This is a genomic window from Vibrio sp. 10N.286.55.E10 (genome assembly GCF_002872555.1).
Taxonomy (GTDB): domain Bacteria; phylum Pseudomonadota; class Gammaproteobacteria; order Enterobacterales; family Vibrionaceae; genus Vibrio; species Vibrio crassostreae.
The window spans coordinates 115,344-157,963 of record NZ_MCSD01000004.1 but is presented as its reverse complement, the minus strand read 5'-3'; the positions used below and the strand labels follow the sequence as shown (position 1 = coordinate 157,963).

At 44.6% G+C, this 42,620-nt stretch carries 38 protein-coding genes and 1 riboswitch (1 of these 39 only partly in view); of the genes, 14 read left to right on the top strand and 24 right to left on the bottom strand.

Features of this window, described 5'->3' with window-relative positions:
• Nucleotides 1-146: 146 nt before the first annotated feature.
• Nucleotides 147-665: an NUDIX hydrolase gene (locus tag BCV39_RS04305; RefSeq protein ID WP_102431483.1), complete on the bottom strand. Its 519-nt coding sequence runs from the start codon at nt 663-665 to the stop codon at nt 147-149.
• Between the two features lie 368 nt (nt 666-1,033).
• On the opposite strand from BCV39_RS04305, the gene BCV39_RS04300 reads away from it, so the two are divergent.
• Nucleotides 1,034-1,288, top strand: a complete 255-nt coding sequence (locus BCV39_RS04300) for a DUF333 domain-containing protein (RefSeq protein ID WP_017079683.1) — start codon at nt 1,034-1,036, stop codon at nt 1,286-1,288.
• A 211-nt stretch (nt 1,289-1,499) separates the two neighbouring features.
• Nucleotides 1,500-2,177, top strand: a complete 678-nt coding sequence (locus tag BCV39_RS04295; RefSeq protein ID WP_048663358.1) for a hypothetical protein — start codon at nt 1,500-1,502, stop codon at nt 2,175-2,177.
• A 4-nt stretch (nt 2,178-2,181) separates the two neighbouring features.
• Here BCV39_RS04295 and BCV39_RS04290 read toward each other — a convergent pair whose 3' ends face one another.
• On the bottom strand, nt 2,182-3,060 hold the full coding sequence (locus BCV39_RS04290; protein ID WP_102431482.1) for a YdcF family protein: 879 nt from the start codon (nt 3,058-3,060) through the stop codon (nt 2,182-2,184).
• 356 nt (nt 3,061-3,416) lie between these two features.
• On the opposite strand from BCV39_RS04290, the gene BCV39_RS04285 reads away from it, so the two are divergent.
• The 3 genes from BCV39_RS04285 to BCV39_RS04275 all read left to right on the top strand — a co-directional run bounded on the left by BCV39_RS04285 (nt 3,417) and on the right by BCV39_RS04275 (nt 7,666).
• The gene (locus BCV39_RS04285) at nt 3,417-4,787 is read left to right on the top strand and encodes an L-serine ammonia-lyase (protein WP_102431481.1); all 1,371 of its coding nucleotides are present in this window, start codon (nt 3,417-3,419) and stop codon (nt 4,785-4,787) included.
• 414 nt (nt 4,788-5,201) lie between these two features.
• Nucleotides 5,202-6,680, top strand: a complete 1,479-nt coding sequence (locus BCV39_RS04280; RefSeq protein WP_048669525.1) for a peptide MFS transporter — start codon at nt 5,202-5,204, stop codon at nt 6,678-6,680.
• A 203-nt stretch (nt 6,681-6,883) separates the two neighbouring features.
• The gene (locus BCV39_RS04275; protein WP_102431480.1) at nt 6,884-7,666 is read left to right on the top strand and encodes a siderophore-interacting protein; all 783 of its coding nucleotides are present in this window, start codon (nt 6,884-6,886) and stop codon (nt 7,664-7,666) included.
• A gap of 123 nt (nt 7,667-7,789) precedes the next feature.
• Here the strand turns inward: BCV39_RS04275 and gntR are convergent, their stop codons facing one another.
• The 12 genes from gntR to BCV39_RS04215 all read right to left on the bottom strand — a co-directional run bounded on the left by gntR (nt 7,790) and on the right by BCV39_RS04215 (nt 21,622).
• Complete coding sequence (gene gntR, locus BCV39_RS04270) at nt 7,790-8,791, bottom strand: gluconate operon transcriptional repressor GntR (protein WP_102431526.1); 1,002 nt, start codon at nt 8,789-8,791, stop codon at nt 7,790-7,792.
• A 139-nt stretch (nt 8,792-8,930) separates the two neighbouring features.
• A complete protein-coding gene (gndA, locus tag BCV39_RS04265) occupies nt 8,931-10,433 on the bottom strand; it encodes an NADP-dependent phosphogluconate dehydrogenase (protein WP_102431479.1) in 1,503 nt (500 codons plus the stop codon).
• A 3-nt stretch (nt 10,434-10,436) separates the two neighbouring features.
• Nucleotides 10,437-10,934 carry a gluconokinase gene (locus BCV39_RS04260; RefSeq protein WP_019820437.1) on the bottom strand — a complete coding sequence of 166 codons (498 nt, stop codon included), beginning with the start codon at nt 10,932-10,934 and terminating at the stop codon, nt 10,437-10,439.
• A gap of 117 nt (nt 10,935-11,051) precedes the next feature.
• Nucleotides 11,052-12,374 (bottom strand): TRAP transporter large permease subunit, encoded by a 1,323-nt coding sequence (locus tag BCV39_RS04255; protein WP_048659109.1) that lies wholly within the window; start codon nt 12,372-12,374, stop codon nt 11,052-11,054.
• Nucleotides 12,367-12,924: a TRAP transporter small permease subunit gene (locus tag BCV39_RS04250; RefSeq protein ID WP_017058622.1), complete on the bottom strand. Its 558-nt coding sequence runs from the start codon at nt 12,922-12,924 to the stop codon at nt 12,367-12,369. The genes BCV39_RS04255 and BCV39_RS04250 overlap by 8 nt, the downstream gene beginning before the upstream one ends.
• 64 nt (nt 12,925-12,988) lie before the next feature.
• Nucleotides 12,989-14,005, bottom strand: coding sequence for a TRAP transporter substrate-binding protein (locus tag BCV39_RS04245; RefSeq protein WP_019820432.1), 1,017 nt, complete (start codon nt 14,003-14,005; stop codon nt 12,989-12,991).
• Nucleotides 14,006-14,205: 200 nt separating this feature from the next.
• Nucleotides 14,206-15,108, bottom strand: coding sequence for an EamA family transporter (locus tag BCV39_RS04240; RefSeq protein ID WP_102431478.1), 903 nt, complete (start codon nt 15,106-15,108; stop codon nt 14,206-14,208).
• A gap of 137 nt (nt 15,109-15,245) precedes the next feature.
• Nucleotides 15,246-15,950 carry a phosphonate utilization transcriptional regulator PhnR gene (gene phnR / locus BCV39_RS04235; protein ID WP_048669555.1) on the bottom strand — a complete coding sequence of 235 codons (705 nt, stop codon included), beginning with the start codon at nt 15,948-15,950 and terminating at the stop codon, nt 15,246-15,248.
• A gap of 68 nt (nt 15,951-16,018) precedes the next feature.
• Nucleotides 16,019-17,728 (bottom strand): putative 2-aminoethylphosphonate ABC transporter permease subunit, encoded by a 1,710-nt coding sequence (locus BCV39_RS04230; protein WP_170960785.1) that lies wholly within the window; start codon nt 17,726-17,728, stop codon nt 16,019-16,021.
• A gap of 21 nt (nt 17,729-17,749) precedes the next feature.
• Entirely contained in the window at nt 17,750-18,859 is a 1,110-nt protein-coding gene (locus tag BCV39_RS04225; protein ID WP_019820426.1) for a putative 2-aminoethylphosphonate ABC transporter ATP-binding protein, read from the bottom strand.
• A 227-nt stretch (nt 18,860-19,086) separates the two neighbouring features.
• Nucleotides 19,087-20,508: an FAD-dependent oxidoreductase gene (locus BCV39_RS04220; RefSeq protein ID WP_102431476.1), complete on the bottom strand. Its 1,422-nt coding sequence runs from the start codon at nt 20,506-20,508 to the stop codon at nt 19,087-19,089.
• A 103-nt stretch (nt 20,509-20,611) separates the two neighbouring features.
• Nucleotides 20,612-21,622 carry a putative 2-aminoethylphosphonate ABC transporter substrate-binding protein gene (locus BCV39_RS04215; protein WP_102431475.1) on the bottom strand — a complete coding sequence of 337 codons (1,011 nt, stop codon included), beginning with the start codon at nt 21,620-21,622 and terminating at the stop codon, nt 20,612-20,614.
• Between the two features lie 365 nt (nt 21,623-21,987).
• On the opposite strand from BCV39_RS04215, the gene phnW reads away from it, so the two are divergent.
• The 4 genes from phnW to BCV39_RS04195 all read left to right on the top strand — a co-directional run bounded on the left by phnW (nt 21,988) and on the right by BCV39_RS04195 (nt 26,858).
• Entirely contained in the window at nt 21,988-23,091 is a 1,104-nt protein-coding gene (gene phnW, locus BCV39_RS04210) for a 2-aminoethylphosphonate--pyruvate transaminase (RefSeq protein WP_102431474.1), read from the top strand.
• Nucleotides 23,091-24,530: an aspartate aminotransferase family protein gene (locus BCV39_RS04205; protein WP_102431473.1), complete on the top strand. Its 1,440-nt coding sequence runs from the start codon at nt 23,091-23,093 to the stop codon at nt 24,528-24,530. The genes phnW and BCV39_RS04205 overlap by 1 nt, the downstream gene beginning before the upstream one ends.
• Nucleotides 24,531-24,627: 97 nt before the next feature.
• On the top strand, nt 24,628-25,446 hold the full coding sequence (phnX, locus tag BCV39_RS04200) for a phosphonoacetaldehyde hydrolase (protein ID WP_102431472.1): 819 nt from the start codon (nt 24,628-24,630) through the stop codon (nt 25,444-25,446).
• 341 nt (nt 25,447-25,787) lie between these two features.
• Complete coding sequence (locus BCV39_RS04195; RefSeq protein ID WP_102431471.1) at nt 25,788-26,858, top strand: OmpA family protein; 1,071 nt, start codon at nt 25,788-25,790, stop codon at nt 26,856-26,858.
• Nucleotides 26,859-26,988: 130 nt separating this feature from the next.
• Here the strand turns inward: BCV39_RS04195 and BCV39_RS04190 are convergent, their stop codons facing one another.
• Nucleotides 26,989-27,387, bottom strand: coding sequence for an OsmC family protein (locus BCV39_RS04190; RefSeq protein ID WP_102431470.1), 399 nt, complete (start codon nt 27,385-27,387; stop codon nt 26,989-26,991).
• 201 nt (nt 27,388-27,588) lie between these two features.
• Here BCV39_RS04190 and msrB point away from each other — a divergent pair, with 201 nt between their 5' ends.
• Entirely contained in the window at nt 27,589-28,731 is a 1,143-nt protein-coding gene (msrB, locus tag BCV39_RS04185) for a peptide-methionine (R)-S-oxide reductase MsrB (protein ID WP_102431469.1), read from the top strand.
• Nucleotides 28,732-28,820: 89 nt separating this feature from the next.
• Here the strand turns inward: msrB and BCV39_RS04180 are convergent, their stop codons facing one another.
• Together BCV39_RS04180 and BCV39_RS04175 are read right to left on the bottom strand one after the other, a co-directional pair.
• Complete coding sequence (locus BCV39_RS04180) at nt 28,821-30,188, bottom strand: TrkH family potassium uptake protein (protein WP_102431468.1); 1,368 nt, start codon at nt 30,186-30,188, stop codon at nt 28,821-28,823.
• A gap of 26 nt (nt 30,189-30,214) precedes the next feature.
• Nucleotides 30,215-30,871, bottom strand: a complete 657-nt coding sequence (locus tag BCV39_RS04175; RefSeq protein ID WP_102431467.1) for a TrkA family potassium uptake protein — start codon at nt 30,869-30,871, stop codon at nt 30,215-30,217.
• Nucleotides 30,872-31,057: 186 nt separating this feature from the next.
• Between BCV39_RS04175 and BCV39_RS04170 the strand changes: the two genes are divergently transcribed.
• The 3 genes from BCV39_RS04170 (at nt 31,058) to BCV39_RS04160 (ending at nt 35,187) form a co-directional block, all read left to right on the top strand.
• Complete coding sequence (locus BCV39_RS04170; RefSeq protein WP_102431466.1) at nt 31,058-32,173, top strand: mechanosensitive ion channel family protein; 1,116 nt, start codon at nt 31,058-31,060, stop codon at nt 32,171-32,173.
• 80 nt (nt 32,174-32,253) lie between these two features.
• Entirely contained in the window at nt 32,254-33,747 is a 1,494-nt protein-coding gene (locus tag BCV39_RS04165; protein ID WP_102431465.1) for a mannose-1-phosphate guanylyltransferase/mannose-6-phosphate isomerase, read from the top strand.
• Nucleotides 33,748-33,762: 15 nt separating this feature from the next.
• A complete protein-coding gene (locus tag BCV39_RS04160; RefSeq protein ID WP_102431464.1) occupies nt 33,763-35,187 on the top strand; it encodes a phosphomannomutase CpsG in 1,425 nt (474 codons plus the stop codon).
• Nucleotides 35,188-35,297: 110 nt separating this feature from the next.
• Here the strand turns inward: BCV39_RS04160 and aroG are convergent, their stop codons facing one another.
• From aroG to BCV39_RS04140, 4 genes are all read right to left on the bottom strand, one after another.
• On the bottom strand, nt 35,298-36,350 hold the full coding sequence (gene aroG, locus BCV39_RS04155; RefSeq protein ID WP_048663341.1) for a 3-deoxy-7-phosphoheptulonate synthase AroG: 1,053 nt from the start codon (nt 36,348-36,350) through the stop codon (nt 35,298-35,300).
• Between the two features lie 314 nt (nt 36,351-36,664).
• The gene (locus tag BCV39_RS04150; RefSeq protein WP_102431463.1) at nt 36,665-36,880 is read right to left on the bottom strand and encodes a DUF3820 family protein; all 216 of its coding nucleotides are present in this window, start codon (nt 36,878-36,880) and stop codon (nt 36,665-36,667) included.
• Nucleotides 36,881-36,892: 12 nt separating this feature from the next.
• Nucleotides 36,893-37,564: a DUF3313 domain-containing protein gene (locus tag BCV39_RS04145; protein ID WP_102431462.1), complete on the bottom strand. Its 672-nt coding sequence runs from the start codon at nt 37,562-37,564 to the stop codon at nt 36,893-36,895.
• Nucleotides 37,565-37,663: 99 nt separating this feature from the next.
• Nucleotides 37,664-38,017 (bottom strand): hypothetical protein, encoded by a 354-nt coding sequence (locus BCV39_RS04140; protein ID WP_048659090.1) that lies wholly within the window; start codon nt 38,015-38,017, stop codon nt 37,664-37,666.
• A 322-nt stretch (nt 38,018-38,339) separates the two neighbouring features.
• Nucleotides 38,340-38,429: riboswitch (cyclic di-GMP riboswitch) on the top strand.
• A gap of 72 nt (nt 38,430-38,501) precedes the next feature.
• Here BCV39_RS04140 and gbpA point away from each other — a divergent pair.
• A complete protein-coding gene (gbpA, locus tag BCV39_RS04135; RefSeq protein WP_102431461.1) occupies nt 38,502-39,968 on the top strand; it encodes an N-acetylglucosamine-binding protein GbpA in 1,467 nt (488 codons plus the stop codon).
• Nucleotides 39,969-40,078: 110 nt separating this feature from the next.
• Here the strand turns inward: gbpA and cyoE are convergent, their stop codons facing one another.
• From cyoE to BCV39_RS04120, 3 genes are all read right to left on the bottom strand, one after another.
• On the bottom strand, nt 40,079-41,017 hold the full coding sequence (gene cyoE, locus BCV39_RS04130) for a heme o synthase (protein ID WP_102431460.1): 939 nt from the start codon (nt 41,015-41,017) through the stop codon (nt 40,079-40,081).
• Entirely contained in the window at nt 41,007-42,062 is a 1,056-nt protein-coding gene (locus tag BCV39_RS04125) for a COX15/CtaA family protein (protein WP_102431459.1), read from the bottom strand. Before BCV39_RS04125 ends, cyoE begins: the two co-directional genes overlap by 11 nt.
• An 88-nt stretch (nt 42,063-42,150) precedes the next feature.
• Nucleotides 42,151-42,620: the 3' portion of a hypothetical protein gene (locus BCV39_RS04120; RefSeq protein WP_102431458.1), read on the bottom strand. The gene runs 139 nt beyond the window's last position; only the last 470 of its 609 coding nucleotides appear in the window; its start codon lies beyond the right edge, outside the window — the gene reads right to left on this strand; its stop codon occupies nt 42,151-42,153.

Sequence of the window (42,620 nt, the reverse complement as noted above, 5' to 3'; positions counted from 1 at the left end):
GGGGGGGGGGGGGGCTGCAAGCGCTAACGATGAACTGCTTAAATGCGGGGTGAAATTAAACAGTTCAAAGATCAATGTCGGCTGCAGTGCAGTTACAGCTGAACAATTACTGCTGTGCTATTACTGCAATATAAGCTTGGGTGAGATTAAAGCATTTCTTTTGCGATCAAATGCAACAAAAACGTCTCGCGCTCAATGCTCATACCCTTTTTAGGACTTTCGGCCATCGTCTTTTCATTATGAGCAATCGCTTCATGGATGTTCATCCACACAGGCTTCATTCCGTTTTTAACTTCGTAATCTTCGTAAGCCGTCTCACCAAGTTCACGATCGATCTTGCAGGAATAGCAGTAGGAAATCATATGCATGATATCTGCATCATCTTTGTACCAAGGGCGAAACTCTTCAAAAATGCCAAACGGCTTAATACCATGAATGTTCTTTGCACCCGTCTCTTCTTCAAGCTCTCGGACCATGCCCGCAATCACATCTTCGCCTTCATCTAAACCACCACCAGGGATGGTGTAGTCGTGGTAACGCTCGGTATACAGCATCAGAATATCTTCACCATCTAAAACAATCGCTCTGGCGGCATTACGCTTATAAACTGTTTTGTTATCTAGGTGATCGATATCTGGGTGAATGATGGTTTTTAGGTGTCTCATGGCTCTAACTGCTCAACTGAATTTGGCGGCATCATATCATAATCATTCATAGATTCGAGGTTCATAGCGGTTCACATCAACACGCCTTCTAACTTTGTACCTCATAGCCGATAAAGCAAGAAAACATCACATAACCTCTGAAAAGCCTTCACTCAACAATTCATGCCCTTCTCTCGCCCGGCTAGCTTAGCTTGATCTAGCCCTCAAAAAGCAGCTAAACATGGCGAAATATCAACCTATTTCAATATCTTGACCAAATTAGGACAACCTTTTCTGAAATCTAAAATATACTCATTTCATAGAGCTTCTCATTTGGTTCTGTAGAACTTAACGCATTCAATTATAGAGTTATGACGTAGGAGATAAGCATGAAGAAAATTGGTTTGATGGCTGTATGTGCCGTTGTATTAGGCGGTTGTGCAAACGACTATGCAGAATATAGCGAAGGCCAACGTGTTTCAGTCGCTAACCCAGCAGCTGTTTATTGTGTTCAACAGGACGGTGAATTAGATACGGTTACTGAAAACAATCAGCGTACAACTTACTGTGTATTCGATGACGGCGAGCGCATTGAACAGTGGGAGTACTACCGCAATAACCATGAGCAAGAAACTGAAAAGTAATCACTTCTATTACAAGTTTCCAATCTCAAAGCTGTAAAATCCTCCCCCTAAAAACTCAATTATGTTACGTAGACTGTCTGCCATAAGGCAGCGGTTTACCGTACACACACACCAATTGAACACTGTTTTATTTCTGACACAGCTCTGACATTAGCCTAACCTACACCGATAGAATGCCCGCCTGTTACAAAATTTTACACATAGAATTATTATGAAAAGCCAATCAAAAACGAAAGAACAAACTCAAATGTCATTTGAACTGCCAGAGTTCACCCTTTCTCAGTCGACATCTCAAGTGATCTACAAACGCTGCCAAACCGCTCTCATTGTTTTAGCGATTGGTATTGTCGCAAACCTTGCGCTTCGAATTGATTTCGTATTGTTGAATGGCAATGTTGGTGAGATCTCGGTGACCGAGATGCTGCAGCAGTTACTGCTTATTATCTCGTCTGGGTCCTTTGCTTATCTAGCAAGAGAGAAGCGCGAAGTTAAGCATGCAGCTATGCTCATCAGTGCATTTTTCGGTGTGATGTTTATTCGTGAAATGGACTTTTGGTTCGACAAGATTGTACATGGCGCTTGGGTTGTTCCTGCCCTATTGGTTGCTGGTAGCGCAATCTTCTATGCGATTAAAAATGGTAAACGAACCATTGATCAACTTGCGCTTATTCTTGCTTCCCCACACATGAATTTGCTAGTGACTGGCGTGATGCTTTTGTTGGTGTTCTCGCGCCTATTTGGCATGGGCAGCTTCTGGCACAATGTTATGGGCGATGATTACGTTCGAGCGGTTAAAAATATCGCTGAAGAAGGCACTGAGCTTCTAGCTTACTGTCTGATTGCCTTTGCTAGTTTAAAGACCGTTATTGGCATCACGAGAAAGAAATGATCACCTATCGCCACCAGCGATGTGTGTGATCGGATTCTGGATCTAAATAACGATTCAATAAAGTCAGGTTAGTATCTAGTAGAGCTAGGTATTCCCTGACTTTTTTTATGTCGGCATCCACTGAAGTCTGCTGGATACAGCGCCCCAATACGGGGAGTAAACCGGCCACAATGTCAAAGTGAGATGAACACCCAACGAGTTCCTTTACGGCTATCAGTGCTTCCAAAGACAGTCTTTCTGGCTCCCGCCTCACCAACTCCAAATCTCGCTTAAATACGCCCGCACAAACACCTTCAAGATAAACTCGATAGGTCGTCAGTACATCCATTAACAGAAACAATTGCCCTTGAGCACTTTGATGTGGGTATGGCACTGCAACATGAGCCTCTAACAGGCAATCTATCTGCAAATCGACTCCAAGTGCTGAACACTTTTCGACGAGAACTTTAAGCAAACCTTGCTCGTCCATGAACGATTGAATTTCGAATATACGTTGTAAGTGGTAGTCATTAGAAACAAACGTCACCTGCACACTCTGCCCGCGAGCAAACAGCCCGCTTTCAATCATTTCTGAGGCCAAGTTCTGAATGTTCTCGACAGTGTTAGTCGAATACTGCTCGAGTAAAATCGCCCCTAAGGAAAAAGGATGCTCTCGCTGATTTTCAAGCTTCCTAAAATATTGGTGCATCGCATCGGCTTCAGACAGGGTCTGCCCTTTTGTTACTCCACCACAAAACGCTACCGCGGTTTGCTGATTCGAATCTTCTACCAAAGGCTCCGCCAGATACTCAACCAAAGCATCAACTCGACTGATTCCTTCATCAGTCAATTTATTCTCATTAAGTCGCTTACCCAGCACAATAAGGAGGTGATTAATGCTCATTTTATGTTCAAGTCTCGTTTTGGGGATTAGATAGAGTGAATTATGTATACAATACTTGTTAACAAAAGTATTTTGAAATTCTTATATGTTGCTCGCAATAATGCTCACGATTGATAGCGACATCTTAGGTAATACAAGAATAGACGTGTCGCTTTACAGCAAACATAGCACGCTCTTGTATTTCATCGCTCTATGCTTATTAGCACTAGTCGATAAAAGAGCCCTTTCAATCAATGAATACGCTCAATCACATAGCTGTTTCACCCAAAGAACAGGTTCACTCAAAGAAGTGAAACTAACTAAATACAAATTTTACACAGAGTTCGTACATCGAACCGTCTTCACAGGAAGTTACTATGCTGTCTATTTTTGACATTTACAAAATCGGAGTCGGGCCTTCCAGCTCCCATACCAACGGACCAATGATCGCTGGGTTCAACTTTACCCAAAAGATTGAATCTGTACTTGGTCAAGTTACCCGTATTCAAATTGACTTATACGGCTCATTGTCACTGACAGGTATTGGTCACCACACAGACAGAGCGACCTTATTAGGTTTGCTAGGTAACCGCCCTGACACCATTAAAATTACCAGTGCTAACCAAGCAATGCGTAAGGCGATTGAAGACAAATCTCTACTGGTGAGCGGTAACCATGAAATTCATTTCGATGTAGAAAGCGACCTGCTCTTCCACAAAACCAACCTTCCGCTGCATGAAAATGGCATGACTATCTCCGCGTTTGACGCAAGCGGTAACCTTCTGGATATGGAAACCTACTACTCGATTGGTGGTGGCTTTATCGCAACCGCTGATGAGCTACAAAACGGCAAACAGGAAGCAGAAACACAAGTTGAGTTTCCTTTCTCTTCTGCTGACCAGTTGCTTGAACTCTCAGAACAACAAGGACTTAGCCTTGGTGGCTTAATCCTGCGCAATGAAGTTTCATTCCAAGATATGGATGTGATTGACCAGAAAGCCGACCAAATTTGGAAGGTAATGTCATTGTGCATGCAGCGTGGTTTTGACACCGAAGGCATTCTTGATGGCGGTCTAGAAGTCACGCGTCGAGCACCTGCTCTTTTGAAAAAGCTTGAAGCAAATGCCTCAATTGAAAACGATCCAATGGAAATCATGGATTGGATTAACCTGTTTGCCTTTGCCGTGAGTGAAGAAAACGCAGCGGGCGGTCAGGTTGTCACATCACCGACCAACGGTGCTGCTGGCGTTATTCCTGCAGTTTTGATGTACTACCATCGCTTCATCAAAGAGCTAGACACTAAGCAGCTTAAGGACTTCTTGGCAGTCTCTGGTGCTATCGGCATCTTATACAAAACCAACGCTTCGATTTCTGGTGCAGAAGTAGGTTGTCAGGGTGAAGTTGGCGTATCTTCATCAATGGCTGCTGCTGGCCTAACTGCCCTGCGTGGTGGTAGCAACGAGCAAATCTGTATTGCCGCTGAGATCGCGATGGAACACTCACTGGGCATGACATGCGATCCGATCGGCGGGCTTGTTCAGGTGCCATGTATCGAACGTAACGCAATGGGTGCAATGAAAGCAATTAATGCATCGCGCATGGCATTGAAACGTACCAGCAAGTGTCTTATCTCGTTAGACAAGGTTATCGAGACCATGTACCAAACAGGTAAAGACATGAACAAGAAGTACCGTGAAACTTCTCTAGGCGGCCTGGCCGTGATTCACATGGCCCCCCCGTGTGAGTAACAGACTAGAACACGAGTGGAGAAAGCCTCTATAGAGGCGGCATTCGTGTAAACTTAGTTTTCAATATCTCAACAAAGCCAGCCACCAAGCTGGCTTTTTTATTGGCTAAAGCCCAGCAGACAATTGAAAGTGATACTCACTCAACACTTTTACAGAATACGCCCCTCTAATTTTCCCTTTATTAGTTCATTACTTAGCCACAAATGATGATGACTGCATTTCACACCGCCATGTATCCACTAGCAAAATCTAACATTGCAAATTTCATTCATGAGAAATATGAATGCACTCATAAGAAAAGATATATCGAGCAAAGTCCTGTTTGGGATAGATGTTTCAGTTTATGTATTACTAGTAATGATATTATAATCGGGTAATTAAACTACATATCAATACAAATGTGAGAATAAAATAATGTGGAATAGATTAAACAAATCAATGATGTTCTGCCAGATGATGTTTGGGCTTTCGTTCTATGGCGTCATGGTGATCTTGACTCGTTTCTTCCTTGAAGATCTGAACTACAATGAAGCCGACACCATGATGGTTGTTGGTGCTTTCTCTGCAATCGGACCGCTATTTGCTATCGCAGGTGGCTTCATCGCCGATAAATTTTTAGGCGCATACCGATCTTTGACTATTGCCTTTTTAGGCTTCGCAAGTGGTTATGTTTTACTGGTACTCGGTGCAGCTGCTACCAATGTACCGATGGCATTATGTGGTATCGCTTTAGCAAGTTATGCACGTGGTTTGATGTCCCCTTCTTACCCAAGTCTTTACAAACGCACGTTCAAAACTCAAGAAGATTTTGAAAACTGCTACCCAATCAACTACTCAGTAAACAACATTGGTGCGTTACTAGGCCAATACTTGTTCCCAATGCTAGTGCTTGTTGTTGGTTTCCACGGTGGTTTCCTTCTTTCTGCTGTTCTAGCAGGCGCTGCGCTTCTAATGATGATCTTTGTTCGCAAGGGCCTTGTTGAAGCAAGTGCTGAAATCGATCAACAACCAGTAAGCACTAAAAACTGGGCAGCCTTCCTTGGCCTTTCTGCAGCTATGATTGGCTTGGTATTTTTCATGTTCTCTAACATGGATATTGGCCAAAACATCGTATATGCAATTGGCGGTGCAGCGATCATCTACTTTGTCTCTTTGATGATGAAATCGAAGAAGTCAGACATGCTGAAAATGGGCACAATCTTAATAATCACATTCCTGACGACCTGTTTCTTCGTGTACTACGGCCAGATGATGACGTCGATGACTATGGTAGCAATCAACACCATGCGTGGTGACCTATTTGGCTTCATTCCTGTTGCACCAGAAGCGTCAATGGCGATGAACCCACTATGGTGTATGGTTGCGGGCCCTATCATCGCGGGTATCTTCTCTAACCTAGAAAAGAAAAACATTAACTTCTCTACGGCAACGAAAGTCGGTTTCTCATTCATTCTAACGGCTATCGCTTTCGGTATCCTAACAATGGCAGTAACCACAGTTGGTGATGACGTTCTGATTCGCCCTGAAGTATTCCTAGCGATTCACTTCTTCCTAGCATTTGGTGAAGTAATTGTTGGCTCTATGGTTGTAGCCTTCATCTTGTCAGTTGCACCTAAGCACATCGAGAACTTCTCAGTAAGCTTGTTCTCTGTTGCTATCGCACTATCGGGCATTGTTGGTGCCGTATTCTCAACGTCTATTGCACTAGAGAAAGGCCAAGAGATCACACAAGAGATCGTGCAAACGGTTTACGGTGATTACTTCCAAATGCTGACTGTTCTTGCAGTCGTGATGGTAGGTATCGCAATGGCAGCATCGTTCATTATTCGTAAGATGCTAGAAGCTGCGAAAGCCGCTGATGAAACAATTGAACTAGAGCAAGCTAACAGCTGATTACTCTCACGTTCAACCGCTCTAACACATCAAGCCCTTTAGTTTTCTAAAGGGCTTTTTTTGTCAATGAGTTTGACCCACACAGATCGAGGAGTTCTGGTTAGATTGCACTTATGTAAATTATGGTAAATGATAATTATTAGTATTGAGAGTTTTCTGGTTCAGGATTATGATGTCGAAATCAAAATTCAAGAGAGCCTTATATGAGCAAGCCTAGCCCTATCACATTAACCGTTACTCAAACCTTAACCATTACTCCAAACATGCAGCGTATAACGCTTAGCGGTGAGGGATTAAGTAAATACCCAACAGAATGTGCCGGCGGCTACATCAAGCTTTTATTCTCACCACTCGGCAATACAGATTTAAGCCAATTGAATGAAGGTGAGCGTCCAACCATGCGCACTTATACTATTCGTCAGTACAACCCAGTAGAGCAATTCATCGAAGTCGATTTCGTTCGCCACATCACTACAGATTTGCAATGTGGTTTTGCTGCAAGATGGGCAATGAACGCACAAGTGGGTGATACTATTTCAGTGGCTGGTCCGGGTTTAATCCAAGGGCTAAATCTTGAGTCGGATTGGTTCTTCTTAGTCGCAGACATGACTTCACTCCCTGCGCTTTCCGCAAAAGTAAAATCACTTCCAGAGCACGCGAAAGGTCACGCTGTGGTTCAAATCAACTCAGCAGCAGACAAGCAAACTCTTGAAGCGCCTAAAGGCATCAAAATCACTTGGTTGATTGAAGATGAAACTGAACAAACACTATCACAAACCGTTCGCAGCATTGAATGGTTAGACGGTCAGGTTTCAGTATGGACAGCGTGTGAATTTGAAAGCATGCGCGAGCTAAGACAGTACTTCCGTAACGAAAAAGAAGTCGCAAAGGAGAACATCTACATCAGCAGTTACTGGAAACGTGGCGTCACTGAAGATGGCCATAAAGTGCTGAAACAACAAGATGCTCAAGCTTTAGCGAACTAAAGATCATTGCTACAAAAGCACTTAAGCTAAAAGCACAAAAACAAATTGAAAACGCCCTTAACACATCATATCGTTAAGGGCGTTTTAGTTTGAATCCGATAAAGAGCAAAACCGGACTAAAAATTAAATACTCTCGCCTACTTCAATCTCATAGCCAAGATCCAACTTCGCAATCCACTCTTTATTACCTTTTAAACGCGCCACAACTTGTTCTGCCGCGACTTTACCGATCTGCTCCCTCGGTGTTACTACAGTCGCTAAACGAGGTGTCATCGCCACTGTGATGTCGTGTCCGTGGAAACCGGCAATCGCCATCTGCTCTGGTACTTGAATACCGCGTCTCACACATTCGTAGAAAGCACCAATCGCTAAGTCATCGTTAGTACAGAAAATGCCATTCACTTCAGGGTGCTTCTCTAGTAACTCGCCAATCAGTTTTGCACCAAGAGTAAACGAGGAAGCGTCTTCCGTTTGCAGTGTCACGGGCGACTTGTCGGCTTCTTGCATCGCATGTTCGTAGCCCGCCATTTTTAAGCGAGTTCGCTCGTCCATACGTGCTGCTAAATAAGCAATATTGGTACGCCCTCGTTCGAGCATGGTTTTAGTCATAGCCCTAGCCGCTTCGAAGTTATCAAAGCCAACAGCTTGTTCAATTCTTGGCGATACCGAGTCCATAATCTCAATCACAGGAATCGACGCGGTCTGTAGCATCTTACGCGCTCTATCGGTATGCACATTTTCAGACAGAATAATTGCATCCACATTGTATGAGAGCAGCGAAGCAATACTCTGTTCTTCCAGTTCTGCGCTATAGCCATAGTGGGCAATCATGGTTTGATAGCCTGCTGGTGCGGTGACTTGCTCGATACCACGAATAACTTCAGCAAAAACTTGGTTAGTTAGCGAGGGAACCAACACACCTATTGCATTACTCTTTGCATTGGAAAGAATGTCTGGTGCACGGTTAGGGATATAGCCCAGTTCATCGACTGCGGCATTGATCTTGTCTCGTAGCACTTCTGAGACTTGAGAAGAATCTCTCAGACAGCGACTCACGGTCATCTTGGTGACACCAACTAAGTTGGCAACATCTTGTAATGTTGGACGTTTTTTCTTATTCGACATCATTAATAATTGTTATTTTTGAGTTATGTTACTGGTAACAGTGTATCCAACTGACTTGGAATTTGAAGCCTAATTTACTAAAAGGTTGATATAGCATCACAATTACAAACGCCCTCATAGCGAGGGCGTTATACATTGTTTAAGCGTTAACTTCCGTTCTTGGAGACTGACTCCAAGTCACGTGAAACTTTTCAGCCTCATCTCTATCGACTCGCGAATAAGTGTGGGAACCAAAGTAATCCCGTTGCGCTTGCAGTAAGTTCGCTGGCAATACTTCACAGCGCAACGAATCAAAGTAACTTAATGCTGAACTGATCCCCGGCATCGGCACACCATATAAGGCCGAATTAGCCACAGCAATACGCCAAGCCAACTCACGCTCTTCCACTTGTTTGATGAAAATCTCGTCAAACAACAAGTTCGTCAACTCACTATTTTGTTGGTAAGCCGACGTGATACTTTGCAAGAAAGCAGCACGGATAATACAACCCGCTCGCCAGATCTTAGCTATTTGAGTGAAGTCTAGGTTCCAGCCTTCTTTGTCTGACGCTGTTTTCAACAAGTCAAAGCCTTGAGCATAAACAGATAGCTTGGCGCAGTAGAGAGCGTCATGAAGCTCAGAGACTACCTCCGCTTTGTCCAACTGGCTGGCATCCGCAATATTGCCTTTTAGAAGCTGACTCCCTTGAATACGTTGTGATTTTTGACCGCTCATTGCACGAGCATAGACCGCCTGTGCAATGGTTGGCGTTGGACAACCCTCTTGTAGACTATTCACCGCAGTCCACAATCCAGTGCCTTTCTGCCCAGCCTTATCCAGCACAACATCAACAAAAGGCTTCCCAGTAACAATATCGTCTTGCTGAAGAATATCGGCGCTGATTTCCATCAGGTAACTGTTTAGAACACCGTTATTCCACTGTTCGAAAACTTGGCCAATCTCTTGAGCTGGCATGTCCAGAACATCACGCATGAAATGATACACTTCGCAGATGAGCTGCATATCGGCGTATTCAATGCCGTTGTGCACCATCTTAACGTAATGACCGGTGCCAGAAGGGCCAACATACGCCGCGCACGCCTCACCCGCTTCAAATTGAGCAACAGGTAAACCGTTTACATCCACTTTAGCAGCAATCGCTTCCCACATTGGTTTTACATATTGCCAAGCAGACTGGTCACCACTCGCCATTAGCGCAGGGCCAACACGAGCCCCCTCTTCACCACCAGAAACCGCGGTACTGAAGAAACGTAGCTTGCCCTTATAGTTCAACTCACGAGTCTCGGTATCTGTCCATAAACTGTTACCTGTGTCGATAACAATGTCGTCACTCTCCAAACCTGCATCAAGCAGATTATTTACGACGATATCGACAGGTTTTCCTGCAGGAACTGATAACGCAATAACACGCGGTTTTGCTAAGCCCTGGAGCATATGTTCAAGGCTAGTGCCTTTAGTGAATTGACCTTTACCTTCAAAGGATTCATTAAGCTGTTTCGCTTCTGAATTTGCGCGATCGACGTTGTCAGCGTTTAAATCAAAACCCGCGACGTTGAATCCATTGTCGAGTAGGTTGAGCGCCAAGCTTTTGCCCATCACACCCAAACCAATCATCGCGATGTCATTTTTTATCTGAGTCATGGTTTAGCCTATCTGCTTAATTTGTTTAAGTGCACTTTCTACGACTTGCTCAACATCTTGCGAGATATCGACAAATAACGCTTCATCTAGCTCCGGTTCAACCAAGGTTTCAAACTGGCTTTTCAACATCTCTTGACCATTAAAATAATGATTTTCACGAGCTTTATGACGATTCCAAATCGTATCGAAACTGCCCTGTAGATACACAATCACCAAATCTTCATTGTTGTTGCGCAGAATATCGCGGTATTGCGGCTTTAATGCCGAGCAAGCGATCACAGCGCTTGGTTGTTCGATATATTGCTTATTCAGTGTTTCCAGCCATCCTTGACGATCTTCGTCTGTCAGTGGAATACCTTGGCGCATCTTTTCTACATTGCTTTGCGGATGGAAGTCATCTCCATCAAAAAACTGGAGCGTTAATGCTTCTGCGATACGGCTACCAATCAGGCTTTTTCCGCATCCAGATACGCCCATCACGAGTATTTTTTTGCTTTTCATAAGGCAAGCCTTCCCTAAGCCCCAACCAAAACTGGGGCTGACAATCGAATCTAATAGTTAAACTTGTGTTGTTGCGGTTCGGTTCCTGACGCTAAATCTGGTCAGGAACCTTTGTTGTTATTGCCACCAAAGCGCGAGTTGTGGGAAGACGATAACCAAGCCTAAAACCAACACTTGAAGTGCAATGAACGGCAGTAGTGACGTGAATATCTCACCCAAGCTGATGTCTTTTGGCGCTACCGATTTCAGATAGAACGCCGCAGGGCCAAATGGCGGTGACAAGAAAGACACCTGCATGTTTAGACAGAACACAACACCAAACCAAACTGGGTCGAAGCCGAGACCAGTAATGATTGGAACGAAGATTGGCATTGTCAAAAGTGCTACACCGACCCAGTCAAGGAACATGCCGAGTACCAGCAAGATAGCCATCATGATTAACAACGTTACTGTCGCGTTGCCGCCACTTAGCGCAAGGATGGTTTCTTCAACAAAATCAATACCGCCCATCAGGTTGTAGATACCAACCAGAGCACTTGCACCGATACCAATCCACATGATCATGCCGCAAGTACGCATTGTTGCCATGGCACTCTCTTTCAGCATGTTGTAGTTCAGCTCACCACGGATTAGTGCACTGATCATAATACCAACCACACCCAAAGCAGAAGCTTCGGTTACTGAAGCGATACCTGTGTAGATACTGCCTAGAACGGTTGCTACTGAAAGCAGCGGGAAGAACAAAGCCTTGAAGTAGCTAGGTTGATTAGCGATGTCTTCTTCTGTCTCATCATCACTCGGAATCGGCGCAAGAGAAGGGTTTAGCTTACAACGAATCAATACGTAGCCGATGTAACAACCCGCGAGGATAAAGGCCGGTAAGAAAGACGCTTTAAACAAATCGCCAATTGATACACTGGCTGTCATGCCATAGATGATCAGTACGATACTTGGCGGAAGCATGGTGCCTAGCGCGCCACCCGCACAGGTTGTACCAATAGCAAGCTTACGGTCATAACCCAAGCGAAGCATTTGAGGCAGAGCAAGAATACCAAGTAGTACGGTTTCACCACCGATAACACCTGACATTGACGCCAATAACACGGCTACCAATAAAGTTTGTACCGCAACACCGCCGCGAACCTTACGGCCAACCGATTTCATGGCATCAAACAGGTCTCGTGCGATACCTGAACGGTCTAAGAGCGCTGCCATCAATACGAACATTGGGACGGCGAGGAATACATAACCAGAAGCAAAGCTGTAAGTTCGGCTCGCAATCAAAGGCAAGGCATCAGGGCCGAACCAACACAAGGTGAAGAAGATCGCCACGAAGCCTGTTACGAAGGCCAGCTGCATACCAGTGAGTAACAAGCCAATCATCATAACCAGCATGAGCAAACTGCCCCATGCGATACCAATAGAAGATAAATCAAACATCGTCATTCTTCCTTAGACCCATCAACTCTTGGATTAGGTGCAATACAAACTGGACAACAAGAACACACAAAACGACAAAGATTAGACCTTTAAGCAGCGCAGGATAAGGCGCGTTTAACACTGAGCCTGATGTCTCAAGACGAAATTCACCCCAAGGTGCAAACCACGCTTCTTCTGCAGTGAAGTAAGCCGCGTAAGCAAGCATGCCCGCAAAGGCTAAACCAACAATGTGGTGAACAAGATTAAGATACTTACGTGTTTGGTTAGACACTGAATCGTAGATAAGAACAACACGTACATGTTTATCAGCCGCGAAAGCGTAGATGCCGCCGATAATGAATAATGAACCACCGATAAATGAAGCCGTCTCGTGAACCCAAGTGGTTGGGGCGTCAAATGCATAGCGCATCACAACTTCGTAAAATGAAATCAATACAGTGAAGATAAACAACCAGCTAACTAAGTTGCTGAATTTTATGATAAGACGATCAAGCCCGTTTCTTGGCTTTTCATCGTTTTCAGCTGGTGCGTGAGGGATTTTGTCTGTCATGGCCAAATTTCCTGGGAGAAAACGGGAGAGCAATGCCCTCCCCCATCAGTAAGCTAAGTTTGAATTACAGTAAGCCGTTTTCTTCTAGGAACACGGTAACTGAGGTGTAAACTTTCTGTGCGTTATCAGAGCGCTCTGCAAATACTTTCCATTGACCTTTTGCGATCTCACGGAACTTCTTACGCTCTTCTTGAGACCAGTCATGAATAGTGATTTCTGGGTTCGCTTGCGCTTCTTTAACTGCTGCTTGGTCAGCCATTTTTAGCTGAGTCGTCATGTCGTAAGAAAAGTCACGCACAGATGTTTGTAAGATTGTTTGTAGGTCAGCAGGCATCTTGTCCCATTTCTTCTGAGAAACAGAGATATCGATAAGTGGCAACGAGTGGAAACCCGGTTGAACTGGGTGTGTCGCAATGTCGTTCATGCCCGCTTTTTGGTTTGTCGAGAATACTGTGTAGTCCGCAGCATCAATTACGCCCTTGCTTAGACCGGTAAATACTTCAGAGCCCGGAAGGTTTACTGGAGTCGCACCCGCTGCTGCGAACACTTGTTGTACTAGACCTTCAGGTGCACGTAATTTAAGACCTTTAAGATCCGCGACACCGTCAATTGGCTTTTTAGAAATGAAAGACTCAACACCTGTTGTTGAAGCACCAACGAACTGAACACCGTAAGGCTTGTAAAGCTCAGTCATTAGCTCGTTACCGCCACCGTAGTTCATGTACTGAAGCAGTTGTGTTGTGTCTGACCATGCACCAACCATGTTACCGATAAGACCAAATGCTGGATCTTTACCAGAGAAGTAACCTGTTGCTGTGATATGACCATCAAGGATGCCCATCTTGATCGCGCCTAGCGTTTCAGTGTGTTTAACCACAGCACCTACAGGCAGAAGGTCGATGTCGATACGTCCGTTAGACATCGTCTCTACACGCTCAGCCCACTTCTGCTGAACCTTGAAGTTCAAATCACCAGATGGATCTGAAGATTGAATCTTAAGTTTAAAGTCTGCAGCCATTGCTGAAGTAGCAAATAGGCCAGTGAGGGAAGCAGCAATCAGCGTTTTAGTCAGAGCTTTCATTTGGGTATCCTTATGAGTTTCACAGAGTCCGGTTTGTTGTTATATGTTACCGGTAACGTTGGGGTGGATGTTACCGGTAACTTTACTGCCTTGTCTATGAGAAGGATCACATCTTTAACATTAGTAAAACGTTTGCTATCAATAAGGATAATGTGCCTAAAAAGTCACATTATAGGTTGGAGGTGTAAATTAATTTCTCTTTAAGTCAGTGAGATAACTAAACCAGCAATAATAAAAACGACGCCTACACCGCGAGTCATGTGCCACTTTTCCTTTAAAAAGTAGACCCCCATCACTACGCCGAAGATGATACTGACTTGCCTAAGTGCCACAACCAGGCTGACGTTCTCTGTCATGGTCATCGCAAATAACACTAAACCATAAGTCGATGCCATCATAATGCCTGCAACCGTGGCTTTCTTACGTAGTATCCATGCGTTGGTAAATTCGATTCTTTGATTGGACACCAACAACCAAATACTCAGCGGAATCACGATCGCCCAAAATTGAATGCCTAGGTAGAAAATCGCCGTGTGTTTATTAGTAATGGTAGGCGTGCTTAACGGCTCCAATAACAGGAGCGCTTCTTTATCTATAATGGAGTAGCCAGTGGTACCAATGGCGGCGATTAATGCCCACAGCACACCGAGGTTCAGGTAGGCCTTGAACCTCAGCTCAGAGAATTGTTTCAGTGGAACGAACAAACAGCCTAATGTGATCAGTGCAAAACCCATCCACTGATTCGCCGACAATTCATAGCCGATCAACACCGTGCCTAACCCCACCATCAACACCGGAAGTGCTCGTGCCATCGGATAGATCACACCAATATCAGCTTGTTTATAGGCAGCGCCTAACCCAATCAAATAGACGATTTGACAGATCCCACTCAAGAAAACCAACTGCCAGAATGGAAGTGATATATTTGACAGGCCAACACTGTAGGCATACCAAACCAGATAGGGAGTCAATATCGCTGCGGCGGCAAAGCCAGAGGCTAGGAAGAAAGACGAACCCGATTCTTGATTAGATTTACCTAGAACGTTCCAACCCGCATGCAGCAGAGCCGAGATAATCACGATGATGATGGCAGAGAATTCCATTTAATTCCTAACTTATTGACTGATAAGAGCAACCGCTTAAAAAAGGGGATAAAAAAGGCCTCCAGATAAGAGACCTTTGATCGTTTCAATTGAGCAAGCTCAGAGAATTTAAGGTGTGCCAGCGTTCTAACGTATGACTAGCGTTCTAACTGTGCGATCGACTCTATACTGATCGCGTCATGACGCCAATACTCAATATCACAGTCAATCAAATCGCCATTTTGATTGTAGTTAACACGCTCTACCACCATTGCAGGAGAGCCAGAAGTCGCACGCAATGCTTGCGCGGTTTCACCCAGCAAAGACGTTGTACTCACACGGTAACGAATCTTCTGATACACCACGCCAAAGTGCTCACGGTAGATGTCGGTCAGTGATTTAGACAGGTCATAATCGAGTAAGTTAGGAAACAACTCTGGTCGAATGTAGTTCGTCACATACACAACCGGTCTGTCTTCAAGGTAGCGAACTCTATCGACTCGATAAACATCGGAGAACGGTTGTAACTCAAGAAGCTTAGTCGCCTCCTTGGTTGCCAACATCCCTTTTGCTGCCACTAACTCAGTTTTCGGTTGACGATTTTGCGCCAGAGCCATATTAGTGAAGTTCAGTGTTTGGGTTGGATCGTAACGAAGCGGCGCTGGTGAGATAAACCAACCGCGGCGATCTTCTCGGTAAATACGCCCTTCAGCTTCAAGCGAAGACAAAGCTTCACGTAAGGTAACTCGTGTTGTATCAAACGATTCAGCCAGCTTACGTTCTGCAGGCAACTTCTGTCGTGGCGTTAACATCCCCGACTCTATCTGCTCTACAATGACATCTTTGATTTTTACGTACTGCACTTAATTTCCTTTCATTCTTGTTCTTGTCGTCAGCCACTCCTTGGCCAACTGCAATATAAAATGGTTCGCTAGCGTTTGCGCCAAGCTTGGGTGCGCTTCTCGAAAAACTTGTTGATTAGCATATGAATCAACTTCGCACTCGCTGCAGATATCATGATCATTACCGCCATGGCTGCTGCTGCACCGGTTTGCCCCGCATCGTCCATATTCAACACTGAAACTGACGCAGGTATCGTATCGGTAGAATACAAGAATACTACCGCAGATGTCGTGGTAAGTGCATTAATAAACAGGTATGTCGCAATATCTAAAATCGCAGGCAAACAAACGGGCACCGTCACCTTAAAAAACAGCTTGTATTGCGGTAGGTTAACCGAGGCCGCCGTGGCTTCAATTTCCGAAGGTAGCTGTTTCAATGCCGTTAACGCCGTCATGTGCCCTACTGTGTAGTAGTGAACCACCGTATTAATCACCAAGAACGCCATCGTGCCATACAGGAAGTTAAGTGGGTTACTCAAGTCATTGAAGTAGAAGATATACCCCAAACCCAGAACCATACCCGGAACGGCCATCGGCACAACACTGAGCATCTGCATCGCCTGACGAACGGGACCAAATGCTCTGCCCTTCTCAATACAATACGCACCTAAGAAAATCAATACGGTACCGATAATGGCAGTCCATGCACCAAGCGTCAGAGAGTTGAAGAACGGTGTCCAACCATAGGTACTCATCTCAGCAAAGTTGTAGTTATTCAGGGTGAGCGCTTTGTTCCAAGGCCAGAAGGTGACCATAGAACCGTATATCGCCATGCCCAACACGATAACGACAGCAGCCGAAATGACCGTGCAGTAAAGGAAACACAATCCATCACGCATGGTATTTGGCTCTGGTTGGTACGCGACAGAACGGGTATCAAACAAGCTCTTCTGTTTCTTTTGTACCCAGCGATCCACTGTAAACGCAAGTAGCGCAGGCAATAGCAACAAGATACTGGTTACAGCACCCATCGAAAAGTTCTGCTGACCAACCACCTGCTTAAAGATATCTGTAGATAAAACGTTGTAGCTACCGCCAATGACCTTTGGTACACCAAAGTCACACACCACCAACGTAAACACAACGATCAGAGTACTGATCAAGCCATATTTGGCTGCAGGTAAGGTCACCATGAAGAAGGTTTTAAGCGAGGAAGTATTTAGAGCACGGGCAGCCTCATAAAGACGAGCATCAGAAGTTCTGAGTGAAGTGGTTAGAATCATCAAGGCATGTGGGAAAGTCCAGAATATCAAGCCGAGTGAGATACCAATCAAGCCGTATACCGAGTTGCCGCCCAAGACTTCTTTGGCGATACCTTGATTACCAAATAGGAAGATCAAGCTGATTGCAGGAAGTAATGAAGGAGCAAGGATCGGCGCAGAACCTAATACCTGAAATAGTCCCTTAAAAGGCATGCATGAACGAGTCAAAGCATAGGCATAACCAAACGCTAAAACGCCAACCACTGTCGTTACCAACAAGCCCAACGTGAAGGTGTTACCTACCGACTGCCATAGGCTTTGAGACGCAAAATACGTTGCGAAATTCTGTAAACCTACAAATTCGCCGTCTGCGTTCTGAACACTCTTTTTCAACATTGCCCACAGTGGCATCAGGATGAATAGCGTCATGACCACTGACAAAAAAGCCAGAAGCCCGAATAGGATTACGTTGTCTTTACTTAGCCGAGCAAGAAAAGGCGTTACTCGTCGTTGAATTAGCAGCTTAGATTGCATCATTTGAGTCGATTCCATGATTGTTTACGCCGCCTCGTCTTTCATCACTTGCAAGCTTTTCGATGGGTAAGCTCTCAGGCCTTCTTGATCGAATGCAACGTAACGAATATCACTGCGACGCAGCTTCAATCGGTTGAACTCTTTGACGGGTACATCCACGATGATCTCTTTCGCCGTTGAGTCATGTTGCAACTCGCACTCCACGCGATAAAACGCCCCTAAGAATTCGCTTGATACGATTCTCACTGGCAAGGATTCACTAAAACGATCAACAAACTGGATTTGCTCAGGACGAACCGCGATATCAAACATATCACCCTGCTTTGGTGTCAGGTTGTCTAACCCAGGCAATGGCAACATAGACTCAGCAATACGCATCTTGCCTTGAGCTGCTACAGAAGCTTGAATAAAGTTCATACTGCCGACAAACTCAGCCACGAAACGACTGACGGGTTTTTGGTAGATCTCTTGTGGAGCGCCCACTTGCTCGATAATACCGTGATTCATTACCACAATGCGGTCAGCCATGGTCAAAGCTTCATCTTGATCGTGCGTCACCATAATCGTGGTGATGCCCAATTTACGCTGCAATTGACAGATCTCGTCGCGCAGGTGTGTTCTTACTTTTGCATCCAATGCAGAAAGCGGCTCATCAAGGAGTAGCAAACCTGGAGACAAAGCCAAAGCACGAGCCAAAGCCACACGCTGCTGCTGCCCACCAGACAATTGATTTGGGAATTTCTGACCAGACGTCGGTAAGCCGATGGTCTCTAACCAAGACTCAACCGTCTCAAGAGCTTCTTTGGTCGACATGCCTTGGTTTTTAAGGCCAATCGCAATGTTTTCTTCCACAGTAAGGTTCGGGAACAAAGCGTAAGACTGGAACACAATGCCAAAGTCGCGCTTTTCTGGTGGTAAGAAGGTCGTATCCTTACCGTTCTGCTCAATAGAACCTGAAGTAGGTAAATCTAAACCTGCAATCGCACGTAATAAGGTGGTTTTTCCACAGCCAGATGGGCCAAGGAAGCAGACGAACTCGCCTTTATCTATCGATAGGGAAATGTCTTTTAACGCTGTGAATTGGCCAAATTGCTTTACAACGTTTTCAATATTCAAATAAGTTTGGTTGCTCATACTACAGCACTCTCTATATGGTATATACCAAATTTAAACTGAGAACATTGCAGTTAAGTGACAAATTTATAGAAGCTAAATGACAGTTATATTGCAGATATAATAAGCATTAAAGATTGCTATTTGTTCAGCATTAACAGTTGGTTCAATGTTGAAAGCCCTCAATGACTTGCCCATAAATCACTGAGAGCCTAAATGTAAACTTCTAATTTAAACGCTAGATTAATCTATGATTCAACCTTGTCGGCTTTGCCCGCCGCACCTGCAAGTTTGGATAACTGTTTATCTAGCCACAATGGCGTGCTACCCGAATCTTCCGCGTTCTCTTTTCTTCGTACCGCATCACGAACCATCATCGCACCTACCCAACGGAATGGCTCTGGCGGGAAGTGTCCTAATGGGCCTTTAGTTAAACCGCTTCGTGTCCAAGCATTGTCGATATCGAGTACCATTGAAGACAAAATTTTGCCTCCCATGCGAGTTTGAGCAACACCATTACCTGAGTAACCAAGCCCATAATAAATATTACTTTGGCCTTTTAGATTACCGAAAAATGGCAAACCTGTGACCGAACGATCTGAGCCGCCAGACCAGTTGTAATCGAATTCACTTTGCTCCAATTTAGGGAACAGTTTTCGAAAGGATTGATTGAGAATCGGCAAGTAGTTAGTGGTTTGGTTGAACATGCTTTCGACTTGATTGGCAAACGAGAATTTGTTGCCACCTTTGCCTAACATGAGTCGTCCATCTTCAGTGTCTCGGTAGTAGTGAACAAAGATTCGAGAATCCACCACCGCTGCCCCTTTCTCTGGACCAAACTGCTTGAGCTTTTCAGGAATAGGCTTGGTCACCACCATATCTGAAGAAACAACCACTATGCTGCGTTTGAACTCTTTAAAGTGATCGAGCATCCATGCATTGACCGCTAAGATCACTTTATCGGAAGTTAACGTCCCACCCTTAGTTTGGACGCGAACTGGTGAGCCGTAATCAAGAGAAGTCATCTCTGTATTTTCGTAAATTTCGACACCCAGTTCGAGAGCGACGCGGCGTAAACCTCTCGCCAATAACGCTGGCTGCACACTACCCGCAGCTTCTGAGTAGTAACCCTCAATGTGGCGATCAGACCCCGCTTTCTCAGCCAAAGAGTTATCGCACTTCTTCCAGCTATTGATGCCCTGCTTAACCAGCTCATTAACAACAGGCTCCATTCCACCCTTTTGCGCTTCATTGGTCGCCGTGTAGTAAGTACCGCTTCGATATAGATGCGCGTCAATCTTGTGTTCGTTACAGAAGGCTTCGATCTCGTATATAACCTTTTCCGATTCCTTAACCAACCATTTCGCTTGTTCTTTTCCGTAGAGCTTTTTCAGCGTCGGATACTTAGTCGACCACGTCAGCATGCAACCGCCGTTCGCACCAGAAGCACCGCTACCACATAAACCTTTTTCAATCACGACAACATGTTTTTCGGTTTGCTGTTGTTTGATTAAAATCGCCGTCCATAAACCCGTATAGCCACCGCCAACAATGGCGATATCACAGTTGACGTCTTTTTGGAGCCGCTTAGCCGATATTAGCCCTGCGTCGATGCTGCCAAATTCTTGTTCCAATGCTTGTTTGAACCAATATGAATAGTGTTTTGTCATTTGTTGTACCTTACTTAAAACCTAAAGGCGTAAACTAAAAAAGGAAGACCGAAGCCTTCCTTTACTGATTGCTAACTTCTAATGAACTGAATAGTTCGTCAGATTAGGATTTTGGCTCTGATTTAGCGTCAAACTTCTCAGACCATGTTTTCAGAACATCTGCACGTTCGCTGCCCATACTAGCGAAGTCCATTTTTGCCATGTTCTTCTCTACGTTCGGGAAGTTTTCTGCTTTACCTGTGACATCTTGGTGGCCAACAACTGGATACATTTCGATGTAAAGTTCATTCGCTGCTTTAGAGATAGACCAATCGATAACACGTTGTGCTGCACCTGAAGGCTTAACAAGACCTACCGCTTCAGATTCCCAACCGATACCTTCCGGTGTAATCACAGAAAGTGGCGCGCCTTGAGTCTTCAGCTTCGCGCCGCGGCTCGCCATAGAAATACCGATAGCCACTTCACCCATGCCCGCTTGAACACATGGCTTAGAACCAGAGTGCGTGTAATGAGCAATGTTTTGATCTAGCTTCTGCATGTAGTTCCAACCTTGGTCTTCACCCATGTTTTGTAACCAAGCCGAAACCTGCATGTAGCCCGTACCAGAAGACGCTGGGTTTGGCATTGCAATGTGGCCTTTGTAGATAGGCTTCGTTAGGTCATCCCAAGATTTAGGTGCAGGTAGGTTCAATTGCTTAGCAACTACTTCGTTGAAACAAACCGCATTGAAGAAGGCGTCATTGCCATACCAAGCTTGAGTAGATTGCGGATCGTTGAGGTTTGAACGCAGCGCTTCTACACCTTGAGGAGTGTAAGGCTTAAGAATACCCTCCTCTTTAAGTAGAGCCATTGAAGAACCCGCAAGGCCCCATACCACTTCTGCACGAGGATTGTTTTTCTCAGCTAATAATTTTGCCGTCATGATTCCAGTTGAATCACGTACCCATTTGATGTTGATGTCTGGGTTTTCACTTTCAAATGCGTTTTTGTATTTCGCTAAAATGTCAGTTTCAAAAGCGGTGTAAACCGTCACTTCCTGTGCTGCATAAGCATTACCAGCTAATAGAGTAACTAATGCTGCAAGTGATCCTTTCATAAAACGGTTTTTCATCATTTTCTCCAGTCAGGCCAACTCTAAAGTGAGAAGTTGCCAAAATTAAAAATTGCCAAAGTTAAAGTTGTTAAAACTAGAAGCTCCATCTAGAGGCTTCTATATCCATAAATTCATTTAGGTTGTTAGAACACACCTTTGTATTGGTATGTGCCAGATTTCGAATATTAACCTAATCAACTTTTGTGACGGTTAAATGAACAAAAAATGGCAGTTTAAAGATCGGGAAATTTCTCAACACAAGTGACCAATCTTAATATGAAGCTTTTGTGAAAATGATGTTTGGGCTATTTACGATCCTTCAAATTGGTTGTTAAAGTAACTGCAAATACTGGTATAGTCCAAAATGAACATCACGAGAATTGAACATGAGAAACGAATACTTACTACTGACACCGGGTCCTCTATCTACGTCTGAAACCGTTCGCCAAGCGATGCTAAAAGATTGGTGTACTTGGGATGATGAATACAACAAAGACGTTGTTGAAGTGATTCGTAGCAAGCTAGTGACTTTGGCGACTAAGCAAGCGGGATACACAAGTGTATTAATGCAAGGTAGCGGCACCGCTTCAGTTGAAGCTACGATTGGTAGTGCTATCTCTGACAGCGGTAAGCTTCTTGTTGTTGATAACGGTGCGTATGGTGCTCGTATCGCTCAAATCGCAGAATATTTGAACATTCCATGCCATGTCGTTTCCCCAGGTGAAACATCACAGCCTGACTTGAACGAAATGGAAACGGCATTGGCCATGGATTCAGATATTACTCATGTGGCAATTGTGCACTGTGAAACCACAACGGGCATGCTGAACCCGATTGAAGACATTGCCAAATTGGCAAAGCAGCACAACAAAACCGTCATTCTTGATGCTATGTCGAGTTTTGGCGGTATTCCTATGGATATTGCTGACTTAGGTATCGATTACATGATCAGCTCGGCAAACAAGTGTATTCAAGGTGTACCGGGGTTCGGCTTTGTTATTGCCAAGCAATCGGAATTGGAAAAGTGTAAAGGCCAAGCTCGCTCATTAAGCCTTGATCTGTTTGACCAATGGCACTGCATGGAAAGCAACCACGGTAAATGGCGCTTCACTTCCCCAACTCACACAGTGCGTGCTTTCTACCAAGCCCTGCTTGAACTGGAACAGGAAGGTGGCATTGAAGCTCGCCATAATCGTTACCAAACCAATCAAACCACATTGGTTGCTGGCATGCGCTCTCTAGGTTTTGAACCTCTGTTAAATGATGACCTTCATTCACCGATCATCACCTCTTTCTATTCTCCAACTCATAGCGATTACCAATTCAAGGAGTTCTATGACCGTTTGAAAGAACAAGGGTTTGTGATTTACCCGGGCAAGGTTTCAAACGCCGACTGCTTCCGAATCGGTAACATCGGTGAAGTGTATCCGTCAGACATTGAAGCTCTCATTGGCGCTATAGAAAACGCTATATACTGGGACATCAAATAATGACGACGACCAATCAAGAGCCGATTCTAAAGGCCACACACTTTCGAAGCGAAGGCGATGTGAACACTACGCCAGCACGCGAAAAATGGAACGAATCGCTAAACGATGATGCGACTCAAGCAATGTTAAAGCGTGACTCTGACGTGTTTCTTCATCAAGCCATGTCAACACCTTGCCTAGACACGCTTGAAACCGCTGAAGGAATCTACATTCAAGATGCGACGGGCAAGAAGTACATGGACTTTCACGGTAATAATGTTCACCAATTAGGTTATGGCCACCCACATATTATTAATAAAGTGACTCAGCAAATGGCGTCATTGCCGTTTTCACCACGTCGATTCACCAATGAGACTGCCGTTCAGTGCGCTGAAAAACTCACACAGATCTGCGGTGGTGATTTGAATCGCGTGTTGTTTGCGCCAGGTGGTACATCGGTTATCGGTATGGCACTGAAACTGGCTCGACATGTCACCAACAACTTCAAAGTCGTTTCATTGTGGGATTCCTTCCATGGTGCGTCGCTGGATGCAATTTCAGTGGGTGGTGAAGCCTGTTTCCGCGAAGGTATGGGGCCGTTAATGGCTGGCGTAGAACGTATCCCACCAGCAGTCTCTTATCGTGGTGCTTTCCCCCTTAATGGCTCTTTATCGCTTCACGGGCAAAGCGCAGGCGATAACAATGAGACTGCATGTGATGTGCACTATGCCGATTACCTTGAGTACGTGATTGAAAAAGAAGGTGGCATTGGTGCCTTCATTGCTGAAGCAGTGCGTAACACAGACGTTCAAGTGCCAAGCAAGGCTTATTGGAAACGAATCCGTGAGATCTGCGACAAGCACAATGTCATGTTGATCATTGATGATATCCCAAATGGCATGGGTCGTAGCGGTGAATGGTTCACACACCAAGCGTTTGATATCGAGCCTGACATCCTATGTATCGGTAAAGGCTTTGGCGGCGGCTTGGTTCCAATTGCAGCCATGGTCACTAAAGACAAATACAACACAGCAGCGCAAGTCTCACTTGGTCATTACACACATGAGAAAAGCCCTATCGGTTGCGCGGCGGCACTGGCTACGATGGAAGTGATTGAGCAAGAAAATCTACTTGAAAAAGTGCAAGCAGACAGCGTATTCGTGCGTGAACAGCTGCTTCAAATGAAAGAGAAATACCCAGTCATTGGTGACGTGCGCGGCATCGGGCTGCTATGGGGCGTTGAGTTGGTCACCGACCATATCACCAAAACCAGAGCGTTCGATGAAGCAGAAGCCGTACTTTACCAATGCCTGAACGATGGCCTGAGCTTTAAGGTGTCACAAGGTAACGTGATTCAGTTGAGCCCACCATTGATCATCAGCCGCAGCGAACTAGAAGTCGCTCTGTCTGTATTCGAAAAAGCGATAGCCAAAGTCTGCGAAGATTTTGAATACCTTTAATTCATTATTTAAATCAACACTTAAACCAATAAGCTAAAACAATCATTCGTCCTGCCAGGAGTTTGAACTGGGAGTGACACAAAAATAGGACACTATTATGAACACGACATCACCTATCCAAGCGGTTATCTTTGACTGGGCTGGCACTATCGTTGATTTTGGATCATTTGCTCCAACCAGCATTTTCGTGGAAGCATTCAGACAAGGTTTCGACTTTGACATCGACTTAGCAGAAGCTCGTGAACCTATGGGTATCGGTAAATGGGATCACATTCAAGCGGTGGGTCGAATCCCTGCTGTTGATGCTCGTTGGAATGCTCAGTTCGGGCGCTCGATGACCAGTGAAGACGTTGATGCAATCTATGCGGCGTTTATGCCTCTTCAAAAAGCGAAAGTAGCTGACCACGCAGCGCCAATTTTAAACGCGATTGAAGTGGTGAATAACCTAAAAGAGAAGAACGTAAAAATCGGTTCATGTTCTGGTTACCCGCGTGAAGTGATGGATGTTTTAATTCCTGCTGCTGCAGATTACGGTTACCGACCAGATAACGTGGTAGCGACCGATGACTTACCTCAAGGTGGTCGCCCTGCTCCATTTATGGCACTGAAAAACGTAATCGACCTAGGTGTAACTAGCGTTGCTGCGTGTGTAAAAGTAGACGATGCAGCACCGGGGATCGATGAAGGTCACAACGCAGGCATGTGGACGGTTGGACTTGTATTATCGGGGAACGAAGCAGGCTTAACGTATCAAGAATATTTAAATGCAGACGAGACAACACTTGCGGCTGCACGTGAAAAAGCGAGCGTTAAGCTAAACAAATCGAACCCACACTACCTAATCGATACCATTGCAGACCTACCAGGTGTCATTGCAGACATTGAAAAACGTTTGTTAGCCGGAGAGCGCCCATAACTCCTGTAACTTCCGCAAATCAGGGCCTATAGCCCAATAATCCGCACACATAAAAAGAAACCTCGTATCACCTAAAAATGATACGAGGTTTCTTTGTTTCCAATATTTGAGACAACAATTAATTGACAAAAACCTCTGTAAATAGCACCTTAAATATATAATTTTTAACAATTTCATTGACTGCGATACGCAATCAGATTAACAATATAATTACTGATACAAGATAGATTGAGCTGAACCAACACTTTGAATTACTTGTTATAAGCAGTGTCGTTACCCAATAAGTGATCGTTTTACTGGTAAGTTCAGATAACAATAAGAGTTAATCCAAGGATAAGATTATGAAAAAACTGTCGAAAATCATGTGTGCTGTTGTTGCCGCTTCAGGCCTAGCAGCAGCGCCTTCTATCGCTGCTACAACTTATGTTGGTGCAAAAGTGGGCGTAGGCTGGCTAGATAGCGCATGTGTAAGCGGTGAAAAATGTGATGATGATGCAATCGGTGCTGGCATCTACTCTGGCTACAATTTTAATGACAAGTTTGGTATTGAGCTAAGCTCTGACTTCCTTGGTGATTACAAGACAAGCTTTTCAAAGAACGGCACAACAGCTGCGTTCAGCGATCCGCTAATCGCAATCTCACTAACGCCGATGTACCGCCTACCAGTACAACAAGAATTTGACGTATTCTTCAAAGCAGGTCCTGCTTACATCTCTCATGGTGGCGAAGATGACGTTGTACTTTCTGCTGGTATCGGTGTAGAGAAGCAGCTTTCTTCTGATTGGGCACTACGTGTTGAATACCAATACTTTGATGACTTCGACGATAACTACGTTCAAGACCTAAACTCGAACCTACTGTCTGTTGGTGTTAGCTACAACTTCGGTACTGGTAACACAACTGCATCAGCGGCGGCAGCAGCAGCTTCTGCGGTAGCTGTGACTCAAGCTCCATCTGAGCCAATCACAGAGCCTGCAGTTGTTGTTGAAGAGAAAAGTACTGTTGTTGTGACTAAAGCGCAAACAGAGAGCTACTCTCAAGAAATGTTCGCGACAAACAGTACTGAGCTGTCTACAGACGGCAAGATTGCACTACAACCTCTAGTTGAAGTTCTTAAAGCTCACCCTCAATCGACTGTTGTTGTTGTTGGTCACACTGACTCAACAGGCGCTGCTGAATACAACATGATGATCTCTAAGAAACGTGCTGCTGCAGTTGCTGCACACATCGAAGATCAAGGTATCGAAGCTGAGCGTATCACTGCTACAGGTGAAGGTGAAGAGAACCCAGTTGCATCAAATGATACAGCTGAAGGTCGTGCTCAAAACCGTCGTGTCGACGCAACGATCCCTGGTTTCGAATACCAAGAAGAAGTACAAGTTGAAGAAGTTATCGTAGAAACGGCTGAATAACAGCACTCTACCTTAGCCGAAATAATAAGGGCGGAGCACTCAAAGTGCTCCGCCCTTTTCTTTATCTGTCTTTCTAATAAGCCTTAAGCCGTAAAGTAACGGCCCAAAGTCAAGCTGTACAATCCGAAAACTAAACGATTTCCCAGCTGTGCGTCATTTCTACGCCAGCACCTAGCATTAGACATACTGAACAGTATTTTTCTAGCGAGTCAGCACATACTTTTGCAACTAACTCAGGATCAAGGTTGTCACCCGATACTTCAAAGTGAATGTTAATCACAGTAAAGATTTTTGGTGCTGTTTCACGACGTGTCGTTTCAAGTTTGGCATTACAGCCTGTGATGTTCTGGCCTTCAGATTTCAAACCATCTACGACATCAACAGAGCTACAACCACCAGCGGCCATAAGGACCATTTCCATTGGGCTTGGCGCGGTAGCACCGCCACTGCCATCCATTACTACAGAGTGGCCAGATTGAGATTGACCTAGGAATTTAAAGCCTTCGACCCATTTAACTTCTGCTTGCATACAGTTCCTTAGATGACCGATAACCGCCATCACTGTCTATTATTTATTGTTAGTACCGACACCCTACTACTGGCGGCATTTATGAGCAAGATTTTCTCGATGACATATTTTTTTCATGAATGATGCAATTTTTTCCATCTAAAACCTGTCTCTATTCGTACATTCAAAATCGAATGAGAAGAACGTCAAGATGAGGTATCTATGAATAAATTATCTAAAATATTGGTATCACTCGTGGTTGCGCTACCACTGATTTCGCTGTTTGTAAGCCAGACTGGCACTGCCAATACAATGGATAAAACAGCTAATTCAGGTAAAAGTGAAATCGCGACACTGGCTGGTGGTTGTTTTTGGTGTACAGAATCCGACCTAGAAAAGCTGACAGGCGTCACTGACGTTATCTCTGGGTACTCTGGTGGTAAACTAGAAAACCCAACCTACAAACAAGTATCCTCAGGCAAGTCTGGTCACATCGAAGTGATCAACGTGACTTACAACCCTGATGTTGTTAGCTATGAACAGGTTCTTGACCAATTCTTCAGACACATCGACCCAACCGATGACAAAGGTTCATTTGTAGACCGAGGTCCTCAATATCGACCAGCTATTTTCTATCATAACCAAGCACAAAAAGATGTTGCTCAGAACTTCATGATGGAGATCGACAAAGCTAATATCTTTGGTGAACCACTAAAAACAGAACTGATTGAATTTGAAAAATTCTGGCCAGCGGAAGACTATCACCAAGACTATTACAAGAAGAGTAAAGTTCGTTATAACTACTACCGCTACGCATCAGGTCGTGACCAGTACTTAGATAAAATCTTCGGGGACGATAGAAAGGACAACCCACAAACACTCCGTCAGATCATCGATGGTAAGAATGCGACAGCCAATGCTAAAACCTACGTTAAGCCGTCTGACGCGGAGATCAAAGCCAAGCTAACGGCACTTCAGTACGATGTAACGCAAGATGACGCGACAGAACGCCCGTTTGATAACAAATACTGGGATAACAAACAGGAAGGTATCTACGTCGACATCGTTACTGGTGAGCCGTTGTTCTCTTCAAAAGACAAATACAAATCAGGTACAGGTTGGCCGAGCTTCACGCAACCAATCAGTGAGGCTTATGTCGTAACCACTACCGACTACAAGTTGCTTTACCCAAGAACCGAGGTCCGCAGTAAATTTGGTGATTCTCATCTAGGTCATGTATTTAAAGATGGCCCTAAACCTACAGGTTTACGTTACTGCATGAACTCAGCCGCAATGCGCTTTATCCCTGCGGATAAATTAGCGGAAGAAGGCTACGAAGAATACGTTGAGATGTTTGAGGGCTAAGCACTCAGCAACTAACGCGAAACCTGTAACAACAAAGCCAGCATATCGCTGGCTTTACTTTTTCTAGTTCACAAACAAGAGCACTCTCCCTAGCCAGTTAGAACTGTATCTTCTGGATACTTGAGTAATGAAGGTTCAGGGCGAGCCAACATGTACGCCAAAGTCAAAGGACCGATACGTCCAATAACCATCACAACAATCATGATGTATTTGCCAGGCTCAGTTAGGTTCGCAGTTAACCCTGCCGTCAACCCTACCGTTGCAAAGGCTGAAATCACCTCAAACATGACTCGATCAAACGCTGCCTTTTCAGTAAGCATTAACAAAAACATCGAGGTGGTTAATAACGCCCCACTTACCACAATAATGGCCAACGACTTTGTTACTGCTTGCCAAGTTACAGTGCGCTTAAACATCACTACATGTTTTTTCTGACGTAAGAACGTCCAAGTCGCTACAAATGCAACCGCAAATGTTGATACCTTAATACCGCCACCTGTTGAGGTAGAGCCAGCACCAATCAACATCAACACGATCATCACCAATAAAGCAGGCTGTGTGTATTGAGATAAATCCACACTGTTAAAGCCAGCAGTACGAGCACTTGCCGATTGGAAAAATGCCGCTAGCCACTGACCTTGTGTCGATAGCCCTTCCATGGTCGCGGAGTTGTTTCGCTCCAACAGCCAGAACAATACCGTACCCACTAATAATAGAGTCGGTGTTGCGGTCAGCATTATCTTGGTGTGTAAATGTAGATGTCTGAAACCTTTACGCCAATTGCTTGATAGGTCACCTACTACCGTGAAGCCTAAACCACCAAAAATGAACAGAGCCGCGAGCGTAAAGATCACTAATGGGTCGTCAACAAAGCTCATCATACTGTCTGAAAACAGAGCAAAGCCTGCGTTATTGAAGGCTGATATCGCATGAAAAAGTGCGTAAAAACTTCCGGTTGACCATCCCATCTCAGGAACCCATCGGAAACAGAGTAATACAAAACCAATAAATTCAGCCACTAGCGCAAAGATAATGATCTTCTTGACCAGTTTTCGAAGATTGATCTTACGATCTTGACCCAATGCTTCCTTGGCTAATGCTTGTTGCTTCAGGCTTAAGCGAACACCAAACATGTAGAGCAGTACCGCAGATAGGGTCATCTGCCCTAACCCGCCCACTTGCATCAAGAACATCAGCAAGATTTTTCCAGCCAAAGTGAAGTGCTCACCCGTATCGACTACACCCAAACCTGTCACACTGATCGCGGAAGTCGCGGTAAACAACGCATCTGTAAAGCTAAGTCCTGTAACAGAAAAAACAGGCATCGTCAGAAGTATGGCCGAAGGGATAAGAACACCTAAGAAACTAGTCAGAATAATCTTAGGTTCAGAGCCTTTACGTGGCTTTTCATCTCTCTTAAGCGTGTAGAAAGTACCTTTTCGTTCTAACGAATTCATACTATTACCTTATAACCCATTGCCGGTTACCAATTACGTAATTTTCTAGACAAGGTCTCTTTCGGCCCTGCAATGATCACTACATCACCGATTTCTAAACTCACATCCAGTTCCGGTGCTTTGGTTAAGTTTGGGCCACGCTTGAAGCCAAGAACTTCAACGCCAATCTCTTTGCACAGCTTGAGTTCGCTAAGTTGTTTACCCAACAACTTGGCACCGATAACAATTTCGGTCATCGCTAAACCACTGCCTAGGTCGATAAACTCAAGAACGCGTCTATCTAACATCTTGCGCGCAACACGAATACCCATATCGCGCTCTGGCATGATGATATGGTCAGCACCAATCTTAGAGAGGATCTTACCGTGGAACTTATCGTTCGCCTTCACCCAGACGGCTTTTGCGCCTGACTCTTTCACCACCAAAGTGGTTAGAATGCTCGAGTTAACATCAGAGCCAATCGACACCATCACCATGTCATAATCGTCTAGCCTTAACTCTTTTACCGTTTCTTCGCTCGTACAGTTAGCAACAATCGCTTGTGAAACAAAAGCCGCGGCTTCTTTCACTCGCTCTTCATCAATATCGACGGCTAGTACCTGCGCCCCTGAACTTTGCAGCTCTTTGCATACAGATAACCCAAAACGCCCTAAACCGATAACTGCATATTGTTTGTCGCTCATTTGAAATCCTGTTGAGAAATTTTAATTACACGGGATAGCCAAACCTACATTAGTTTCTATCTCAAAAAAAGTTAGTTTTTCAATAATAAGGTTATACTAGTGTCATAATCGCTTGATTTATAAAGGTAGAGAACAACTCCAGTTTCTGCTAATTTCCAATTCATAATTTCTGCGGCAGCACACACAATGAATGAATTCTTAACCCAAGTACAAACCTACATTAACCAGAGCCATAGTGATTGGGCGAACAGTGTCTTATTCATCACTATTGCGAGTTTTCTTGCTTGGGTAGCTTGGCGAATTGTCCACAATCGCTTAGAAATTCTGGTTCAGAAAACCCCTTTCCACTGGGATGATCTGCTACTAGAAGCACTGAAAACCCCAGTCAGTACGTTACTTTGGTGTTGGCCAGCCACGGTCTCTATCGGGCTGATCCTCCAAGACCAGTTTGGTAACGAAATCAACTGGTTAAAAACGTTAAAACACATTTTGATCATATGTACCTTCGTTTGGTTTACCTTACGAATGATCACCAACACTGAAGCATATGTCTTAGAGCAAAAAACCAGAGACGAAACCACAGTACAAGCTATCGCGAAAGTCGCTCGCCTGTTCTTTATGGTCATGGGCGGCCTGACAGTCATGCAAGCGTTTGGACTCAGCCTGTCTGGCCTTCTGACCTTTGGTGGTGTGGGTGGTTTGATTGTCGGTTTGGCAGCAAAAGATCTACTCTCGAACTTCTTTGGTGGCATGATGATCTACTTCGACCGACCTTTTAAAGTCGGTGATTGGATTCGCTCTCCCGATCGTCAAATCGAAGGTACTGTCGAACGTATTGGTTGGCGCATGACCATCATCCGCACCTTCGATAAACGCCCTTTGTACGTGCCAAACTCGGTTTTCAGTAACATTGTGGTAGAGAACCCATCAAGAATGCTGAACCGCCGAATCAATGAAACCTTTGGGCTTCGTTACCAAGACGCGAGCAAGTTAGCTGCTATTGTGGATGACGTAAAAGCCATGCTTGAAACGCACCCTGATATCGATGCCAAACAGACGTTGATGGTTAACTTTGACAAGTTTGGGCCATCAACACTTAATTTCTTTATCTACACCTTCACTAAGACCGTCAACTGGGTGAGATACCATGAAGTTAAGCAGGATGTGCTACTGCAGGTGCTAGCAATTATTCACAAACATAATGCGGATATCGCCTTCCCAACGCAAACACTTAAAATCGACCCGCAAGGTTTTAGCGAAGCTCAAGACATAGTCATTTCCAATCCAGGGGGTCATCGATAAGTAAATTTTTTATCGATAAATAATAACGGTGAAGCGTGGTAACATGACGCCAGTATTTTAAGGCACCCAATTACCACGATATGATTTTACCTGTCATTCTAGCCGGCGGCTCTGGTAGCCGCCTCTGGCCACTGTCTCGCGAGCTTTACCCTAAGCAGTTCCTCAACATCGCAGATGAGCAATCTATGCTTCAGCAAACCCTTTTGCGTTTGCAAGGCCTTGAAGCGCACTTAAGTGATACCGAGTGTGCCGCTCCCTTCATCATCTGTAACGAAGAACACCGCTTTATCGCTGCAGAGCAAGCTCGATCGGCTAATAACCAACACGGTGGTATTCTGTTAGAGCCTGTAGGTCGAAACACAGCGCCCGCCATCGCACTTGCAGCCTTACAGGCCTTAAGTCACTCGAACAGCAACCAACAGAACAAGTCAGACCCAATATTATTGGTACTGGCAGCCGATCATCACATCGCCAAAACGACCGAATTTCAGCAAACGGTAGCGAGGGGTGTCGAATACGCGAAACAAGGCAAACTGGTCACATTTGGTATTACTCCCAACGCTCCAGAAACTGGCTATGGTTATATCAAACAAGGAAAGCCACTCTCCCACCATGCTTTTGCCATTGAATGTTTCGTTGAAAAACCTGACCTAGCCACCGCAGAGAAATACATTAGTTCAGGACAGCACCTCTGGAACAGCGGCATGTTCATGTTTAGAGCATCACGCTACCTTGAAGAACTTGCTGAACATCGTCCAGAGATCTTAGCGGCCTGTAAACTCGCTCTCGCGACACAAAACACCGACCTCGACTTTATCCGTATTGACGCCGAAGCATTCAAAAGCAGTCCGAGTGACTCTATCGACTATGCCGTGATGGAAAAAACGTCACACGCTGCAGTAATTCCTATGGATGTTGGTTGGAATGATATTGGTTCATGGTCTGCCATCTGGGATGTCAGTGATAAGGACGAGCACAACAACGTGATTGAAGGCGATGTGTTAACTGTCGATTCTCAGCACAACTATATTCATGCCGAAAATAAATTGGTTGCGACTGTGGGTGTCGAAAACCTGATTATTGTCGAAACCAAAGACGCTATATTGGTTGCGAATAAAGACAAAGTTCAAGGCATAAAATCGATTGTTAGTCAGCTGAACCAAGCTGGTCGCACAGAACATGTTCATCACCGTGAGGTGTTTAGACCTTGGGGTAAATACGATGTAATCGACCTAGGTAAACGCGACAAAGTAAAACGTATCACCGTAAAACCCGGTCATAAGTTATCGCTACAAATGCATCACCATAGAGCGGAACACTGGGTTGTCGTAGCGGGCATCGCGAAGGTGACTAATGATGAGAAAACTTACCTAGTCGAAGAAGACCAATCCACCTACATTCCATTGGGACATGTTCATAGCTTAGAAAACCCAGGCGAACTGCCACTCGAAATGATCGAGGTACAAACCGGCAGCCATTTGAGCGAAGGCGACATCATTCGATATCAAGACAGTTATGGGCGAGACGTGAAATGCGAACAACCTGACTCATCTCAAATCATCAAATCGAACTAAAGCAGCGACAAATCGATGAAATCACCATTAGACTTGAGCTGCTTTAAGAATAACGATATCCGCGGCATCATTGGTCAACAAATCAATGAACATTTCGCCTTTCTGTTTGGAAAAGCATTTGGCGAACACGTACTTTGTGCTTCAACTGAAACGTCACTCTACGACTCAGCTCAGGTAGTGATTGGCCGTGATAACCGCGAAACGTCCCTTTCATTACAAAAAGCTATCACCAAAGGCTTAAACGAGTCTGGCATAAGCGTGATCGATCTCGGTATGACAGGCACTGAAGAGATTTACTTTGCGACTCGCCACCTACAAGCAATAGGCGGAATTCAAATTACAGCAAGCCACAATCCAATCAATTACAACGGAATGAAATTAGTCGGTGCAGATGCGAGTCCGATTAGTAAAAACAGTGGTTTAGATACAATCAAACAGCGTATTGAAGTTCTGGGTCAAGAGCTGAAAAACGGTATAACTATCAGTAGAGTGCTACCTTCTGATTCTTGCAGAAAGGCCAATATTCTTGCTCCGTACGTCGAGCACCTACTCTCGTATATAACCCCATCAAAGCTGTCACCGATGAAGATTGTGGTTAATGCTGGGAACGGTGTTGCAGGGCATGTCATTGACGCGTTAGAGGAGAGGTTTAACGAACTGAATGTTCCTATCTCTTTCATCAAGGTTCATCACACTCCTGATGGGAAATTCCCTAATGGTATTCCAAACCCCTTAATCAAAGAAAACCAGATTGCGACACGAGATGCTGTGCTAGCTCATTCCGCCGACCTTGGTATCGCATGGGATGGAGATTTTGATCGTTGTTTTTTCTTCGATGAAAAAGGCAATTACATTGAGGGTTACTACATCGTCGGCCTGCTAACCGAAGCCTTCTTGCTGAAAGACTCCAATGCGACTGTACTACACGACATGCGCATGACATGGAATACAATAGAGGTTGCAGAAAGACTAGGTGGAAACGCTGTTGGCGTAAAAGCTGGGCATGCTTTGATCAAAGAGAAAATGCGAAAGCTCAACGCAGTGTACGGTGGTGAAATGAGCGCACACCATTATTTCCGTGATTTTGGATATTGTGATTCAGGCATGATTCCTTGGCTACTGGTTATCGAACTAATTTCGAAGACTCAACAATCTCTTCACCAATTGACGTGTACCAGTATGTTTAAATTCCCCTCTTCCGGAGAGATAAATCGCAGAGTTTCAGATCCCAACCGAGTTATAGCTTCTGTTTTAGAACACTATAAAAAGGGCGCCGTTGCGGTAGACTTCATCGATGGTATCAGTGTGAATATGGGAACATGGCGCTTCAATCTGAGAAAATCGAATACAGAACCATTGATACGCCTCAATGTTGAAACCCAAAAAGATAAAGCTTTGTTGTCACATAAAGTCGAAGAGCTACTGTCTTTTCTCATTTAAGAGTACAAAGTGCTTCCAATTTGCTCCTAAGAGCAACAAAAAAGCCCTTACTAGCGATTGCTAATAAGGGCTTTGAATTTTCAGTAGCTTAGTTGCTGACTGTAATTAGTCTATTTGTTGCGACGAGCTTCAACAGCATCTGCCAGTTGACGAAGTACTGTCTCTGTGTCTTCCCAACCAATACATGCATCAGTAACAGATTGACCGTAAGTTGCAGCTTTGCCATCAACCAAGTCTTGACGACCTTCAACAAGGTGAGATTCGATCATCACACCAAAGATAGCTTTATCACCACCAGAGATCTGTGTGCTTACGTCATCAGATACGTTCATTTGACGTTTGAACTGCTTAGAGCTGTTTGCGTGGCTGAAATCGATCATCACTTTTTGTGGAAGACCTGAAGCTGCTAGCTCTTCTTTAATCTTACCAACGTGTTCTGCACTGTAGTTTGGCTCTTTACCACCGCGTAGGATGATATGACAATCAGGGTTACCTGCTGTCTCTACGATAGCTGAGTGGCCGTATTTAGTTACAGACAAGAAGTGGTGAGAAGCGCTAGCAGAACGGATTGCGTCCGTTGCGATCTTAATGTTGCCATCTGTGCCATTCTTAAAGCCAACAGGGCAAGACAGACCAGAAGCCAATTCACGGTGAACTTGAGATTCAGTAGTACGCGCGCCGATTGCACCCCAGCTGATTAGGTCAGCAACGTATTGAGGTGTGATCATATCTAAGAATTCACTTGCTGTCGGCATGCCCATGTCAGTTAGGTCAAGCAGTAGCTTGCGTCCTAGACGAAGGCCATCATTTAGTTTGAACGTATCGTTCATGTACGGGTCGTTGATTAGACCTTTCCAACCTACCGTTGTGCGTGGCTTTTCAAAGTAAACGCGCATTACGATTTCAAGCTTGTCACCGAGTTCGTCGCGTAACACTTTCAAACGCTTGCCGTACTCAAGAGCAGCTTCAGTATCATGAATAGAACATGGACCTACAATAACGAGTAAGCGATCATCGGTTTCTTCTAAAATATTATGAATCGCTTTACGGCTTTCAAAGGTTGTAGAAGAAGCAACTTCTGTCGCTGGAAACTTTTCTAAAACAGCAACAGGTGGTAATAACTCTTTTACTTTGTTAATTCTTACATCATCAGTCTGGAACATTGCTTACTTCTTCCTTTTTTCTATCCTTGAGCTGAATGTACGTTATCTCACGTAACTTTCCATCAGCACATATCTTCTTGTTCCCTGTAACTTAACTAGTAAAAACTCTAGTTTCAATCACTAATTTAAAAAAAACGCAATTTTTTTTGTGTTTTATATTTAAAACACCCCGTATAACATTATTTACACGCTATCGATTGCGCAATTTAAGGCCGAATAGGATTCTATGTTATTCGAATTGTCCTACGCCCCTAATCCACGACTGAAGCTGAAAACAAAAAAAGCTCACGAGATCAGCGTGAGCTTTTATTTAATTACATTTTTTTCAATGGCTTGACGACACTATCAAGTCCTTCAATTTTCAGAGCAAGGCACAGCTTTAATAGGTCACCCAGTTCACCAGACGGAAAGCCTTTTTTATCGAACCACAGTAAATATTCTTCAGGTAAATCGATCAATGTACGACCAGCGTATTTGCCAAAAGGCATCTGCATTCTGGCAAGTTTGATCAGGTTCTCTTTTTCTAGCATTACAGGCTCTTTCTATGCGTCATCGGTTCTCTGTAGAGTATCACCTAAACGTTCAACCCAATAGTTGATCGCATCTTTGGCATCGTCTAGAGAATCGATCATGGTCGAAAAGTCTTTGTTCCCAGCTTCGCGATCGATTGCAGCGAACAATGGCGTCCCCTCTTGAGCATCACTCACTAATAGCTCAACACTGGCGCTCCCAACGTTTGTGTGTTCGCCTATTGCCACCTTAGAAATGGTGGACATCGCAAGACCAAATGGCAGAACGCTGCTCGTCACGGCTAAGATAGGGTTTGGAGTTTCAACGTTGCTCAACGCGATACTCAGGCGCAACGTCTTACCCGTGGGTGCATCGACAATTGTTTTATGAGGCGATATTTTCTCTTCCAAGCGTGAAACCATGTGATCAGTAAGCTCTTGAACCTCTTCTTGATCGAGCGAACCTTCTTCTACAAGCACAAAGATCTGATCAATGACCACAGAATCATAGTCGTCTAACTTAGATTTCAAACGTTGTGCGTCACGCAGGCCGATTCTAGCCCAAACTAAGTCAACACCACCATCAGGACCTGGCTGAAAATCTTCATAGCTGGTGAACTTGGTTGCTGTTTTAATTGGACCGCCTGCACAACCAAACAAAAAAATGCTGGTTGCAACAAGCAAGAGAAGTTTTAAAGCTTTCATAGCGCACTTACATTAAATTGAATAATCTAGATAAGTATGCCATACCCTATGTGAAAAGATTGTAGAAAAGGGGGTTAAAACTCAGAGCTAGCTCTAAAATTAGTCATGCTGCACGGTGTGAGCATACTCTACAATCACCTGATTTCCTTCGATATAAGCGTTTTGAATCTCGCCATCAACACTCATTCTACTTTTCAAATACACCACTTTAGGTCCAGACTCATTGCCTTCTTTAAGTGAAGGGAACACATTTCTAGGTTCTAAATGAAGTAAACGGCAAAAGTGGCTAATGAAAGACATGGTCAATGGCGTCTCTCCTCGCAGTACATTTGAGAAATCAAGCTGGTTCATTCCTAGCTTTTTTGAAAACTCCATCTGCGTAATTCGCATTCGCGATTTTTGTGACATCCACGTTTGATACAACGCATCTCTGTCTTGTTCTGTGAATTCCATACCGACTCCTTTATATAATTCATACCAATCAATTGTCCGTTTTTTCATACATGACATGTCAGAGTTCGGTTAGTGGAAACCAAAGGTTTGGTTTTGATATGAGCACTATTGTTCTATAGAACGAAACACAAAGACTCAAAACATTCACAAAAACGATTAGAGCAAATACTTTCTTTATTTATATCAATAATTTATACGTTAACTAACGAAACATATAGCAAGTTAATTTGTATTAAGAATTAAAAGTTCGAGATTAGCATTCCACATTTCAATCTATTGATTCGCATTTATAAAACTGGTTGGCTACATTCCGTTTGCTTAAACGCACTTCTGGCAAACTATTTGAAAGAATAGGACGCAAAGCCACCGGTCTGTCGACAAATATTCTGTCTATGATAGCGGGGCCGCCACTTAATAGGATTTAAGTGCACATGCATGCCGGAGTGTTCTCTTTTTTGTCGGCCAAATACAGTAAGGACAAATAATGAAACAACTCCCAAAAAAATCACTCATCGCTCTGTCGCTACTAAGTGTTAGCGGTGCAAGCTTCGGCCACGGTTATGTTTCGGCATACGATAATGGCGTTGCTGAGAGCCGTGTTGCCCTATGTAAGTTCCCTGCGAGTGACACACAACAGAAAAACACCGACTGTGGTGGTATCCAATACGAACCACAAAGTGTGGAAGGCCCTGAAGGTTTCCCTGAAGTCGGCCCTGTCGATGGAAAAATCGCCAGTGCAGAATCTTCTTTAGCGGCAGCGCTAGACGAGCAAACAGCCGATCGCTGGGTTAAACGCCCTATCAAGTCAGGTTCTCAATATTTTGAGTGGACGTTTACAGCCAACCACAAAACCCGCGATTGGAAATACTACATTACGCAACCTGACTGGAATCCAAACCAACCTTTGGCACGCAGCTCTTTTGATTTAACACCATTCTGTGTTGTTGAAGGCAATATGGAACAACCACCGATGCAAGTAAGCCACTTGTGTAATGTTCCAGAACGCGAAGGTTATCAAGTGATCCTTGCAGTATGGGACGTGGGTGACACTGCTGCAGCTTTCTACAATGTTATCGATGTGAAATTTGATGGCGACGGCCCTATTATTCCGGATTGGGATCAAGGCGGTCAGATCAACCCAACTCAAGATCTGAACGTTGGTGACGCTGTCTACACTCGTGTCTTCGATCAATCTGGTGAGAACGCTTCCTACAGCACAGAGCTAGTGATTGAAAGCAACGAGCAAGGCAAAGCAAACAACTGGTCTTACGCTCTTGCCTCTAAGATCAACCAAGAGCAGGCGCAAATCAAAGCAGGTCAATTAAACGGCCAAGGCGATTTCGCTCCTGTATACGGTTCGAACCCTATTTACTTAAAGGCAGGTTCAGGCTTTAACAGCGTCGAGATCGGTTACAAGATTGATACTCCAGAACCAGACCATGAGCTAGAAGTGACTGGCTTAGAGTCTGAGTACATTATCGATGAAAACCAGCCAACACAGCTTGACCTTACTCTAGCGGCAACAGGCGATATTCAAGCTGAATTGACTGTGTACAATCATCATCGTGAAGCGCTTGCCTCTCAAAAATCTGAATTAGCAGACGGACAAGTGGAAGATGTTCAACTGACTTTGTCTAAATCAGAAGCTGGCCACCACATGCTTGTGGTTGTGACGAAAGATGACCAAGGTAACTTAGTGGATCAGAACACGCTTGATTTCCACCTGATGGATGAGCAAACACCTCCACCAGCAGGCGACTACGACTTCGTGTTCCCAGGAAGCATTGAGTCTTACACTGCCGGTACTAAAGTACTAAGTAGCGATGGTGGCGTTTATCAGTGTAAAGAGTTCCCATACTCTGGCTACTGTGTTCAATGGGCTCCAACAGCAACTCAGTACGAACCAGGTGTAGGTTCACACTGGCAAGATGCTTGGAACAAAGTGGACTAATTGATCACTAGAGACTCACTATTAATAGATGAGTGTTGGTAATCAACCAAACAAAAACGGATGCCTAGCGCATCCGTTTTCTTGCTCTAAAACACCTGAAAGGTCAGTTATCAAAGTAGATAGTGGTCGGCCAACAGAGCTACGAACAAGAGCATAAGATGATAGATAGAAAACTTGAAGGTCTTCATCGCCATGTTGGGCTCATCACGATACTTAAGTACCCATGCGTGATAAACAAAGCCACCGTTTAGTACCAAAGAGGCGCTCAAGTATATCCAGCTACTCATACCAACCAACACGGGCAATACGCATACAATGCTAAGCAGCAAGGTATACAGCAGAATTGACGTCTTGGTATAGGCTATCCCGTGAGTCACAGGCAGCATCGGAATATCTACCTTGGCGTACTCGTCACGACGATGAATCGCAAGTGCCCAAAAGTGAGGAGGCGTCCAGATAAAGATGATCATCACCAGCAACCATGCACTTGAATGCAGCTCATTAGTAACTGCCGTCCAACCCAACAGCGGAGGCATTGCGCCTGCAACCCCTGCAATTACAATATTTTGTGGAGTCGCTCGCTTCAGATACATGGTGTAAATCACTGCGTAACCCAACAAGCTCGCAAAGGTTAACCAAGCGGTGAGTTGATTGACCCACACCACAAGCGTGACGAATCCAAGTAAGCCGATACCCGTGGCAAAGCTGAATACACGCACACTACTCAGCTCACCCGATGGTAAAGGACGTCGATTAGTTCGAGTCATCTGGCCGTCGATCTTTTTGTCGATCAAATGATTAAACGCAGCGGCCGATCCCGCCATTAGCCCTATCCCAATCATCCCGAACAGAGTTTGCTGTAAAGGCAATCCATTAGGCACAGCCAAACACATCCCGACTAGTGCGGTCAGCAACATTAACGCCACCACTTTAGGCTTGGTCAGTGTTAAATAGACCTTCCAAACAGCTTTGTTTTTTCCAGCCATTTCACTGTTTGAAGCTTCGTCTTGAACCACCACTTGATGCTGTGTTGACGTTCTACTGACCATGATTACCTCCTTGTAATGCACTATTTTTCACCAAGCTCTCACTTGGTTTGCGTTGCCACACGACAAAATTGGTTACAACCATGCTGAGAAGCAACATCGCTGCGACTAGGTTATGCAAAACCGCGACTGAGATTGGCAGGTGAAACCATACATTGCTGATTCCAAGGCTGATTTGAGTAAGCAAGACTATTACGACAATCACGCTCAGCTGTTGGTGAGGCGCTTGGCCAGACCTCCATAGCTGATACACAACCATCAGCACCGTTAATGTCGCCACAATAGCCCCCAATCGATGCATGACATGTATGGTAAGCCTTGCGGGATATTCCAACACACCAAACTCATAGTTATCATGGCCGTGTTGAGCAAAGTCGAAAGCGTTCTTAAAGTCTAGATAGCTTGTCCAGTTCCCCTCACAAATGGGTAGCTGTGTACACACCAATGCGGCGTAATTTGATGATGTCCACCCACCAAGCAGTATCTGCCCGACCACAATGACTAATCCAAAGAGCGACCAAACTCTAAGTTGTGGAGAATAGGAAGCCTCACCAAAACAGCTTTGGAATTGAGACAAACGACAGTAGAGCAGGCACAGCAGTGACAGCAGCGTGAAGCCCCCCATCAAATGCGCCATCACCACAACAGGCATCAATTTGAGAGTCACAGTCCACATACCCAACAAAGCCTGAAAAATGACAGTGGCGGAAATAAGCAAAGGAAGCCCAATCGAAGTAACATTCTTTTTAATACACCAAGCTACTACAACAAAGATAAGCAGCCCTAATGTCCCTGCAAAGTAGCGATGTATCATCTCAATCCAAGCTTTATCTGCTTCGAGAGCTCGCTCTGGAAATTGCAGGTTGGCTTGATTAACCGCTTGGGCATCTGAGGGCACGGTGATCTTTCCGTAACAACCCGGCCAATCAGGACAGCCAAGGCCAGCATCCGACAAACGTGTATAAGCTCCGAGAACAATCACGGTAAGGGTCAATAAGATAGTTAATCTCATCATGTGGATGAGTAAATCAGGGGCTTTATTCTGCATCGTCTATCTCCCTATACTTATTCCCTTTTCGTTAACAACACTCAGCATTAACGCCATCTGCTAAAACTTATCAAGTTAAGCTTATTAACTACCCAACTCGTGACAGCTTGAGTAGCTTTCTTAAATCATGAATCATGCCTTTGGATTGCCCCACTAACTGCGACGGGTCAGAAACGCTTTTATACTCCATAACTAGCTGCCCTAGTGGGTCAATAATGACAATGGAAGCCGGCGCAAACTCGGTACTTAACTGATCGCCACCAGTTAACAAAGACAAACCGGGCTTATCGAGCGAACCCGATAACGAGTTACCTTCTGAAACAAAAACAACGGCAGTCACACGCTCTTTGTTTTTCCCTAACGCCAAGTAGCTTTGATTCAAATAATGGAGTTGTTGTTCGCACAAGCTTTCGCACTCCACCGGCGCGATATAACCCACTAACCACCCCTCTCCAGCCATGGGTACCGTTACACCGAAATCCGCTAGTGTGGTTCTTGGTTCTACCAATTCCCCCGAGTTAGTGACACCTGAGGTGTACCAATTCTGGTCCAACACGG

Coding starts and splice junctions, on each gene's coding strand:
- cyoE (WP_102431460.1), bottom strand. CDS start 41,017: ATGGTCAGTAGAACGTCAACACAGCATCAAGTGGTGGTTCAAGACGAA.
- BCV39_RS04275 (WP_102431480.1), top strand. CDS start 6,884: ATGAGCAAGCCTAGCCCTATCACATTAACCGTTACTCAAACCTTAACC.
- BCV39_RS04290 (WP_102431482.1), bottom strand. CDS start 3,060: ATGAGCATTAATCACCTCCTTATTGTGCTGGGTAAGCGACTTAATGAG.
- msrB (WP_102431469.1), top strand. CDS start 27,589: ATGAATAAATTATCTAAAATATTGGTATCACTCGTGGTTGCGCTACCA.
- BCV39_RS04195 (WP_102431471.1), top strand. CDS start 25,788: ATGAAAAAACTGTCGAAAATCATGTGTGCTGTTGTTGCCGCTTCAGGC.
- phnX (WP_102431472.1), top strand. CDS start 24,628: ATGAACACGACATCACCTATCCAAGCGGTTATCTTTGACTGGGCTGGC.
- BCV39_RS04175 (WP_102431467.1), bottom strand. CDS start 30,871: ATGAGCGACAAACAATATGCAGTTATCGGTTTAGGGCGTTTTGGGTTA.
- BCV39_RS04225 (WP_019820426.1), bottom strand. CDS start 18,859: ATGAGCAACCAAACTTATTTGAATATTGAAAACGTTGTAAAGCAATTT.
- BCV39_RS04300 (WP_017079683.1), top strand. CDS start 1,034: ATGAAGAAAATTGGTTTGATGGCTGTATGTGCCGTTGTATTAGGCGGT.
- BCV39_RS04160 (WP_102431464.1), top strand. CDS start 33,763: ATGAAATCACCATTAGACTTGAGCTGCTTTAAGAATAACGATATCCGC.
- BCV39_RS04295 (WP_048663358.1), top strand. CDS start 1,500: ATGAAAAGCCAATCAAAAACGAAAGAACAAACTCAAATGTCATTTGAA.
- BCV39_RS04145 (WP_102431462.1), bottom strand. CDS start 37,564: ATGAAAGCTTTAAAACTTCTCTTGCTTGTTGCAACCAGCATTTTTTTG.
- BCV39_RS04255 (WP_048659109.1), bottom strand. CDS start 12,374: ATGTTTGATTTATCTTCTATTGGTATCGCATGGGGCAGTTTGCTCATG.
- BCV39_RS04165 (WP_102431465.1), top strand. CDS start 32,254: ATGATTTTACCTGTCATTCTAGCCGGCGGCTCTGGTAGCCGCCTCTGG.
- phnW (WP_102431474.1), top strand. CDS start 21,988: ATGAGAAACGAATACTTACTACTGACACCGGGTCCTCTATCTACGTCT.
- BCV39_RS04245 (WP_019820432.1), bottom strand. CDS start 14,005: ATGAAAGCTCTGACTAAAACGCTGATTGCTGCTTCCCTCACTGGCCTA.
- BCV39_RS04285 (WP_102431481.1), top strand. CDS start 3,417: ATGCTGTCTATTTTTGACATTTACAAAATCGGAGTCGGGCCTTCCAGC.
- BCV39_RS04250 (WP_017058622.1), bottom strand. CDS start 12,924: ATGACAGACAAAATCCCTCACGCACCAGCTGAAAACGATGAAAAGCCA.
- BCV39_RS04230 (WP_170960785.1), bottom strand. CDS start 17,728: ATGATGCAATCTAAGCTGCTAATTCAACGACGAGTAACGCCTTTTCTT.
- BCV39_RS04150 (WP_102431463.1), bottom strand. CDS start 36,880: ATGCTAGAAAAAGAGAACCTGATCAAACTTGCCAGAATGCAGATGCCT.
- BCV39_RS04170 (WP_102431466.1), top strand. CDS start 31,058: ATGAATGAATTCTTAACCCAAGTACAAACCTACATTAACCAGAGCCAT.
- BCV39_RS04220 (WP_102431476.1), bottom strand. CDS start 20,508: ATGACAAAACACTATTCATATTGGTTCAAACAAGCATTGGAACAAGAA.
- BCV39_RS04205 (WP_102431473.1), top strand. CDS start 23,091: ATGACGACGACCAATCAAGAGCCGATTCTAAAGGCCACACACTTTCGA.
- BCV39_RS04260 (WP_019820437.1), bottom strand. CDS start 10,934: ATGAAAAGCAAAAAAATACTCGTGATGGGCGTATCTGGATGCGGAAAA.
- BCV39_RS04125 (WP_102431459.1), bottom strand. CDS start 42,062: ATGCAGAATAAAGCCCCTGATTTACTCATCCACATGATGAGATTAACT.
- BCV39_RS04215 (WP_102431475.1), bottom strand. CDS start 21,622: ATGATGAAAAACCGTTTTATGAAAGGATCACTTGCAGCATTAGTTACT.
- BCV39_RS04190 (WP_102431470.1), bottom strand. CDS start 27,387: ATGCAAGCAGAAGTTAAATGGGTCGAAGGCTTTAAATTCCTAGGTCAA.
- aroG (WP_048663341.1), bottom strand. CDS start 36,350: ATGTTCCAGACTGATGATGTAAGAATTAACAAAGTAAAAGAGTTATTA.
- BCV39_RS04280 (WP_048669525.1), top strand. CDS start 5,202: ATGTGGAATAGATTAAACAAATCAATGATGTTCTGCCAGATGATGTTT.
- gbpA (WP_102431461.1), top strand. CDS start 38,502: ATGAAACAACTCCCAAAAAAATCACTCATCGCTCTGTCGCTACTAAGT.
- gndA (WP_102431479.1), bottom strand. CDS start 10,433: ATGACTCAGATAAAAAATGACATCGCGATGATTGGTTTGGGTGTGATG.
- BCV39_RS04240 (WP_102431478.1), bottom strand. CDS start 15,108: ATGGAATTCTCTGCCATCATCATCGTGATTATCTCGGCTCTGCTGCAT.
- gntR (WP_102431526.1), bottom strand. CDS start 8,791: ATGTCGAATAAGAAAAAACGTCCAACATTACAAGATGTTGCCAACTTA.
- BCV39_RS04140 (WP_048659090.1), bottom strand. CDS start 38,017: ATGGAATTCACAGAACAAGACAGAGATGCGTTGTATCAAACGTGGATG.
- BCV39_RS04180 (WP_102431468.1), bottom strand. CDS start 30,188: ATGAATTCGTTAGAACGAAAAGGTACTTTCTACACGCTTAAGAGAGAT.
- BCV39_RS04305 (WP_102431483.1), bottom strand. CDS start 665: ATGAGACACCTAAAAACCATCATTCACCCAGATATCGATCACCTAGAT.